Origin of the sequence: Magnetospirillum fulvum, from assembly GCF_900108475.1 — a bacterium.
Lineage (GTDB): Bacteria > Pseudomonadota > Alphaproteobacteria > Rhodospirillales > Magnetospirillaceae > Phaeospirillum > Phaeospirillum fulvum_A.
The window spans coordinates 287,396-336,934 of record NZ_FNWO01000003.1 but is presented as its reverse complement, the minus strand read 5'-3'; the positions used below and the strand labels follow the sequence as shown (position 1 = coordinate 336,934).

Sequence of the window (49,539 nt, the reverse complement as noted above, 5' to 3'; positions counted from 1 at the left end):
CGAATGGTCGATCATCCAGCCCCTGTTACCGAACAAGCCGCGGGGTGTGCCGCGTGTGGATGACCGGAAGGTTCTGAACGGTATCCTGTGGCGGTTCCGAACCGGATCGCCATGGGCGGAAATCCCCGAACGGTACGGACCAGCGACGACCTGCTACAACCGCTTCGTCCGCTGGCGGAAGGCGGGGGTGTGGGACCGGCTTTTGGAAGACGTTTCAAAAGCCTATGACGGCGACATCGTTATGATCGACTCGACTTGTGTCCGCGTTCACCAGCATGGAGCCACGGGAAAAAGGGGGATCTCGACGATGGTGGCATGGGACGTTCCCGTGGGGGCCTCACCAGCAAGATCCACGCGCTCGTCGATGCAGACGGCCGTCTGATCGATGTCCGGCTGACCGGCGGTCAGGTCCACGACAGCGTCGAAGCCGAAAGCCTGCTGGAGAGGCTGAGCGACGGCGCGATTCTCCTCGCCGATAAGGGCTACGACAGCAACGCCATTCGCGCCTTGGCCACCGACAGGACCGCCTGGGCCAACATCCCGCCCCGGTCCAACCGCAAGGGCTCCTTCGTCTTCTCGTCCTGGGTCTACCGACAACGCAACCTCGTCGAACGCTTCTTCAACAGTATCAAGCAGTTCAGGGGGACCGCCACTCGGTACGACAAGGACCAGCGCAACTTCATCGCCGCCGTCAAAATCATTGCCTGCCGACTCTGGTGTCGCCCTTAATGAGTCCACGCCCTAGTGCCGTGGGAGCAACTGCCCTGACTTAAATTTTTCCGGTTATGGTGCGGCTCCTTTCGGTGGCTTGGGGTCGTCGTCCGGTTCGGTCCTGGGGTCAAGGACATCGGCAACCTCGTCCTTCTTGCGCTGCGGCAGCACGCTCATGAGAAGGATGAAGGCCGACATCAGCAGGCAGAGCGCGTTGGGCACGATCAGCGGCAAATCGCCCCGCAGCACACCATAAGCGAGCCAGAGCCCGAAGCTCGAAACCGTCAGCACATACATCGCCGAGGAAATATCGCCCGTGTGACGTTCCTTGATGATTTTCCAGGCCTGCGGGGCAAAGCTGGCGCTCGAGGCCATGGCGGCGAGCGTCCCGATGACGGGGGTGATGTCCACGAACCATTTCTCCCGGCCCGTCAATCGGGGCGCGACGCCGCATGTCATCGACGGACACCCGGACTCACTGCCTGTCGATGTCCTTGTACTCACCCACGGCCGCCGCGATGACCTCGCGGGCGATCGATGTTTCTCGCTCCGTCCGCGATACCGCCACCAGCACAGTCTGACCGCTCGAGACCGCATCGTTGATCAAGTCCGCAATCAGCCCTTCCTTTTGGCCGTCAGTGGCCGCAACGCCGGTGGTTGCGCCGATCAAGCCGCCAAGGCTCGCGCCCCAGCCCAGCAACATCAGGGGAGCGATCAGCGGGCTCGCGACGAACAGGCTCACGTTCGCGGCCACCAGCGCCAACTCCGTCAGCGCGCCCAGTCCTGTGCCGACCGCGGTTCCGATGGCACCATTGACAAGGACATCCTTGAGCACGCTATCGCTATGGGCTTGCGGTGCGGGGGCTGGAGGCGCCGCGTCGGCGTGAAACAGGTAAATTCGTTCACGCGGCAGACCCTGCGCCACAAGGGCGATAATTGCGGCCTCGGCGTCCTCACGTCGGGCAAAAAAACCCGAAACATGATGGAGGTATTCGTCCACAACCCGGCTCCTTTGCTAGAGCGGTTACGCCCGAGCCGATCACGGGCCTCGCGATAACCGACACGCAGTCCTTCGACACTTAGGAATCATAGTCACGATCGACGGTGTGGATGAGCCCCGGAATCTACCCTGAATGATTATTGCGGGGTAAATTTCCAAAGGAGCGGACGGGCCTGCCGGTGGACGCGAGGATGCGCGCCAGCGCGGTCTTGTGATCATCGGGCGTCTTGATTGGTCGAATGTTCATGGCTTACACCGTTGTTGCGTCGATTTCATCGTATTCGGCATGTGTTCCAGCAAACCTGATGCGGGCAATCTGGGCGACATAGTTGAACTGAACGATCAACCGATACCGATTGCCGCAGATGTCAAAGACGCTCCTGTTGTTGCCCACCACATCGGCCGTTCCATAGACTGCCTTGATCTCGGCCGGCTTCGTCCACCACACCTGTTTCACTTCCTGCTTCCACGCGGCGATCCTGCGATCCAGGGCGCGTGATTGCTGAGGGCGTTCACGCTTCTCGCGGTCGATCAGAGTTGTACAGAGCGGCGTAGCGGATTCCTGACGACCGAGAACGTTCTGAATGCCGGCTTGGCCTTGAATGAGGTGACTTTCTGGGACTGCCCGACAACCCTGCATCACGCGGAAGCACACTTTCACTTCGAAAGTGGCAAACTAGGGCTGATGGTAAATTTTTTATTGATCTATTTCAATGCGTTAAGATCAACACTGCGGCAAATTTCCCCGCCCTTCATAGATAGGTTCGCCTCGCCGGTGCCGCCTCGGCGGAGAAGAAATGGAAGGCGGGCCGCTACCGGGATAAGCGGCCCGCCTCGCTCCCTCTTTCATCGCCCGAGGCCACTTGGATCGCATCGGCGGAGTACCATTGGAGCGAAGGGCCTTGCCCCGGCGCTCATGCCCTACCTGCTCGACCTCAAAAAGAACTTCACCACCGTCGCGCTCAAATACGCCATCGGCATGAAAAGCACCTATGCCATCCGCATTTATGAGCTGTTGAAGCAATATGCCGGGATCGGCTCGCGACTCGTCAGCTTGGCCGAGCTGCGGTGATTCTGCGGCATCGGGGCGGATGATTACCCATTTTACAAGGATTTACGGGTTCGGGTGGTTGATCGGGCACGGCGCGAGATCAACGCGAAAACCGATCTTGCCTTTGACTATGAGGAGATCAAGACCGGGCGCAAGGTCACCGCGCTTCGCTTCCTCATCACCAAGAACGCCCGCACCGATACCCGGCTTGCTCGTCTGGTCGCCCGCCTCAAATCCCACGGCATGGCCGAGGATGCCGCCCGCGCCCTCGTCCAGGATCACGAGCCGGAGCTGGTGGAGTGGGCAACCGCCGATCTTGCCCGCCGCCTCAAGGGCAAGGAGAAGATCGACAACCCCGCCGGATGGCTCAGGAAGGCCATCGCGGAGGATTGGCGACCACAGCCCACCCTCTTCGCCCAAGAGCAAGCCCACGCCCGCGAAACCGAGCGGGACGCCGACCGCGAGCGCGAAGAGCTTGAGGCCAAGACGGCGAACAGACGCAAGGCAGACAGTGTCCGCGAGAAAGCCGTCCTCATGGCATTTATCGAGGGGCACCCCGACGACGAGCGCCAAGCCCTCGAACAGAGCTTCCGGGATCACCTCGCCGGAGCTGTCCCCGCCATTGTCGCCGCGCGGTTCAAAGGCGGGAAGTCATGGTGCGCCGATCCGATGATACGGAGGGAAGCGCTCGCATACCTGAACGGTCAAGGTAAATTTAAAACGATGGGAGGACAACAAGCCCCCCATCATCCAAAATGGCTCTAACTACCGATAGAGCGGTAAAAATGCCACAATAAATTTATTATTGCAACGCTTCAATTAGAGCCTTTTTCTGATCGTCAGACAAGCCCTCAACAACATTTTTATAGTCACCGTTATTTATTTTTTCGAGCTTATCCATTATGCAGCGAAACCAAAGAGCCGTCCCAACTTCGAACTGATCACACATTTTTCATCTCTCCATTCTGTAATTCAGCTTATTGGAAAAATTAGGGATGGCCGGTTGTGCACACCGGCCATCCCCGCCCCGTCAAAAGGAAGCCGGATCGTCAACGGACGCACCACGGAAAGCGATGCGCTCGCCCACCCACGCATCCACCTCCGACAGCAACCACGCGACCCGATTCGGCCCGAGCTGTACCCGCTTGGGGAATTTGCCCGCCGCTTCGAGACGCCCGATGTGTTGGGGTGTGTACGGGATGCCGCACAGTGTTTTCAGCTCCTTTTTCGACACGAGCCGCGTGTCGACTTAAGTCATCGGATATCTCCCTTTCGGGAGGCATCGCGATGCCTCGGTGGAAAAGCCGCACCGGTAGGCACGAAAAGGTTACAACCGCCTTTCGAGGGAGTCGAGGGCTTGCGTGCCATAGGAACATCACAAGGGGTGGGCGATGCCGGTCAGCCAGCACGGGGCAAGAGGTTACGATTTCCGCGAATGTTACCTATTTCGTTACCTCAACAGCCCCGGAAACGACCAAGGGCCTAGCGGTTTCCCGCTAAGCCCTTGAAAAATAGATGGTGCCGGCGAAAGGATTCGAACCCTCGGCCCGCGCATTACGAATGCGCAAAATTGGCAGAATATACGAGCGCATCGCGGAGCGCCGGTCTTCTGTAAACATCAGTATTTATTGACTTTTAGAGCCTCCACCCTAACATGGTCGAACATAGGGAAACGGGGCAAAGCCCGAACTTTTGTGCCCCCGTTTGTGCCCCCATATCGACCCGCGCACGAGACGGAGGAGTTAGGCCATGCCCCGCGAAGCCGCCCGCAAGGTGATTACCGATGCCATGGTGCAGAAGGTGAAGCCTGCCCCCGAGGGCAAGCGCACCGAGTATTGGGATGCCATCGTGCCGGGGTTCGGTCTTCGCGTTACCGATGCCAGGGGCAAATCGTTTTTCCTCCGCACTCGTTCCGGCTCGGGACAACTGCGCATGTCGTGGCCGTATCCCGCCACCTCTCTCGAAGCTGCCCGCGCTGCCGCGAAAGCCGCACTTGCCGATATCGAGCGCGGCATTGATCCGAAGGCCAAGAAGGCAACCGAAACGGAAGCCAAGGCCGAGAAAGCTGCCAACACCTTCAAGACGGTCGGCGAGCGGTTCATGCGCCAGCACGTCGAGCCGCGCCTTGCCCTTTCCACTCACCGGGAGTATCGCCGCGCCTTGTTCGGATCGGATACGGCCGCATGGGCGGACAAGCCGGTTGACTCGATCACCCGCGCCGACGTTCGCGCCGTGCTGGACACCATGGTTGAGCGCGGAAGCGCGGGCGGAGCGAACAACCTCCTTGCGCACTTGAGCAAGTTTTTTAATTGGTGCGCGGAACAGGACTTACTCGAAATCCCACCGACCGACCGATTGAAGCCGCCGGGGCAAAAGAACGTGGGAGAACGCACGTTGACCGAGGCCGAGATTGCCGAGGTGTGGCAGGCGTTCGGAACGGAAGGCGGGGCGTTCTGCGACCTCTTCAAGCTCCTTCTCTTGACCGGCCAGCGAAGGGGGGAAGTCGGCGGAATGCGATGGAGCGAGCTTGTCGGCTTGGATGGCGACCGGCCAGCGTGGGAAATCCCGAGCGACCGGACGAAAAACGGACGCCCGCACACCGTCCCGCTTGCCCCGCTCGCCGCCGCCATCGCGAAAGGTCGCCCGGAGATCGGCGACACCGGGTTTCTGTTCACCAACACAGGAAAGACCCCGGTTTCGGGGTTCAGCAAGACCAAGGAGCGCGTTGACGGTCGGATCGCCAGAAGGCGGGAAAAGGCCGGGCTTCCCCCGATGCCCGAATGGACGCTGCACGATCTGCGCCGCACCATGGTTACGATGATGAATGAACGCCTTGCCATCGCCCCGCATGTCGTCGAGGCGTGTGTAAACCACGTTTCCGGCAGCGCAAAAGCAGGCGTGGCCGGAGTCTACAATAAAGCGATGTATCTTGAAGATCGACGCCGCGCGTTCGAAGCGTGGGCGGGATATGTCGAAAAGATCGTAAAGGAAGGAGTGCCGGAGGGGGAAACAGGCTCAAGTGCAGCTCCGGCGACCGCTACAAATCCGCAAGCTGGACGACGCATAAATCCGCGCTCGACCTGATTCCCTTGTCGTTCGTAACGAACACGTCGCACGCGATTTCAAGGGCGGACGTGACGTGAATCGCATCGATCAGCTTCAAGCCGTTCGCCGCGCCGACTTTCGCGGCGCGTTCGCAGATTCCGAACTCGACCGGAACAAGTTCAAATGCCTCGATTTCGCTGAAAATTTCTCTGTAACGCTCGACAAGCTCCGAGCGCTCTGCCTTGTACGCCCCGTACAAGCACTCTGAGACGGTGATTTCGCTCGTAATAAGTCGCATGCCTTTCTCTTCGGCATGAGAAAAGAGGCGGGCAATATTTTCTTGCGCACCCGCCCAGCCTTCGACGAAATAGATTATGATATTTGCATCAACGTATATACGTTGAGCGTCCGCAACGTGTTTATTCATCGCCCCGGAACTCACGGATTCCAGCGTCAATATCCTCTTGCGTCCGTTCGCCATAAAGCCGCGCACCGACGCCTTTCAGCTCAAGCAATCGCGCCATGCGGCTCTTGACGCCCTCGCCCGGCTCGATCACAGCTCCGTCCGTCGCCAGCCCCTTCGAGGCCACGGGGACTCGTGCTTTCCCCGCGACATCGGACAGACGCGACCGAGGCCGTGTGACGCTATCGACAATGACAACGGAAAAGCTCTCGCCGGGCTTGATCCCCGCCCGGTTGGCAATGGCCTGGTTGACCGTTTCCAAGGTCACGTCGCGAATGACCGTTTCCATGTCAGCGCCTCAGTCTTCAACCACTTGTTTCATATGGGAAAATTAGAAGGTAGGGAGACATTATACGCCATGCTATCAATTTTCCAAATTTATCGGTGATAAGAGTGAATCGGCCCATATACCGCCCACCCCAAAAAGCCTCCCGAGCCTACTCCACAAAAATCAACGGTAAGCGGCAGGCGCTGTATACATCGCTGCGCAAGCATAAAATGCTCACACGCATAAACTAGATATACAATACGTCACAACTAACTAGCCGAAAAAATAATTATTTGCGACACCACCACCTACTCACCACCTTTAAAATAGCCAGCCACAGCGCTAAATAATGTCTTCACCACTTTAGACACAAAACCTTTATGATTATCGGTATCAGTAAGTTCAGGCTTTTTTGTGGCATTAATGTTGTTCTGAGTGGCATCACCTTGCACCGATATTTGCCCAGAGTTGTGAGCAACTAGAATTACATTATGGTTCTTCTCTGTTCCTTCCATGTTCTCGGCTCCTCTCATTTCATCAATCATCCCAAATATATTAATGTTATCTGGTGCAATTTCAAAATCAAACTTAGGGGTGCATACCCCGCTAGACTTCACCGCAAAATACATAAAATATTTTCTTGCCGATGGTTTTATTTTATCAATAATAATAGCCCCGTCTTCAAGGGCATGAAGGAATGCCTCATATTCCTTATGGCGCTTAATGCACGCCTTGCACAGCTCCTTATCAAAGGTGTGTATGCCAATAGTGCTGAAACGCCCCGCGAAATAATCCTTACAGCGCCGATGATGATTTATTATGCTATGAGGAGGAACTCCTTGCTTTTCGGCCAGGATTATGTGATCAGATAGAGAGTCTATTACCGTAACGCCATTATATCCGATAATATTCCGCAGCCCTCTATCGGCGTCAAAGAGCGCGTCAAGATCGAGTGGGCTATTTAGTAATTTTATATTTTTATGTATGCCAACAGCATCTTGGAGGGAATTCTCAGAATAGCCATGGTGAAGATAGTTGCAATCTATTATCCCAAAATTATTAGAATCAATAAACGGCCTGACGTCCTGCCCTCTCGCGCTGAAGTCAGAAATTATTTGATGAAAAGGCTTCGTGAACGAAATATATATGCCACTCTCACCCCGCACTAGAGCTGAGAATTGAATGTGCCGAGCTATCGCTTCTTTACCTGAATAAATGTCACCGCTAATCATATACCCCCTGCCTCGCGACATTCCTCCGCGAAGCGCTAAATCTAGATCAGCAATTCCAGTCGGCGCGAGATCGGTCGGTACAATTTGCCCCTCGTTCATGCCGCCCCTCCCCACAGAATTAAGCCCCCTTCGTGGCAATAAGAATGCCACTCGGCCCCGCAAAGTCCTCCCGACGAACATCAAGGAAGCCAACACTTCTCAACCAGGAAGCCACCTCTTTCCGTGAGTAACTTGTTCCGCGCTCGCTTTCCAGAAGCATGTTCACAGCGAAAAGCGCAGGGAAAGGCGGGCCACTTCCGTCATCATCCATAAAGAATTCATGGACAATAATTGTACCTCCTTGGGGAAGAATGTCATATATACGCGAAATCAACCCCTCGCACTCTAGCGAGCTATAACTGTGCAAAACCTGAGATAGTAATGCAACATCACATGAATCAGGCAGGACATCAACAAATATATCGGCAGGATAAGTCCTCACTCTTTCTCCAAGAGAAGACGCAGCAATATATTCATCTGCAATCAAACAAACATTGGGCAAGTCAACAACATATGCGGAAATATTTGGAAATGCTTTTGCCAGAGATAAGGAATAAGCACCAGATCCTCCACCTATATCCATGAGGACACGTGAAAACTGCAGATCCACCTTCGCCGCTAATTGTCTAGCCGGGCCTAAAGCATTATTGTGCATTGCTGCTGTAAAAATCTTTGCAGTAACTGGATCATTGCGGATAGTTCCAAATATATCAGCAGAAGGATGCCCCAGCCGCATAACAGATTCCAGTTCCCCCCAAGCGTCATACAGCCTAGTGCCTTGCATGACTATCATGTCGCCGAAATAGCTTGACTTCCCTCGCACCAAAAAGGTCTCTGCCAGATCGGAATTAGAATAAATATCTCCATCTTTTTTAAGAATATCGATTGCTGAACAAGCATTGAGTATTGATCTGAGCGATCTAACATCAATACCAGTCTCAGAAGATAATCTATGACACGTATTTACTCCACCACTTATGGAGGAAAATACGTCAAAATACGTCGCAAGAGCTAGAACCTTGCTAGCCTGAAAAGCCGTCGCAATCTTCATTAGTGGCTCTGGAGTTAATTTTTGATCACTCATTATTGACCTCAGATAATTGGTAAATTATTTGATCCACTACCCCTCATGTTCTGTATGGTTTTAATACCATAAACATGGGCATTCTAATAATATGCCATGCGTGCCATTTGTCCATACCTAAGAGAGAATGATTCCATGGGATGTGCGCGAAAAAGCAAAAACCATCCCAGACTTCACATAGTTTATCAAGAATGGTTGATATTCAAAATCAGTTTTCAGATTTCCCATCCTCCCGCTCTTTGCCGAATCCCCACCGCCTGTTACCATTCCTCCCGCAATGGTTTGGGCTTGTCCCGGAATCAGGGAGGCGCGATGTACCCGGAAACACGACACAAGGCGATCATCGCGCTTTCATTCTTGATCACCGTGGCATAGGCCAACATCCAGCCCCACGCAAAGCCGGTTGAGGCTGGCGTTGCCGCGTTCCTCGGCGCATTCCCGCTGCTCTACGCCCTCTATATTCGGCTTCCATGTCCTCAGCTGGGTGTTCCTTCAGCGGCGAACGTGGCAACGGTCTGCGGATCATCCCCCCGGATATGGGCGGGCATCCCCCGGGCCGCCCGTTCGATCATTCGTGCGCCATCGGCGACGTGATTCCATGGCTGCTACGGGGTGTGGTTGGTCTTCGTCAGCAAGGCGGGGAGCAATGCTCATGAGCGCCACCAGTGGGAAAAGACCCGTTCCAATTGAGGCGTCTTCATTTGCTATCCCGTCCGCCCGTTCCATACGATCAGATTCCGCACCGTGCTTGCGCCCCACGCCTTGCCGGTGCGGGTTTTTATGCCCCGCTCGTTCAGCTCCCGCGCCATCGCTCGAAGGGACATGCCCGCAAGGGCCATCTCCTCGATTGCCGGTCAGACCTTGAGCGCGAAGGCATCCGCCGCCCGGACGTTAGCCCGTGCCGCCTCCGCGCTGTCGAGTCGGGGATTGCCGAGCCTGACGCCTCGGAGCTTTGCTTGCGCCATCGCCGCGCGGGTGCGTTCGGAGATCATCGCCCGCTCGTGTTCGGCCACGGCGGCGAGGATGTGAATCGTGAGCCGGGACGCTTCCGGCATATCGACCGCCCGGAAGTCCACCCGGCTTTCCATCAGGTTCGAGATGAACGCCACCGAGCGGGAAAGCCGGTCGAGCTTGGCGATCAGCAGCGTTGCCTTTTTGCGGCGGCAGAGATCGAGCGCCCGGCCAAGCTCGGGACGATCCGCCCGCTTGCCGCTTTCGACCTCGGTGAAGTCGCCCGCGAGCGCCCCGCCGATCCGGGCAAGATACCGGAAAATTGCTTCGCGCTGGGCGTCGAGTCAGAGCCCGGAGCGCCCCTGTCGGTCGGTCGAAACGCGGTAATAGGCGACGAAAAGTAAAGCTGGAGATGGGCTCATGGGCGAAGTGTACAAGGTCTAAACGTCCCTTTGGACTTTGGACAGTGTATGGATGGATTCGAAAAAATCAAAAAATACTGGAGTAATTATTGCCAGCATGGAATCAAAATTTAGCCAGCGGACGGCATTCGATTTTCCACCTCTGATAGATAAAGAATATACAATGTTTACGCCCTCGATTGCGCGGCGTGGATCATCCGCAAGAATAACCATGAGAGACGCCCAACGCATTGCGCCGGATGCCACCCCATCATATCCTTGCTACCAATCGGAAAGGGTGGGCGTTTTTCCCTGTCCTTATTGGCGACGGATTTGTTGCGGGCGGTGAAAATGGACGATAAAAAGGTTTTTCGCGTCATTCTTTTAATTGCAATCGTTGCCGCTGCAAGCGCGGCAATGCTAATTGATAGCTTTGAGGGAAAACGAGTCGAGTATTTTGTTTTCATAACCATGTTTTTTGTTCTTATCGGATATGCCTGTCACTTCCTTCTTCTCTCCTTGAATTGGATCGCCTTCGGCGGAAGCGACGGGGATGGATTGAGGCTTGTCCCGTTCATCTTGAAAATACTCTTTTTCCCCTTCATCCCGTTCATTGCCCTTTTCCGCTATATCTTCCGCAAGAGACGGGACGCGGCGGCGCGACGGCGCGAGGAGAAGGAGCGCCCGGAACGCGAGCGGCAAGCCTTGGAACGGGCGAACGCGGAAAGAGAGGCGGCTTATTGGGCTTCGCCCGCCGCGCAGGAAGTCCGGGCGGCGCAAGCCCTTGCCGATATCGAACTGAAAAAGAGCCTCGCCTTGGCAAACCTTTCCATCCGGGAACAGGAAGCGGCCATGGAAACCGCCCGGCTTCTTCGGCAGGAAGAAGAGGAGCGCGAGCGGCGGCGCATCGAACTCATCAAGAGCATGTAGGGGGACGATATGGCGCGTTTTCCGATCACCCTTGCCGACCTCACCGACCCCGCAGGCGCTCGGGATCGGCAACTCAAGGCCGATAAACTCACCCTCTATGCGGAGATCGCCGGGGCGACCCTGCACCAGCAGGAACGCCATCATTCCGATAAAATGGGTCTCGAAGGGGCAAGGCTGGATCAGAACGAGCGCCACCATTCCGACGACATGACGCTTGCCTATTCCAAACTCGATTACGAGCGGGAAAAAGACGAGCGCGACCGGGACGCCGCGAAACAGAAAGCCATGATCGAGCAGCGCGGCAGCATGAGCCTTGAACGCCTCCGGCATTCGAACGCGGTCGGGTTGGTCAACGCCCAAGTGTCGGCGGATATCTCGAAGCGTGCCCGCAGTCTCCCCTATGACTATTCGCAATCCGTCCTCAAGCGGGGCGAGGACAGCGACCACGCCCTTTCCCAAGCACTCGGCAATATCCTGACGGCGAAGGTGCAAGGCAAAATCTCGGAACACCTTGCCGACCAGACCGAGCGCCACCGGGCGAACGAGCGATCCCATGAAATCGTCATGGCGTGCCTGCAAAGCCGACTCCGCAAGGACGAACTCACCCACGAGGAAGCCACCCGCTTCGCGGTGCGGATGATCGAGCGGGCGAACAGCGCCCCGACGCCCCCGACACCGGAAGAGGTGGACTCTTGGATTGAGGCGTTGAAAGGGCGCGGGGCGTTTTGAGCTGGCGCAACCGGCGATCCTGTCGGGGGGCAGTGTCCGGGTTTGGTTTCCCGACGCATTCGGCGTGGTTGAGCGCGGGCGGACGGCAATTCGGGGCGTGAGTGACGAACGAGCCAAAATACAGACCGCCGGGCCGATCCAACAGAAAGCAGAGAATGAGGAGGGACGCGAATTCGACGGAGATGGCTAATCCCTTTGAATTTATGAACCTTTTTGACTTTTCATATTTGGTGCATAAAATGGCTTATACGTTGGGCTTAACGGTGGGGGTGTCCCTTGGTCGAAATCGCGCCTGACGCCCTGACCGCCGCCCTTGCCCGTCACCTCGCCGAGACGGGCGACGACACCGGGGCGGGCTTGGAGCTTGGCGAGTTCCGCCTTGCCGACTCGCCCGCCTTTGGGCGGGAGGTGGCCGATACGGTCGCGCTCGCACATGGCCTGCCCGGATGGGACGAGTTTCGCCGCCGGTTCACGCTCCGCGACATCCCGAAGCCCGCCAAGCCTTCCCCCGAACTGATCGAAGCCGAAGCCCGCGCCATCGAGCGCGATCCGTCAAAGCGCCCCTATGTCGTCGCATTGCTGACGCACAAATTAGGCGAAGTTTATTACGCTAAACTTTCCGACTATGAAGCGAAGCGCAAAGAACGCGACCACCTCGAACAGAATCACGAAAACTCTGACGTGGGCTATATACGTTTCCTGTGTGCAGCACTTCCGCAGGCTCGGAGCTTTTTTTTTGATCGCTTTTGGACGCTTCCCATTTCCGAGGAAAGCCGCAAGCGGCATACCTACATAACCGGCGGGGCGGGGTCGGGGAAGTCGGAAGCCCTCAAGGCGATCATGTTCCATTACATCGCCCGCAACAGCGCCCCGGCCTTGGTGCTGATCGATCCGCATGGCGACGTTGCCGAACAGGTGGCGCGGTGGCCGGAGCTGGCGGACGGCAAGCGCCTCGTTTACATCGATCCCGCTTTGTCGCCGGGCAAGACTCCAGTCTTCAATCCGCTCGACATCCCCGACGCGGAGCGCAACCCCGATGACATCGCCATCGTGGTCAAGCAGCTGATCGAGGTGTTCCCGGAGCTGATCGACGGCCTCGAATTCACCGCGCAAATGCGCACGATGATCGGGGCTTGCCTCACGGTGCTTCTGCATGTGCCCGGCTCGACCTTGGCCGACCTCATGGAGTTCATGGACGACACCAAAAACGCCCGCTGGCTCGGGATCGCGGGCGAGGTGCTGGCCGGTTCGCTGTACCACGATTTTTTCCGCCGCGAATTCACCGACAAGACCATGGACATCAGCAAGCGGGGGGTTCGGATGCGCCTCTATGAAGCGCTCCAGGGCAACCCCGCGTTTTTCCGCATGATCGCGGGGAAAAGCTCGTTTTCCCTCGAAGAGCTGTTGAACCGCCGGGCGGTGGTGATTTTCCGGCTTGGCCGGGGCGACATCGGCGAAACCACGAGCAACCTGATCGGCAAATTCATCATGGCGCGGCTCAAGGCGTTCGCCTTCAAACAGGGACGCCTCCCCGAAGCCGACCGCATCCCCGTCCATGTTTTCGTGGACGAGTGCCAAAACTACCTGTCCGAGAGCGTCGAGATCATTTTGAAGGAAGCGCGGAAATACGGGGTGCATCTCACCCTTGCGCAACAGATTTTGGGCGACGGCATGAGCCCGGATTTGCTCAAGGCGATTCTCGGCAATACCGCCGTCAAGATCACCGGCAAAAACGCGCTCCACACCCTCAAGAAGATCGCGGACGAAACCGGCGCTGATCTTGACGAGTTGCAAGCCCTCTCGACCGGCTTTTTCCACATCAAGGCGGGAAGCCGAAAGGGAATCGTCGTCCGCATGCCGTCGCACCGGATCAAGGACAAGGGCGCGATCAAGCCCGAGGCGTGGGAGCGGCTTCGCGACAGCCAGGTTGTCCGATACTACCGCGCCCCCACCTCGCACCGTACCGCCGCCGCCGGGGCGTCCTATCAGCCCCTCCCTGTCGATTAACCGAATCCCATGAGCCAAAGCCCCCCAACCCATGCCGAGAAGCACCGCCAGCGCCGCAGTTTGGAGCGTCCGCTTGACGTGCTGACCGCCCCGCAGCAGCGGGCGCTTTTAGCCTTGGCGCGCTATCGATATCTCACCGTGCCGCAGATGATCGCCGCCGGGGTGGCCAAGAACGATAGCCATATCCGCGCCGACGTGCTGCCCCGCCTCTGCCGCCGGGCGGGGGACAACCTCGTTGACGTCCACGACTTCCCCCGATTCAGCGCCAAGGGACGCTTGCCGCGCGTCTACACCCTGACCAAGACCGGGGCGGAGGTGGTGGCCGATATGGAGCGGTGCGACCTGTCGGAGATCGTCTATCCGGTCGGGGGCGTGCAATACGCCAACGATTTCGACCACCGGGCGGCCTATGTGGATTGCTGCATTGCCTTCGATGCTTGGATTGCCGCCGACGAGCGGCGCGAATGCCTCGCCACCCGGCATTATTTCGACAAGACCGGAGCGAACCGCAGCGGCACGACGCGGATGCGCTCGGTGTGCCGGGTAGACCTCCCCGGCGGGCGCTTCATCATTCCGGACGGGCTGGCCTTTTTCGACACCGGAGCCAAGCGCCGCGCCGTGGCGCTCGAACTCCACAACTTCCCCGACGTGGGGCGGATCGCCAAACAGCTCGCCGAATACATCGAAGACATCGTGACGGATGCCGCGTCCCGCACCTTCGGCCATGACGCGGCGGGACGGGTGCTGTCGATATCGAGCAATCCGGGGCTTGCCGTCCGGGTGATGGATCGGATGCTTGCCGTGCCGGGCTTCCGGGGCAGCCGAGCCTTCAACCTGATCGCGTTCAACACAATCGACAGCGTCAAAGCCGATTTCGGCGGCGGGTGGGTGCTGGCGGATCGCTCCCCAGCGGGTTTTTTTGAATAGGCACAGGCGGCACAGTGCCAAACCCTGCCAATGTCACACCCTGTCGCACTTGATTTTCCTCATAAATCAATACAATGGCATCGGTGGCACAGTGCCACGCCGACTTTTATTTCTTCATTTGGCACAGCATGACACAGCAAATTGCACATTCCCTTTCCGCCCATGACGTGACACAGGTTTTCGGCATCAGTAAGCGGACGCTTGAGCGCAAGATTTCCTCCGGCGCTCTTGCCGAGTCTCAAATTTACCTCGAAGGCGGCAAGCGGTTTTTCTACATGTCCGAATTGATCCGGGTGTTCTGACCGCCAAAGCACCAGCCAACGGAGACACCCGCCACGCGGATCGACGCGACCCCCGCCGAAGCTGCGGCGGAGCCGATTCGGGCTGAACTGATCGAAGAGCTCCGGGAGCGGGCACGAAAGGCGGAGGAACGCGAACGTGCCGAGCGTGACCGCGCCGAACGCTATGAGCGCGAGCTTGCCGAGCTGCGCCGCGCCAATGCCGACCTCGTGACCCGGCTTTTGCCGCCCGCGCCGGACTCGCATCGCGGATTCTTCCGGCGGATGTTCGGGAAATAGGGCGTTTTTTGCCCCATAGCGAGGCGATTAAATCATAGGCAGTGACACGAAAACCTATCGGGACACAGGACAACATAACCTAAGAATTATATTGCCATTAATTACTAAAATTACTTGAAGGTATTTGCGTCAAATGGCAACCCCGTGTAGCCGGTATCGTTTGAGCCGACCGTCGCGCGACACCACATTAGAGACAATGACATTGAGAGGGTCGTATACCCCACGCGCCACTTTCGCCAAGTTATCAGCCAGAGCCACTTTTTGTCTTTCCGACAATTCTTCGTAAGGCCAAAATGGTATTGATATTGAATCAATCGCCTCAATAAAACGTCCAGTTCCAGTCCGAGCATTAAATCTGTTTACAGCAAGAGAAATAACGTATGTTTCATCCTCAATCACCTCTGTCTCAATAAATTCGAGCGTTTCATGGTTAAATGACATCAAGACTGTCCGACCAGACATGATGTGAACATTTAGCCCTTGGTGCTTTACGGGAGCATGAGCGCGCAAAACAGCATCATCAAGCTTTTCCAAAAGGTCTTCGTTCTTTTTACGCAACTCTTTGATAATATTTTTAGCTTTTCGATTCTTCAAGATGAAAGGAATACCAACAGCACCGCCCATAGCCCATTTAGTTAGGTCGTAAAGAGCTTGTTTTCCATACTCCTCTGCAAGAGATATTAGATGAGGATCAGTAATGACCATATGGAGTAATTGTTCCCAGCTTCCCTTCCTCGCAGGGCCAGCAACCAGCCAGAAACCTTTTGCCGCAGTTGCTTTTGTTACAATTTCTTTGTTAAGAAAAGCATTAAAACAGATAAGCATAATCTGAGTAATAGCAAATAATGACTGAGCGCCATAATAAGCATCTAAGCCATTAAACCGGCGCACCCCATCATCGTATTTGATATTAAACGAAATATCCATGCAACACCTCCCATGCCGATTATCATAATGACGCAGGCGCAACCTATGGTCAATCATTGCCGATGAGATGGGCGATCCCGCGTTCACGGGCTTCATGCCCGAACCTTGTCAACTCAATCTGGCACTCTCCAATGTTTGGAATTATTTTTCATTCAGCTAATGTGCTGTTTTTTGCCCCATAGTGAGGCGTTTGATCTTCGGGGGCCGCGATATAGCCGGGGCGGGCGACAAACGCCGCTACCGCCCGATTTTAGGCCATTGCGAGCGCGTCCTTTCCCCGGACAAAGGATCGAGACGGAGCGCCCCCCGTCAGGGGGCGGGAGAACCCAATTTTTCAAAAACAACAGCAAAGAGCGCGGCACGCCCGCGCGATGTTGTTCTTGTTTTACATTGTTTTAAATGTTTTCCGCCCCCGGATTTCCGCTTGTACAAGCCATCCCGTCACGCCAAATAGGACGAATTCCCCGTGAAGTAGGACATAAACCCCGTCGAACTGGGACGTTTTCCCCGTGAAGTGGGACAAATTCCCCGCCAAATAGGACAAATCCGCCGTCACGATGGAAAGCGCGGCGCAAAGCCAAAAAGCCGGATAATGGGACAAGAATTTGACTCACGTCCCATTATCCATATCATGGCCGTATTATTCTCTAAATACACCCCATGTCGGACATCATCGTGACCAAGCCAACCGAAAAGGCGCTTGTGACCCGGCACAATAATTTGATCGAGGCGCGGTATCGTCTCACCCTGCAAGAGCAACGGATTTTGTTGTGGTTGTTTTCCGAGATCGGCCCGGAGGACAAGGACTTTAAGCGCTACCGGGTGCGGATTGCCGACCTCGCAAAATTCATCGGCATCTCGGACGGCGGCGGGCGGCTCTATCGCGAGATTGCCGAGGTGACCGGGCGCTTGCGCAAACGCGAGATCGATCTTGAAGACATCGGGCGCAACGTCACCACACAGGCCACTTGGATCGCGTCGGCGGAATACCATTGGAACGAAGGGCTTGTGGAAATCTGCCTTGCCCCGGCGCTCATGCCCTACCTGCTCGACCTCAAAAAGAACTTCACCACCGTCGCGCTCAAATACGCCATCGGCATGAAAAGCACCTATGCCATTCGTATTTATGAGCTGTTGAAGCAATATGCCGGGATCGGCTCGCGCCTCGTTAGCTTGGCCGAACTGCGGTGATTCTGCGGCATCGGGGCGGACGATTACCCGTTTTACAAGGATTTACGGGTTCGGGTGGTTGATCGGGCGCGGCGCGAGATCAACGCGAAAACCGATCTTGCCTTTGACTATGAGGAGATCAAGACCGGGCGCAAGGTCACGGCGCTTCGCTTCCTCATCACCAAGAACGCCCGCACCGACACCCCGGACGCCCTGCGCGACGACCCCCGGCTTGCCCGTCTGGTCGCCCGCCTCAAATCCCACGGCATGGCCGAGGATGCCGCCCGCGCCCTCGTCCAGGATCACGAGCCGGAGTTGGTGGAGTGGGCAACCGCCGATCTTGCTCGCCGCCTCAAGGGCAAGGAGAAGATCGACAACCCCGCCGGATGGCTCCGGAAGGCCATTGAGGAGGATTGGCGACCACAGCCCACCCTCTTCGCCCAAGAGCAAGCCCACGCCCACGAAACCGAGCGGGACGCCGACCGTGAGCGCGAAGAACTTGAGGCCAAGACGGCGAACAGACGCAAGGCAGACAGTGCCCGCGAGAAAGCCGCCATCATGGCATTTATCGACGGACTGCCGGACGACGAGCGCCAAGCCCTCGAACAGGGCTTCCGGGATCACCTCGCCGGAACTGTCCCCGCCATGGTCGCCGCACGGTTCAAGGGCGGGAAGACGTGGTGCGCCGATCCGATCATACGGGCGGTAGCGCTGGCATACCTAAAGGTAACAAAGGTGGGCTTTTCACCTAAAGAACCAACTCATGCTTAGAGGCCTCTACGAGTTGAAATCGTTTTCAATATTCTTGCCACTCCAGTTGCCACCAAATGTTATCCGCGTTATAACTTTTCGGACATATAACTATGAGGTGCGTTGTGGACGGGCAAAAGGCGCAAGAGTCGCAAACTCGATACAGCCGCTACGCGGAAGAGATTGGCGACGATATCGCTGATACGGTTCAGCAATTTGGGTGTCAGCCAATTCTATTCGTTGGATCTGGACTGGCGAAGCGATATATGGGAACCCCTAACTGGGATGAACTTCTGTCTCATCTAGCAACCCACTGCACCGCGATTGACAAAGGGCTTGGTTTTTACAAGCAGTCTCTTATAACCCCAATGCGAATTGGCGAAGAATTCGCAAAAATTTATCAGGAATGGGCATGGACAGCAGGTCATAACGAATTTCCAGAAGAAATGTTTGGCGAATCAGTTGGGGCTCAATCATACATAAAATATAAAATTGCGTCGTATATTAATTCGTTGACACCAATTGACGCCTCTAAAATCGGAAAAGATGAGCACAAAAAAGAAATATCATCACTAACAAAAATAAAGCCTCACGCGATCATCACAACAAATTATGATCGCATGCTTGAAATGTTGTTTCCGGACCACGAGCCAATTATTGGTCAAAACATTCTAAAGGGTCAGCAAGTATATATTGGTGAAATATACAAAATACATGGCAGCGTAACCGATCCTGATAGCATCGTTTTTACAGAGTCAGACTACCGCGAATTTCAAAGAAAAAAGAAATTTCTCAGCGCAAAGCTTCTTACATTTTTCAATGAACATCCACTAATATTTATAGGATATAGCGCAACAGACCCAAACATTAGGTCTATTTTATCTGATATCGACGAGGCTCTTCCTGAGAAAGGCGGGGTCATCCCAAACGTGTATATCTTACAATGGAATCCACAAATAAACGAAGACAGCGTACCGCCAAGGGAAAAGGTGATTCCGACGGAAGATGACCGGACAATAAGGGTTAAGTTGATTGAAGCTGCCGATTTTGGGTGGGTATTTGATGCTTTTTCTACAAACCCGGCCTTGAACGACGTAAACCCTCGAATTTTAAGGGCTCTAATCGCCCGCTCATACGATTTAGTTCGCCACGACATTCCAAAATTGCCAGTTCATGTAGACTTTAAGATGCTGACTGAATCTGTTGAGAATTCAAATTCATTTGCTAAATTATTTGGAATTGCCAACATTGATGATTACAGCTTTGCGGCTGTACAGCATCCGTTGAGCGCAACTCAGCTTGGAAAGTTGCTTGGTGGTAATGGGTGGCATACAGCAAATGCGCTTCTTGACAAGCTAAAGCAAATAACTGGAACTGACATCAAGTCATCTGATAACAAATACCATAGATCGGAATTAGTAAATACGACAAAATTTCATAAATACTCTAACGATTGCTTGAATTTACTCGAAAGCGTCCGCGATGGCCTTCCATTTGAGCTAAATCTTGGCCTTCCATCTAAAAATGCGCAGCCCGCTCATAATTGAAGGGATGGCCGGTTGTGCACACCGGCCATCCCCGCCCCGTCAAAAGGAAGCCGGATCGTCAACGGACGCACCACGGAAAGCGATGCGCTCGCCCACCCACGCATCCACCTCCGACAACAGCCACGCGACCCGATTCGGCCCGAGTTGTACCCGCTTGGGGAATTTGCCCGCCGCTTCGAGACGCCCGATGTGTTGGGGTGTGTACGGGATGCCGCACAGTGTTTTCAGCTCCTTTTTCGACACGAGCCGCTTATCGTACTGAGTCATCGGATATCTCCCTTTCGGGAGGCATCGCGATGCCTCGGTGGAAAAGCCGCACCGGGTGGCACGAAAAGGTTACAACCGCCCTTCGAGGGAGTCGAGGGGCTTCCGGTTTGTGCCCCCGCCTTCGATCTTGTGCCCCCGTGGCAGTGTCGCGCCCGGACTTGCCGCGCCGGATTTCTCCGGCGAACGATCCCGGCGGTGTCGGCTGGCGGAGGGCAGGGATGGGGCGGGAAATCTCGAAGGCAGGGACGGCGACGGGCGGAAACACAGAGATTTCGCCATGTTCCGCACTGTGCCCCGGAGTCCGTTTGTGCCCCCGTTTGTGCCCCGGAGAGGCAGGGAAAAGCAAAAGGGCTTAGCGGTTTCCCGCTAAGCCCTTGAAAAGAATGGTGCCGGCGAAAGGATTCGAACCCTCGGCCCGCGCATTACGAATGCGCTGCTCTACCAACTGAGCTACGCCGGCACTGAATGTCGGCGGAACTTACAGGCGTCCCTGGAAAAATGCAAGGGCATCGCAGCGGCTTTTCCGCCGCGCGGAGCCGGAAAAGAACGGTAACGGCTCTTGACCCGTAGGCGGATGGCACCATATCAAGCTCAATAGGATTCGTCCAGGAGGCCACCGAATGAGACAGCGCAACACCCGGGTTCTGGTCGCGGTCAAGGACAGCGGCAGAGAGATCGCCCTAACGGCGACCATGTTGGTTTCTTTGGTGCTTCTGGCGGCCACCCTCGCGGGCTGAGATCCTTAACGACTGGACCGGCGACCGTCTGCGGGCGGCGTCGGGGTTCGAACGGTTCCGGTGCGGCTGTTGTGGCCCACCGGACTTTTTTTTGCGCGCGGGCCAAAGCGCCGTCGCCATTTCCTCTTGGCCGCTCCCGTTCTATTTTGGGCCGGTTCGGCTCAAAAGGAGAGAACGAGTTTGACCTCAGCACGATCGGACGGCGCCACCCCGCGCCGGTCCAGCGCGCCCCCCCGCGCATGGCAGCGGATGTTGTCGGGCCGCCGTCTCGACATTCTCGATCCATCCCCGCTCGACATCGAGATCGAAGACATCGCCTTGGGCCTGTCTCGGGTGGCGCGCTGGAACGGCCAGACCGTCGGCGAACACGGCTTTTCCGTCGCCCAGCATTGTCTGGTGGTGGTCGAATTGATGGTCGCGGCCGACCCTAAGCTGCCCCGAGCGGCGCGGCTGGCCGGGCTGCTGCACGATGCGGCGGAATACGTCACCTCGGACCTGATTACCCCGTTCAAGCGGGCGGTCGGCCGCCCCTATGACGAGATCGAGGCCAAGGTGGCAGAGGCGGTTCATCTCGCCTTTGGCCTGCCGCCTCGCGTCCCCGAAGCATGGGAGAGCGCGATCCGCGCCGCCGACCGCGCCGCCGCGTTTGCCGAAGCGGTTCAATTGGCCGGGTTCGCGTTGGCCGAGGCCCGCAAGGTGCTGGGCTATCGGGGGCGGATGCCGTCGCTTCGCCTGGAGCCCTGGCCCGCCGAGGAGGCCCGCCGCGCCTTTCTCGCCGCCTTTCGCGATCTGATGACAGACCGGGCGGCGACAGGGTACGATCCGACCGGGCCGGGGTAAGAGCGAACCACGGCAGACGGCGTTCACGTCGTCGGCCAGACCGGCCCGAAACCGCTTCTGTTCAGGCTTGCCGCTGTTGACCACCCTGCCCGCCCCGGATTTGCTGTCGCCTGCGCCGGACACGCCTCCGATCGAAGATCCCGACCAGTGGTACAGCACCTCGATGGTGGGGATTCCGCCGCGAATCCTGGCCTCGTCGGCCTTCAACCGCTCGCTGCGCCGCCTGACCATCCACGGCACGCGCGAGACCCACCCCGGCCTGTTCCATCTGCTGGACCGCAGCACCTCCCAGACCGAGGCGGCGGCGGCGTTCGCCCATTACATGGCCCAGCATTTCGGCCTGGGGCCGCCCGCGCCCGACGACGGCCCGGCCGAATCCCGCCGCACTGTTACCAGTTATCTCGAAGTGCTGCGCGGGTGGGGTGCCGATTCCAACAGCGCCAAGGCGGCGGTGCTGAAAGGCTGGGTCGAAAGTCGCTTCGGCATCGTTCCGGTGTTCCACAAGGAACCGCTCGGGCTGTTTCCCTCGCCCGCCTGGGGAGAGTATCTGCACGAGAAGACCGATATCCGCTTTCACAACAATTGCATCCATCAGCAGATCGACCTGCTGTACGAATATGGGCAATGGAGCATCCGCCACTTCAAGAAACCGGGACCGCGCTTTGTCCGGCTGTGGCGCGGCACCAACGATTTCGAGGGGCAGCGGGTCGGCGAGCGGATCGCCGGTCGTCTCGCCGAGGTGCGGCTCAACAATCTGGTGTCGTTCAGCGGCTCGCAGGAGCGGGCGGAGGAATTCGGCGACTGGGTGCTGGAGACCGAGATTCCCACGGTCAAGCTGCTGTTCTTCCCCGGTCTGCTCGACGCGAGCGTGCTGAACAGCGAAGGCGAATTCCTCGTGATCGGCGGCTGCTACAAGGTGCGGGCCTATCACGGATATATCTGAATACCGGCCAATCCTCGATTTGGCCGGTATCAGGCCGCCATTGCGGCGGCGGCCAAGCGAGCGGAGGCGAGCGCCCGGCGAGGGACAATACAACCGGCCAATCCTCGATTTGGCCGGTTGGTACGACGTCGGGTCCGGGGGGAGAGAGGGAAAGAGCCCCCCGGACCCCGTCGGTCAGGTCTTGGGAAAGCCGTGGCTTTTGCCCTTGATCTGATCGATGTCGATCCGGATCACCGTGGTGTGCGCCAGCTTCGGTGCCGGATAGGTGAAGTGGGTCTTGGTGAACAGGGCGACGATCTGGTCGAGCGCCCGAATCTTCTCCGCCTCGTCCTCGACAAACACCGCCCGCCCGGTACCGATCACGGTACGGTGACGCGCCTCGAAATCGCAGGCGCGCTCGTCCTCGATCACCCCGTGATCGACCGACACTTCGAAACAGACGCGGTCGTTTCGCTTCAAAATGTCGATTTTCGAACCAGCCGGAGCCGAGTGGAAATAAAGAACGGTGCCGTCATAGGCATAGAACACCGGGACCAGGAACGGGACGTTGTCGTCGCTCAGGGCAAGGTGCATTACCTTCTCGGAGGCCAGGATCGCGTCGATTTCCGCCCGCTCGGTGATCTCGCGCTCTTTGCGGCGCATCGGGCCGTGCGGATGTCCCGCACTCTGCTTGGTCATGTCGTCATCTCCGTCGTCAAGGGTCGCCCGGCCGGTCAGGCCGAAACGAGGGGATCAGCAAGCACAGCTCATGCCAGAGAGCAAGGCTGCTGCGGTGCGGTCCTCGCGCGGGACGGGGAAGTCGGCCGGACGCGAGGGGATTGCTGCCAATGCCGCGATATAAGCGGGCGAAAGGTCGCGCGCCGTCGCTCCCGCGACAAGGTGGCGCAGAAAATCATGGCTGGGCGGAGCGGGCGCGCCGTCCACCGCCTTGCGGTAGATCAGCGCGTCGATCAGCCGCCCCTGCTCGTCGATCACATCGACCGGCGAGTGAAAGTACGAGCCGCCACCGTCGATGCGGACGCCCTGCCAGATGTCGAGCCGGTCGAAATCCGACGCCGACAGGCGATACAGCACGCCGTGAATGACGCCTTTAGGGTCGGGCGTCACGGTCTCCTGGCCGCCGTCCCACACCCGCGAGCGGCCATGGAATGCCAGCCGATAGGACTGAAGGCGGGCGCGACAAACCAGTTCGGCCGCCTCGCAGCGCTCGCCGATCTGGTCGGGATGCATGTCGCCACCATAAGCGAAATAGAGCAGGCGGCGGCGGGTGGGCCGAATGGACATAGCGGTAATCCTATCGCGAAAGGAAGAGGGGGCTGAGGCTCATTCGAGACACTCCCTAACGATCATCGCGGCGGGTGATGGTGACCCGGACCCCGGCATCAAGGGAGTCGATGGTGGCGATCATCCCCAGCCCGGCCAGGGTCTCGGCCAGCCAGCGCGGCGGATGGTCGCACAGGATTTCGAGCGAGCGGAACGGCGGCCCGATCAGGATCGGGATCAGAATCTCACGGGAATTGAGCCCAGAGCCTGAAGCCAGACAGGCGGCGAGATCGAGGCGGAACCGGCTCTCGGCGGGATCGCCGACGATTTCGAGTGCGCTGTTGGCCTGGGCCAGGATGTCGGCCGCAGGCGCCGGGCCGCCCCGGCGCCGGGGGGAGCCCCCGCCGCAGCCCCCGCCCAACGACAGCGGCGCAATCGGCAGCGGGATCAGGGGCGACAGAGCCGCCTTGGCCGCTTTCTCCGCCGCTTCGGCTTCGCGGGCGGCGACGCTGTCGAGCTGGTCGGCCAGATCGCCTTCCGACCGCCACAGGCGAAAGCCCAGTTCCTCTTGCAAGATGGCGGGCAGGATGCCAGTGACCTGCCCCAGCAACAGCACCCGGCAGGTCCCCAGCCGGGCGGCAACATCGCGCAGTACCGCCTTGCGCGGGGCCAGGGTGGGCTGATCGACGAAATCAATCCCGATCCGGTCCTGTTCGACCCAGCCCGAGTCCTCGCGACCAAACAGGCAGACCGATCCCGCCCGGTCGAAAGACGAAACCGACCCGGTCTCATCAAGATAAGCGGCTATTTTCATCGGACCCCTCCCGACGGGTTACGGAAACAAGCGGGGCGGCAACCGTCTCTGGCCGCCGCCCCGAAGGCAGCGGGCCTTACCAGACGTTCAGGATCCACTCCTTGTTTTTCTTGTATTCCATGTCGGTGAACAGGGCGTTGGCCATCTGCTCGGCCAGCCAGGTGGCGCCCTTGTAGCCGACCACCGGATAGCGATAGAGACCGGCGCGGTCATAGGTGGGGAAGCCGACCCGGACCATCGGGATCATGTTGTCGATCGCGACGAAGCGTCCCTTGGAATGACCGAGGATCAGATCGAGTTCGAGACCCTTGTTCTTGATGCGGTCTTCCAGTTCCCACAGATCGGCGTTGGCGATGATTTCCATGTCGAAATCGACGCCCTCCTGCAACGCCTTGATCCGGGGATCGTTCTCGTACTCGGCATTCTCGTCGCCGAGCAGGAGCAGAACCGGCTTCATCTCGAGGTCGAGGCAGAATTCCGCCAGCCCGATCACCAGATCGGGATTGCCGAAGATCGCCACCTTCTTGTCGGCAAGGAACATGTGAGTCAGATCGGTGATCGCGTCGATGGCGATACCACGCTCACGCACCAGCGAGTCGGGGATCGGCTTACCGGTCATCGTCTTCAGGTTCTGGAGGAAAGTGTCGGTGTTGCGGATGCCGATCGGGGTCGGCCCGATGATCGCCGGAACGTCCCACCGCTTTTCCAGGAACTTGGCCGCCTTGCCGCCCTCATAGCGGTTCAGTGCGATCGTGCCCTGGGCGTCGGCGGTCGAGATCAGATCCTCGATCGTGGTCGAGCCGTGCGACACCGCGCTCTTGTCGGGCATCAGCGGCGAGTCGAAGCTTTCGATCTCGAACAGCACATTGGCTTCGATCTCCATCGCAGCCAGCAGGCTCTTCAGCTCGGTGACGTCGCCCGGATTGACCCAGCCGGTGATCAGATTGATCTTGAAGCTGGGCTTGTCCTTCTTGGCGAAGTACTTGACGAAATCGCGGACGGCGACGTCATAGCCGCTGACCATGCTGCCGACGAAGCTGGGGGTGTGGATCGGGATCAGGTGGACCTCGCGGTCGGGATACTTCACCTGAAGCAGCTCTTCCTCCAGCTTGGTGACGACGCCATCGACGTCGTCGCCGATCACCTCGGTCGAGCAGGTGGTGATGATCGGGATCACCTTGACGTGGGGATAGCGCATCAACAGCACGTCGACCGCTTCCTCGACGCGGTTCAGCGCGCCGAACACCGCCCCGTCCTCGTGGACCGAGGACGAGGCAATCTCGAAGCTTTCCTTCAGATGCTGCGAGATCAGCAGGCGGACGAACATCACGCAGCCCTGGCCGCCATGAACGATGCCGATGCAATCCTTGATGCCGATGCTGGCATATTGGGCCCCAGCCGGCTGGCAGGTGAAGATCGGGTTGATGGTGCCGATCCGCTCTTTCAGTTTCAGTTCGCAGGACATGGAGCAATCCTTCCTAATAATGCTGATCGGTCAGTTCTTCGTTGAGCGAGGCGGTGATGGTCTGGTAATCGAGCTGTTCGTGCAGCTTGGCCATCAACTCGCGGATCTGATCGACCCCCAACGTCGCCAGCCAGGGATGGCGGGCGCGATAGGCTTCGGCGAGGCAAACCGCATCGACCCAATAGCATTTGTCTTCGGGCGTCTCGGGCTTGACCGGTTCGCCGCACAACAGCCGGGTGGTCATGCCGATAATGTTCTCGTTCTGGCGCTTGCGGTCCCAGTTGCGGGAATGGAACTGCCACAGGCAATTCTTCATGATGTAGTCGATCAGTTGCTCGACCCGGGTCTTGGTCACGTCTTCCATGATCGTCCTCGTGCTATTCGGCCGCGGCGGAGCGGGAGTCGAACGTGGGATAGGTTTTGTCCCGCAGGGGGGAGATGGTGTCGTAGGCCCCGCTGTATTGACGCAGCGTGGTCGAGGTGCGGATGTCCTCGGGCAGGGACGCGTCGGACAACATCCGCTGGGTGGCGAAGCCCTTATCGGTCGGGATCGGGTCGCGGCTGATATCCAGCTCGGCCAATTGGTGGATCGGCGAGTAGATCGCGTTGTAGATGTCGCGGGCGAAACGGACCCAGCCCTCATAGCCCTTGTAGGGACCGTTATGGTAAGCGTGGGCGTTGAGGTAGGGGACGCCGACCTTCTTGGCGACTTCGCCCGGACGCTTGCCGGTGAAGATGATGTCGGGCTTCAGCATTTCGAGGGCTTCCAGACCCTCCAATTCATTGGGATCGTCGATGGCCAGGGTGTCCTCGCTGCACCGGGCGACGCCCTTCTCCATGTCGCCCTGGTGGCCGAACTTGGTGTAGACCGAGACGACCTTGACGCCCATTTCCGCTTCGATGACGTGGGCCCAGTGCCACAGCTTCGAACCGCCCGGCCACAGGCACACCTTCTTTCCCTTCAGGCGCTCCTTGTACCAATCGAGTTCGGGCTTCCAGCGAGCGGTCTCCTCGGCGATGATCGCCTCGGCGCGCTCTTCGATACCGAAGAACATCGCGACCTTGCGCAACGATTGCGACAGCGGCTCGAAGCCAAACCCGTCGATGTCGAGGCGGGGAATGCCGTAGCGGACTCGCAGTTCGTTGCAGATATATTCGGCCGAGCGGGCGCATTCGAGCACGTTCAGGTGCGCCTTGTGCATCCCCCGCAGATCGTCATAGCGGCCGTTGCCGGTAAAGGTCGAGAGGACCTGGATGCCCATCCGCTTGAAGAAGTCCTGCATGACTTCCTGGTCGCCCTGGATGTTGTATTCGCCGACGTAATTGATCACGTAATCGCTGGTGATCTCGGGCTCGACGGTGCCGACCTTCTGGTTGATCCAGGCGATGTTGATCTTGTGGTGGCCGCCCGACTGGCTGGGACCGGCAAAGCCCGGCGAGTTGCAGATGAAGATATCGACGTCGGGAAGCTCTTCCATCACCTCTTCGGCGATGGCGTTGATGTCGTCTCCGATCAGCGCGGTAGCGCAGGTCTGGTAGATCGTCATCCGCTTGATCTCGGGGAATTGCGCGAACGCTTCGAGGATGTTCTGCTTCAGCAGCTTTTCCGCCCCGAACACGATGTGCTTTTCACGGACGTCGGAGGCGAAGGTGTATTTCAGCTGGAAGTTACCGTTGTCGCTGATATAGCGCTTGGTCTGCCAGGTGTCGTAGGTGCAGCCGATCGGTCCGTGGCTGAGGTGGATGACGTCCTTCATCGGGGTGCCGATGACGTGCTTGGCCCCGCAATAGGCGCAGCCGCGTTCCGAGATCGAGCCCGGAATGGTGTTGAGATAGCCCTTGGGCAGGCACGAGGTCAGATCCTCGCCCGGGGCTTTGACGACGGCGTGCTGCTTGCGTTCGGGAATGCACTTGCTGCATTCAAACTCATGGTAAGGCATTGTTTTCGCTCCGTAGCTGGATGGCGACCAAGGTGTGCACCCGCGCGGGGAGCGCGTCCGTCCGGCTTCGTCAGATCAAGGGCCGGACGGTGAGACTGGAGACGGGTTTCGGAAGGCAGCACCGTTTCCCGGCCCCCGCGCGGATGCACGGCTCGATTAAGCTGGGGTCAGTCGCACATGCCGTATTTGACGACCATCGCTTCCAGCTCATCCATCGTCAGTGGTTTCGGAATGACAAAATTGTCGTTCTCGATGATCGACAGGCCAAGCTGGCGGTATTCCAGAGCCTGATCCGCGGCGGGATCGAACTCGGTCACCGTCTTCTTGTTGAACTCAGCCTTCTGCACGATGTTGTCGCGCGGGACGAAGTGGATCATCTTGGTGCCGATCGCGGCGCAGAACTCTTCGAGGAACTCACGCTCGCCATCGACCTTGCGGCTGTTGCAGATGATGCCACCCAGGCGCACGCCGCTCTGCTTGGCGTACTTGACCAAGCCCTTGCAGATGTTGTTGGCGGCGTAGATCGCCATCATTTCGCCCGAGGCGACGACATAGACTTCCTGCGCCTTGCCGTCGCGGATCGGCATCGCAAAGCCGCCACAGACGACGTCGCCCAGCACGTCAAAGAAGATGAAGTCGAGATCGGGGGTATAGGCCTCGTTGGCCTCCATCAGGTCGATCGCGGTGATGACGCCACGACCGGCGCAGCCGACCCCCGGCTCCGGCCCGCCCGATTCGACGCACCGGATATCGTGGAACCCGGTCTTGACCACCTTGTCGAGCGTCACCTTCTCGGCGCCCTGGGTCCGCAGGGTGTCCATCACCGTTTCCTGCGGCAGGCCGCCCAGGATCAGGCGGGTCGAATCCGCCTTGGGGTCGCAGCCGTGAATGAACACCCGCTTGTTGTGGAAGTGGGCCAGCGCCGCCGCCGTGTTCTGGGTGGTGGTCGATTTGCCGATCCCGCCCTTGCCGTAGATCGCAACCTTGCGCGTCATTGTGGGAAACTCCGTTTGGTGAACCCGTGGGGACGGAAGCGAAACCGTCCATGCCAAGGTCTATGGCAAGCCACGTGCCAACCAACCGATTGATTCCCAAGGATTTTTTAATTTACAGATCGGGAAATTCCCCTCCGACCCCGCGCCCGGCGGCCGCGAGGGGCTATCGTTGAAAATCAAGCCTTTGCGGATCGGCACGATGTGGCGCGAGCGACCGGATTATTCTGAAACTGAAAAACCGCTCAAAAAATTTACCGAAAGGGAAATTTCGCTCGGCGGCCATTGCGGGGGGATGTCGTCGGTTCGAATAGACCGAACCTGCAAATTCGAAGAGGCGAATTTACCGAAACGGTGAATTGATCCAGATCGTCTCTCGATCCGCGTTTAGGAGGCTGACGCCCCCCTTGCCCCTCCCCTTTCGGCACCGAATCCGGTTCGCCGACCCCACCCGATCAGCCCATCAGCAGATTGGCCGTTTCTGTCAAATCCACCGCCGGAATTTACCGATTATGTAAATCTTTTCGGCGTATTGAGTTTTATCAACTCAATTATTGACCGTAGGTGATTGAATTTAAATGCCGCCACCATTCATTCCGGTGGGCCTGCGATCGGTCCGACATGGCCCACCTATTGCGTATTCGTTCCCTGGGAATGGACAGGCTAATGGAGTGAATGCGGATCAATGACCATGGATGACACGGTTACTCTCAACCGCGCCCTCGACGGCTCCGTCGAGGAATTTACCCACTGCTTCACCGGCGAGTGCCGGGTCAGCGTCTTGCCGATCCTGTTCGAGATCAACAAGGTGCTGGCCGAAAACGCCGATCTTGCCACGCTGATGTCGATCACCCTGGACGGAATGCGCCAGCGTCTGCGGATGCATCGCGGCATCATGATGCTGTACGACCGTCATTCCGAGGCGATCTTCATCCATGACAGCTTCGGTCTGACCGAGGAGGAAAAGGGACGCGGTATCTATGCTCCTGGCGAGGGAATCACCGGCAAGGTGGTCCAGACCGGCAAGGCGGTGATCGTCCCGCGCCTGGACCAGAGCCCCGATTTCCTTGACCGCACCCGCGCCCATGGCGACCGCAAGCGGCGGGGCAAGACCGCCTTCGTCTGCGTGCCGATCGTGCTGGCGCGGAAAGTGCTGGGGACCATTTGTGCCGAGCGGATCTATCTCAATCACCGCCTGCTGAAACAAGATGTCGAATTGCTGGCGATGATCGGGACGTTGATCGCCCCGGCGGTCGAACTGTACCTGATGGAGAATATCGAGAAGGTTCGGCTGGAGACCGAGAACCGGCTGCTCAAAAGCGCGCTGAAGCAACGCTTCAAGCCCGACAATATCATCGGCAATTCCAAGCCGATGCAGGAGGTCTATGCCCTGATTCACAAGGTCGCGACGACGCGGGCCACCGTGCTGATCCTGGGCGAAAGCGGGGTGGGCAAGGAACTCGTCGCCAACGCGATCCACTATAACAGCCCCAATGCCGAAGGCCCCTTCGTCAAGGCCAATTGCGCGGCATTACCCGAAGGGCTGGCGGAAAGCGAATTGTTCGGCCACGAAAAAGGGTCGTTCACCGGCGCGATGATGATGCACAAGGGCTATTTCGAGCAGGCCGACGGCGGCACCATCTTCCTTGACGAGGTGGGCGAACTCAGCCTGACGATGCAGGCCAAGTTGCTTCGCGTGCTCCAGGCCCGCACCTTCGAACGGGTCGGCGGCTGCAAACCGGTGCGGGTCGATGTCCGGATCATCGCCGCGACCAACCGCGACCTTGCCGTAATGGTCGAGCAAGGTACCTTCCGCGAGGATTTGTACTATCGCCTCAACGTCTTTCCGATCACCATCCCTCCCCTGCGCGAGCGCGGCAGTGACGTGATCACGCTCGCCGATTATTTCGTCTCGACCTTTGCGGCCGAGAACGGCAAGGATATCAAGCGCATCTCGACCCCGGCGCTCAACATGCTGATGAGCTACCACTGGCCGGGCAATGTCCGCGAACTGGAAAACGTGATCGAGCGCTCGCTGATCCTGGCCGAAGATGGGGTGATCCACAGTTACGATCTGCCGCCGTCGCTGCAAACCCCGACCGAAACCGACACCGGGTTCCGGATGCCGCTCGAAGCCAAGATCCATGCCGTCGAATATGAAATGATCGTCGAGGCGCTGAAGACCAGCAACGGCAATATCGGCGCGGCGGCGGACGAACTCGGCCTGACCCGCCGGATGCTGGGCGTGCGCATGGAGCGCCATGGTATCAGCTATAAAGCGTTCCGCCCCAGCGATCCCCGCCGCCGGTAACCCTCCGGACGTTCCCCTTGCCCCGCCCCCGCTTGGACGCACAGACCTCCAAGCGGGCACGGGGCAACGGGGATTACTCGACCGTGACGCTTTTGGCGAGATTGCGCGGCTGATCGACGTCGGTGCCCTTGGCGATGGCGACGTGATAGGCCAGCAACTGCACCGGAATCGCATAAAGCAGCGGCGCGACAAAGGTCGCCACCGCAGGCAGTTCGATCGTGGCCGCGACCTTGGCCGACAGACGGTCGATGCCGGACCGGTCGGACAGGAAGATCACCCGGCCGCCGCGCGCCACCACTTCCTGCACGTTCGAGGCGGTCTTGTCGTACAGATCGTCGGACGGACAGATCACGATCACCGGCACCGAATCGTCGATCAGGGCGATCGGGCCGTGCTTCAACTCGCCCGCCGCATAGCCTTCGGCGTGGATGTAGCTGACTTCCTTCAGCTTCAACGCGCCTTCCAGCGCGATCGGATAGCCGGTGCCGCGGCCGAGATACAGCACGTCGCGGGCTTCGGCGACAGAGGGAGCGATGGCGCGGATCGCGCTGTCGTCACGCAGCACATCGGCGACGCGGGCGGGCACTTCGGCCAGGGCGCGGCAAACCTCGGCCTCGGCGGCACGATCCAGCGCCCCCTTGGCCCGACCCAGCGCCACCGCCAGACCGGCCAACACCGTCAATTGGGTGGTGAACGCCTTGGTCGAGGCGACGCCGATCTCCGGCCCGGCCAGGGTCTCCAACACACCGTCGGCCTCGCGGGCGATGGTGCTTTCCGGGACGTTGACCAGGGCCAGGCAATGCTGGCCGTTGGCGCGGCAATGGCGCAACGCGGCCAGGGTATCGGCGGTTTCGCCCGATTGGGAAATGAAGATCGCCAGACCGCCCGCTTCGAGCGGCGGCGAGCGATAGCGGAATTCCGAGGCGATATCAACCTCGACCGGAACCCGCGCCAATTGCTCGACCCAGTATTTGGCGACCATTCCAGCGTAATAGGAGGTGCCGCAGGCGATGATCCGCACCCGCGCGATCCCGGCCAGATCGAACGGCAGATGCGGCAAGGTGATCGTCCGCTCCGCCGGGTTCAGCATCGTCTTCAAGGTGCCGCCGATCACTTCCGGCTGCTCGTAGATTTCCTTCAACATGAAGTGACGGTGCTGTCCCTTGCCGATCAGCGCCCCGGACAGATTGGTCTGGCGCACCTCGCGCTCGACCGGGCGTCCCTCACGGTCGCAGATCGAGACGGTGGTGGCGGTGATCACGGCGCGGTCACCGTCATCGAGATAGCTGATCCGCCGGGTCAAGGGCGCCAGCGCCAGCGCGTCCGAGCCCAGATACATCTCGCCCTCGCCATAACCGATCGCCAGCGGCGATCCCTGACGGGCGGCGATCATCATCTCGGGACGACCGGCAAAGATGATCCCCAGCGCGAAGGCACCGTGGAGCCGGGCCAGGGCGCGGTCGGTCGCCTCGACCGGCTCGAACCCCTGGGCCAGCAAATGGTCGATCAGCTGCGCCACCGCCTCGGTGTCGGTATCGCTCTCGAACACCTGACCGGCTTTGGTCAGTTCCAACTTCAGTTCCTGGAAGTTCTCGATGATCCCGTTATGAACCACCGCAACGCGGGAGGTGGCGTGAGGATGGGCGTTGCGCTCGGTCGGAACGCCATGGGTGGCCCAGCGGGTATGGCCGATCCCGGTGCTGCCGCCCAAAGGCTGGGTCTTCAGCAGATTTTCGAGATTGACCAGCTTGCCCTCGGCGCGGCGGCGGTCGATCCGCCCCTCGACCAAGGTGGCGATCCCGGCAGAATCGTAGCCGCGATATTCCAGCCGCCGAAGCCCTTCGACCAGCAAGGGCGCGGCATCTTGCCGACCGACGATTCCGACGATACCGCACATGCCCGCTTACCCCTTCTTGCCGCGCTGCTGATCCCGGAACGTGTCGGCCCAGCCGGGAATATCGGCCTGAACTCCACGCGCCACCGCCAGCGCCCCGGGATCGACGTCCCGCGTAATGACCGAACCGGCTCCGACGATCGCGCCGTCGCCGATCTTGACCGGGGCGACCAAGGCGCTGTTCGAGCCGATGAAGGCCCCTGCGCCGATATCGGTGAAGGATTTCGCAAAGCCGTCGTAATTGCAGGTGATCGTCCCCGCCCCGACATTGGCCCCCGCGCCGATGCGGGCATCGCCGATATAGGTCAGGTGGTTGACCTTGGCCCCGGTCTCGACGGTGGCGGCCTTGATCTCGACGAAATTGCCGATATGAGCCGAGGCTCCGATGTTGGCGCCGGGACGCAGCCGGGCATACGGACCCAGCGTCGCGCCATCGGCGACGGAGCAGCCCTCGAAGTGACAGAAGCCGCGAATTTCGACCCGGTTGCCGATCGTGACGCCGGGGCCGAACACGACATGCGGCCAGATCACGACATCCTGGCCGATCTTGGTATCCCAACTGAACCACACCGAGGCCGGGTCGATCAGGGTCGCGCCGCCCTCCATCGCCGCATCGCGCAATTTGGCCTGGATCACCGCTTCGGCGATCGCCTGCTCGGCCCGCGAATTGACGCCAAGCAGTTCGATCTGCTCGCCCTCGACAAAGCTGCAACAGCAGCCGTCGGCGCGCGCCAGCGCCACCGCGTCGGTCAGGTAATATTCGCCCTTGCTGTTGGTGGTGGGGTCGATCCGGTCGATCAGGCTCCACATCCGCCGCCCGTCCAGCGCCATCACCCCGGAATTGCACAGCGGGTTCTCGCGCTGCTCGCGGGTGGCGTCGCGGTACTCGACGATTGCCTTCAGCCCTTCGGCCCCGACCACCAACCGTCCGTATTCGCTGGCTTTGTCGGGCTTGAAGCCCAGCACCACCACCGCCGGATCGCGCGGACCGCGCCGTTCGGCCAACAGCCGGAGCAGCGTCTCGGCGGTAATCAACGGGGTGTCGCCGTAAAGGACGATCACGTCGCCGTCGAATTCGCCCAACGCGGCGCGGGCCTGGGCCACGGCATGGCCGGTGCCCAGACGCTGGACCTGGACCACGGTGGGAACCGGGGCGACAGCGGCGCCGACCGAGTCCATGTCAGGTCCAACGACGACGACGACGCGGTCGGGGGAAAGAGAATGCACCGTGTCCATCAGATGGCGGATCATCGGCCGACCGGCCAGAGGATGCATCACTTTGGGCAAAGTGGATTTCATACGGGTGCCCATGCCAGCGGCAAGGACGATGACGGCAAGCGCGCGGGAAGCCATAATAGCGGCGTGAACCCAATCTGTTGCGGCAGTCGCGGCAACGTGCCACAACGGTCGCCCCCGGCCAAGTCAATCTTTGTTACGGTAGGTTTCGATGTCGCTTCTCACCTCGCCGCCTCGGGCCGTCCTGTTCGATCTCGACGGCACCTTGATCGATTCGCTGCCGGATCTGGTGGCGGCGGTCAACCGGATGCTGGCCGCATGGGACCGGGCGCCGCTATCGGCCAATGCGGTCAAGGCGCTGGTCGGCGGCGGGGCCGCGATCCTGGTCGAGCAGGCTTTCCTGACCACCGGCGGACCGGTCGATCTGCCGGTCGAGGACTTGCTGCACCGCTTCATGGCCGATTACGAGCCGCGCTCGGCCGAATCGACCCGCCCCTGGCCCGCCGTGATCGAGACCCTGACCCGACTGAAAGAAGCCGGTTTGGCGCTGGCCGTCTGCACCAACAAGCCGAGCGGTGCAACCAAGGTGGTTCTGGCCAAGCTGGGGCTGGCCGATTTCTTCGATGTCGTCGTCGGGGCCAACGACACCCCGGCCTTAAAGCCCGACCCGATCCACATCCAGGTGATCCTCGATAGTTTGGGGGTCACGGCGGAGCAGGCGGTGATGGTGGGCGATTCCTATAACGACATCGCGGCGGCGCGGGCAGCGGGAGTCGCTACCGTTGCGGTCTCGTTCGGTTATGCCCACGGCCCGGTTGCCGAACTGGGCGCAAACCGGATCATCGACGATTACCGCGAGCTGCCCGCGCTGCTGGGACTCGACCGGCCGCCGCCCGGTCTGGCCGATCTGCAACCCGCCTTCGCGCGGGAAATGGCGCGCGATAGCGACATTCTGCGCGACTTACTGGCGGGCGACGACCGCGCCGCCCTTTCCGATCACGTCCACGCGATGCGCGGCAAGTGCGCGATGTTCGGTCAACCCGATCTGGCCGACCGTCTGGGCGGTCTGGAAGAGGAAACCCTGCGGGCCAGTCCGGCGGAACTGGAGCGGCTGGCCCAGCCGATCTTCACGCGACTCGAGCGGCTGGCGTCGGAAACCCCATAACGCTACAATTGATTTCGTCCAGATTATTTCTAATCCCTCCCGACCGGTCGGATGGAGGGATGCCGGGCGTCCTTGGGCGATGGCAACGCGGGTTCCAACCGACCCTGCCTTATATTATAGTCCAAATGGATATTTTCGCGCAGGACGGGGAGAGAGCATTTGAGTCAACGGAACGCACCCGAAACCTTTGACATTCTTCTGGTCGAGGACAATCCCGGCGACGCCCGTCTGGCTCAGGAGGCTCTGAAGGAAGGGCGGATGACCAGCCGTTTGAAGGTCGTGGTCGATGGCGTCGAGGCGATGGCCTATCTGCGGCACGAAGGCGTTTACGCCGATTCCCCCCGTCCCGATCTTGTCCTGCTCGACCTCAATTTGCCCCGCAAGGATGGGCGGCAGGTTCTGGCCGAGATGAAGGAAGACCCCGAACTCCGCCGCATTCCGGTGGTGGTCCTGACCACCTCGCAGGCCGGTCAGGACATTTTGCGCAGCTACGATCTCCATGCCAATTGCTACATCACCAAGCCGGTTGACCTCGATCGTTTTATCTCGGTGGTACGCTCGATCGAAGAATATTGGTGCTCGGTGGTGACGCTGCCGCCGCGCTGACCGGCTCCGCGCCATGGCCCCACCCGCCCTTCCGTCGCTGCTGTCAGTCCTGGTCATCGAGGACAATCCCGGCGATGCGCGTCTGGTCCAGGCCTATCTGGAAGAGGATCGGGTCCGCCCCTTCGCGGTCACCTGCGTCAGCTATCTGTCCGAAGCGCTCGATTTCCTGAAGACACATACGGTCGATGTCGTGCTGCTCGATCTGTCGCTGCCGGATTCGATCGGGCTGGGCGGTCTGGCGCAATTGCGGCTGGCCGCGCCGCTGTTGCCGGTGGTGGTGCTGACCGGCACCATCGACGAGGGACTGGCGCTCGAAGCGCTGCGGCAGGGAGCGCAGGATTATCTGGTCAAGGGCCAGGGCGAGGGCGAATTGGTGCGCCGCGCGATCCGCTATGCGATCGGCCGCTCGCGCGCCGACGCCGCCCTGCGCGAAAGCGAGGCGCGGTTCCGCGCCCTGTTCGAGAATGCCGGAGCGGGCGTGATCCTGACCGATGCCGGGGGGCATTACCTGCATTGCAATCCTGCCTTCTGCGCGATGGTCGGCTATAGCGAATCCGAGTTGCACCGGATGACCTTTCGCGACATCTCGCACCCCGACGACCGCGACGCCGTCACCCAACTCTACCGCCAAGTGATCGGCGGCGAGATCGACAGTTGCGACATCACCAAGCGCTATCTCAACCGCGACGGTTCGGTGCGCTGGGGTCGCCTGACCGTGACCCCGATCCGCGAAGCCGAAGCCGGTCGGCTGCATCGCGCTGTCGCGGTGGTCGAGGATGTGACCGAAACCAAGCGTCTTGAAGATCACATGCGCCTCGCCGCGACGGTGTTCGAGAATACCGGCGAGGGATTGTTCGTCACCGACAACCGGCGGCGGATCATCCACGTCAACCCCGCTTTTACCGTGCTGACCGGCTATACTCCCGAGGACGTGCTGGGCAAGACTCCGCGCATCTTGTCCTCGGGCCGTCACCCGCCCGATTTCTACGAGCGGATGAACGAGAGTCTGACCCGGACCGGGCGCTGGCAGGGCGAGATGTGGAACCGGCGCAAGACCGGCGAAATGTTCGCCGAGTGGCTGAATATCGCCGAAGTCCGCGACGAGCGCGAGCAGCTCACCCATTACGTCGCGGTGTTCTCCGACATCACCTCGCGCAAGGAAGACGAGGAGCGGCTCAGCTATCAGGCCAACCACGACCCGCTGACCCGGCTGCCCAACCGCACCTTGTTCCAGGAGCGGCTGTCGCGGGCGCTGACCCGCGCTCACCGCAACCACTCGATCGTGACCCTGCTGTTCATCGACCTAGACCATTTCAAGCAGGTCAACGACACGCTGGGCCACCTTGCCGGGGACTGCCTGTTGCAGCAGGTGGCCGACCGCCTGTCGTCGTGCGTCCGCCAGGGCGACACCATCGCCCGGCTGGCCGGGGACGAATTCACCGTGATCCTCGAAGACATCACCGAGGCCAGGGACAGCGCCGTCGTCGCCCAGAAAATCCTGTCGCTGATGGCCGAACCGTTCGATCTTCAGGGGCACGAGGCGCGGATCAGTTCGTCGATCGGCGTCGCCCTCTATCCCACCGATGCCGAAGATCCTCAGACCCTGATCAAACTGGCCGACGCCGCGATGTATCAGGCGAAGAATCAGGGCCGCAACGCCTGCCGCTTCCATTCCGAATCGGTCTATGCCCAGGCGTTCGAGCGGCTGGGACTGGAAAACTCGCTCCGCCTTGCCGTCGAGCGCAACGAGTTCGAGCTTTATTACCAGCCGGTCTTCGCCGCCGCCACCGGCCGGGTCGTCGCCCTCGAAGCCCTGCTGCGCTGGCATCACCCCGAAATCGGCCTGATGGCGCCCGACCATTTCCTGCCGCTGGCCGAGGAAACCGGGCTGATCCTGCCGATTGGCCGTCTGGCGCTGGACTCCGCCTGCCGACAGGCCCGGGTCTGGCTGGACCGGGGCATCGCCCCGCCCCGGGTCAGCCTCAATCTGTCGCCACGCCAGTTCCACGCCCCCGACCTAGCCAGCGATATCCAGGCGGCACTGGCCGCGAGCGACCTGCCCGCAGCGATGTTCGAAATCGATCTGCCCGAATCCTGCCTGACCGAGCGGGAAGCCGATACCGACGCCCAGTTCGCCCGTCTGAAGACCTTGGGCATCAGCATCGCGATCGACGATTTCGGCTCGGGCCATTCCTCGTTCAGCCTGTTGCGGCAGGTGCAGACCGACACCCTGAAGATCAGCCAGGATCTGGTCCGCAATCCCGCCGACAGTTCGGGCAACGCCGAAGTGATCCAGGCCATCGTCGCGGTCGCCCACGGCCTGCACATCCGGGTGGTCGCGCCGGGGATCGAGACGGTCGAGCAACTGACGACGATGACCGGCTTCGAGTGTGACATGCTCCAGGGCTTTTTGTTCGCCCACCCGGCGACGGCGACCGAAATCACCGCCTTTCTGCTGAGCGGGGAGCCGCCGCCGGTGCTGGCGAAACGAAAGTGATCGCCCTCCTCCGATTTAGCCGTTGCATCGCCTCACGGAATTGGGTAGAAGGTCGGCCTCCGCACCGGAGCCGCTGGGGCAGCCCCCCAGACAGACACCGGAGCGGCCCGCAGGAAATGGTTTTTAAGGGCGCGTAGCTCAGCGGGAGAGCATTCGCTTCACACGCGAAGGGTCACAGGTTCAATCCCTGTCGCGCCCACCATTCCTCCCCTTCCGATCCGGAAGGACCGCATTCCCCGATCCGGTAAAGCGATTTTTGTCGCCCCCCTTCGCGGCGACGAATCGGCTATAAGGGACGACAGGCTTCCCCCCTGCCCCGGACGTCCCCGTCATGATCATCAGAGACCGCCCCGCCGCCTGGCGTCTGTTCTTCGCCGTGCGCGGCTCGATCCTTCATCGCATCAAATGGGAAGTGACGACCACCGTCTGCATCGCAATCGGCGTCACGATCCTGCATGGACGGGTGTTCGACACCAAGATCACCCTGACCCCGATTCCGTTCAGCCTGATCGGTCTCGCCCTGGCGATCTTCCTCGGCTTTCGCAACAGCGCGACCTATGACCGCTGGTGGGAAGGCCGCAAGCAATGGGGCGATCTGGTCATCCACGCCCGCACGCTGGCCCGACTGTGCTTGACCCATATCCGCCCGCGCGACGGCGACGACCTCGCCGCAATCCAGGTGCGGCGGATCGTCGCCTTCACCCATTCCCTGCGCCACGCCCTGCGCGGCAGCGAGGATCGCGACAGCGCCGCCTTTCTACCGGAACAGGAACGCGCGGCCGTGCTGGGCTCGGTCAATCCGTCCAACCGCATCCTGGCCGCCGTCAGCGCCGATCTGGCCAAGGCCGCCGCGGCGGGGCGGGTCGATCCGATGATCGCCGCCACCATCGAACAGAACGTCACCGCGTTGGCCGGAGTCCAGGCCGGGTGCGAGCGGATCAGCGGCACCCCGCTGCCGTTCTCCTATACCCTGCTGTTGCATCGGACGGCGCATATGTACTGCCTGATGCTGCCGTTCGGTCTGGTCGATACGATCGGCTTTGCCACCCCGGTGGTGGTCGGGCTGATCTCCTACACCTTCTTCGGCCTGGACACGATCGCCGACGAAATCGAAGACCCGTTCGGGATGCTGCCCAACAATCTGCCGCTGGACGCGATCTCGCGCCGGATCGAGATCGACCTGCGCGACGCCCTGGGCGATACCGACCTGCCGGAGATGCTCCAGCCGGTCGAATCCTGCCTGATGTAGGGGAAGGCCTGATACCAAATCCCAATTGAGTGGACCTCATGGGGATTTGGGTCTAGGCCCAAGGGGCCGCGCGGCTTATGGCCTGGGAAGGCAAGGGTTTCTTCGATCCCCGCCCGCCGTTTGAGGGCCTCGGTGATCGGTTCCGATCACCGAGACAAGGTATTACAGCCGCTCCATCCCCAAACCGGCGGGGTCGATGTCGGGACGGCGTCCGGCGATCAAATCGGCCAGCAGACGGCCCGAGCCGCAGGCCATCGTCCAGCCCAGCGTGCCGTGACCGGTGTTGAGCCACAGATTACGGAACGGAGTCGCCCCGATCAACGGCACCCCGTCGGGAGTGGTCGGACGCAAGCCGGTCCACGGTTCGGCGCGGCTGTAATCGCCGCCCTCGGGGAACATCTCGCGCGCCCGCGCCGTGATCGCCGCCACACGGGACGGCGTCAAGGTCAGGTCGAAACCGGTCATTTCCGCAGTTCCGGCAACGCGCAGCCGCTCGCCCAGGCGGGAATAGACGATCTTGTGCTCGTCATCGGTGATCGAGACAGAGGGCGCGCCCAGATGGGTATCGACCGGAACCGTGATCGAATAGCCCTTGGCCGGAACGATTGGCAGACGCAGCCCGAGCGGCCGGACCAGGGCCGGGCTGACACAGCCGGTCGCCAGCACATAGGCATCGGCCTCGATCGTCCCGCTATCGGTGACAAGTCCGCCGATGCGGTCGCCGTCGCGCCGCAAGCCCCGCACCGCGACGTTCCAGCGAAAGCGCGCTCCCCGCGCCGCCGCCAGGGCAGCCAGCGCCTGGGTGAAGCGGTGGGCATCGCCGCTTTCGTCGCCGGGGGTAAAGATACCACCAGCCAATTCGGGGACGACATTGGCCAAAGCCGGTTCGATCCGGGCGCATTCGGCGGGAGTCTTCACCAGCCGCTCCAGCCCGTGGTCGAGCATCATCCCGGCGGTGGCGCTGGCATGGGCGAATTCACGGGCATCGCGATAGATATGCAGGATGCCTTCGGTCCGCTGATCATAGGCGATCTTGGTCTGGTCGCGCAGATCGCGCAAGGATTGGCGCGAATAAAGCGCCAGCCGCAAGGCGCGCTCGGTATTGAGCTTGGCCCGACCGGGGGTGCAATTGGCCAGGAAGCTCAAGCCCCACGCCCATAATTCGGGATCCCAGCGCCGCCAGCGCATCAGCAGCGGGGCGTCCTCGCGCCCCAGCCAGTGCAGGATCTTCGGCAGCACGGTCGGATTAGCCCACGGTTCGGCATGACAGGGCGAGATCTGCCCGCCATTGGCAAAGCTGGTTTCCAGCCCGGCCGCTTCGCGCCGTTCCAGAACCTCGACCTCGTGCCCCTCCCCGGTCAGATACCAGGCGGCAGCGGTCCCAACCACGCCGGCTCCGATGACGATGATCTTCACCAGCAATCCTCCCTACCGAAAACACGCTCACACTACAGCATGTAGTTCAGCAACCCGCCCTTGGCAAATGCGGCATGGCCGCGATAGGCTTCCCGCATGGCTCACGAAGTGCTCACCGTCGCCGAAATGGCCCGTGCCGACGCCCTCTCCATCGCTGCCGGGATCGCGGGCGAGCGGCTGATGGAGGCCGCCGGTTGGGCGGTGGCACGCCAGGCCGCCCGCCGCTTGCCGCGCGGACGGATCGCCATTCTGTGCGGCCCCGGCAACAATGGCGGCGACGGTTTTGTCGCCGCCCGCCTGCTCGCCCGCCGGGGCTGGGCGGTGCGGGTGGCACTGCTGGGCGAGTCCTCTGCGCTCAAGGGCGATGCCGCCCGGATGGCGGCACGCTGGACCGGCCCGGTCGAAGCGCTGTCGCCGCACAGCCTCGACGGATGCGCGGGCGTGATCGACGCCCTGTTCGGAGCCGGGCTGTCCCGCCCGCTCGAGGGCGTCGCCCGTGCCGTGATCGAAGAGATCATCCGCCGCCGCCTGCCGACAATCGCAGTCGATGTTCCCTCGGGCATCGATGGCGACAGCGGCGAGATCAGGGGCGCGGCGGTGGACTGTCTCGCCACCGTCACCTTTTTTCGCAAGAAGCCGGGCCATTGTCTGCTGCCCGGCCGTCTCAAATGCGGCGAGATCGTCGTGGCCGACATCGGTATTCCGGAAGCGGTGCTGGACGAGATCGCGCCGCCCGCCGCCGAGGCCATCGCCCACCCTCCCCCCGCGCCCAAGGTTGACGGCCACAAATACCGGCGCGGCCATGTCCTGGTCATCGCCGGAAGCACGATGACCGGCGCGGCCCGTCTGGCGGCGCTGGCGGCACGACGGATCGGAGCCGGGCTGGCGACGATCGCCGCCCCCGCCGAAGCCCTGGCCTCGCTGCGGGCGACGGAACCGGGCACCTTGATCGCCGCGCTGGAACCGTTCGAGGCGCTGCTGGCCGATCCCCGCCGCAACGCGATCGTGATCGGCCCCGGGGCCGGACGCGGCGCGGCGACGGCGGCACGCACCCTGGCCGTTCTCGCCACCGCTCGCCCAGCGGTGCTCGACGCCGATGCCCTGACCAGCTTTACCGACGCCCCCGACCGTCTGTTCAAGGCGTTGTCGCCCTTGGCGGTGCTGACCCCCCATGACGGCGAGTACGAATGCCTGTTCGGCCGCGGCGAGGGAAGCCGGTTGGCCCGCGCCCGCCGGGCGGCGACACAAGCGGGCGCGGTGGTGCTGCTGAAAGGCCCCGACACGGTGATCGCCCACCCGGATGGACGGGCCAGACTCCTCACCAACGCCCCACCCGATCTGGCCACCGCCGGGTCGGGAGACGTGCTGGCCGGGATCATCGGCGGGCTGCTGGCCCAGGGATTGCCACCATTCGATGCCGCCGCGACCGGTGCTGCACTGCACGCTCGGGCCGGGCGGCTGGCCGGACGGGGGATGATTGCGGAAGATATGATGGAATCATTACGAATACCCTCATTTTTCGCCTGATACGCTCCGTTCCTCCGCGTATAGTGCCCGCCGTTGTCTGACATCAGGTTGAGACCATGAGTGACCCTTCCTTGAAGCTTGCGTCCGAATTTCCCGTTCCCGATCGCGCGCAGTGGCTGGCGCTCGTCGATAAGGCGCTGAAGGGCGCCCCCTTTGATAAGAAGTTACTGACACGGCTCTATGAAGGGATCGTGGTTCAACCGCTCTATACCCGCGCCGATGTCGATGGCGCGACCGACCCGTCCGGTTTCCCGGGGGCCAGCCCGTTCGCGCGCGGCGGCCGTGCCTCGGGCGCGGGAACCGAGGGGTGGGAAATTCGCAGCGAGCACAGCGCTGCGCTGCCCGCCGACGCCAATTCCGCGATCCTCGACGATCTGATGCGCGGCGCGACCGCGATCCATCTCCGCCTCGACAGCGCCGCCCGCAGCGGCCGCGCCACCGAGGCCGCTTTGTGGGGCGAAGGCGGCATCGCGATCCATAGTGCCGACGATCTCGACCGCACCTTGAAGGGCGTCCTGCTCGAATTCGTCCCGCTGTCGCTCGAGGCCGGGGCCAGCGCCGACCGCGCCGCCGAATTGCTGACCGCTCTGTGGCGCAGCCGGGGCACCCGCCCCGATCAGGCCCGAGGCTCGTTCGGGATCGACCCGCTCGGCACGCTGGCCGCCGAAGGCCGCCTGACCGCGACGATCGAAGACAGCCTGTCCCGGATGGCCCAGATTGCCGCCAGCACCGCGCGGGACTGGCCGAACGCCACCGCGATCGGCATCGATACCGGCGCCTATCACGATGCGGGCGCGACCACGACCCAGGAACTGGCCGCCGCAATGGCGACCGGCACCGCCTATCTGAAGGCGATGACCGCCGCCGGTCTCGACATCTCGACCGCTCTTGGCCAGATCGGCTTTACCCTGTCGGTCGATTGCGATCAGTTCCTCTCGATCGCCAAGCTGCGCGCGGCGCGGATGATGTGGGCCAGAATCGCCGAAGCTTGCGGTGCGCCTGAACCCGCGCGGCGGATGCGTCTGCTGGCTCGGACCAGCCGCCGGATGATGTCGAAGCGCGATCCGTGGGTGAATCTGCTGCGGACCACCGTCGCCGGGTTCGCCGCCGGTGTCGGCGGGGCCGACAGCGTCGCGGTGTTGCCGTTCGATGCCGAATTGGGGCCGTCGGACCCCTTCTCCCGCCGCATCGCCCGCAACATCCAGATTCTGCTGAAGGAAGAATCCTCGCTGTCGCAGGTGATCGATCCGGCGGGCGGCTCGTGGTATGTCGAGACTCTGACCCGTCAGGTCGCCGAGGCCGCCTGGGCCGAGTTCCAGATGATCGAAAGCGCGGGCGGGATGGCCGCCGCGCTGATCAACGGCTCGCTGGCCGAGCGGATCGCCTTGTCCTGGGCCGAGCGCGAAAAGAACATCGCCCGGCGCAAGGACTCGCTGACCGGGATCAGCGAGTTCCCCAACCTGCACGAGCGTCCCGTCGAGCGTCCGCTGCCCGACTTGAAGCCGCTGCGGGCCGAAGCCGCCGGAGCTCTGGCCGGAGCGGGCGGCGCGGCGGAACCGGGGGTCAGCATCGCCCCCCTGCCCCGTCACCGTCTGGGCGAAGCGTTCGAGGCGTTGCGCGACGACGCCGAATCCTTCCGCAACCGCACCGGCAACTGGCCGCGTCTGTTCCTGGCCAATCTCGGCCCGGTCGCCAGCCACACCGCCCGCGCCACCTACGCCAAGAATTATTTCGAAGCGGGCGGGATCGAGACGTTGAGCAATGACGGCTTCACCGATGCCGCCGCCTGCGTCGCCGCGTTCAAGGCCAGCGGGGCCCGCATCGTCGCCCTGTGCGGCAGCGACGGCCTCTATGACAGCCACGCCGTCGCCTTTGCCCAGGCGTTGAAGCAGGCCGGAGCCGAGTGTCTGTACCTCGCCGGTAATCCCGGCGAGCGCAAGGCGGATTATGCCGCCGCCGGTGTCGATGAATTCATCTTTATGGGCTGTGACGTGCTGGCCACCCTGCGCGCCGCCCACGCCCGTCTCGGAGTCTGTGCGTGATGTCGAGCTTTCCCGATTTCTCCACCCTGCCCCTGAGCGGTAACGATGCCCAGGGCGATCTTGCCTCGTGGCAGGCGCGCTTTGCCGCCGAGACCGGGCATGGCGCGGACTCCGCGCTGTGGCGGACTCCGGAACTGATCGACGTCAAGCCGCTGTTCTCCGGGGCCGACCTCGCCGGGCTCGACCATCTCGACACCCTGCCCGGCCTGCCGCCGTTCCTGCGCGGGCCGTATCCGACGATGTACGTCAACCAGCCCTGGACGGTGCGGCAATATGCCGGGTTCTCCACCGCCCAGGAATCCAACGCCTTCTATCGCCGCAATCTGGCGGCGGGTCAGAAGGGCCTGTCGGTCGCGTTCGATCTCGCCACCCATCGCGGCTATGATTCCGACCATCCCCGCGTGCCGGGCGATGTCGGCATGGCCGGGGTGGCGATCGATTCGATCCTCGACATGAAGACCTTGTTCGACGGCATCCCGCTCGACCAGATGAGCGTGTCGATGACGATGAACGGCGCGGTGCTGCCAGTGCTGGCCGGGTATATCGTCGCCGCCGAGGAACAGGGCGTCAGCGCGGATAAGCTGTCCGGAACCATTCAGAACGACATTCTGAAAGAGTTCATGGTCCGCAACACCTACATCTATCCGCCCAAGCCCTCGATGCGGATCATTTCGGACATCTTCGCCTATACCGCGCAGAACATGCCGAAGTTCAATTCGATCAGCATCTCGGGCTATCACCTCCAGGAAGCCGGGGCGACCGCCGATCTCGAACTGGCCTATACCCTGGCCGATGGCGTCGAATATGCCCGCGCCGGTATCGCCACCGGGATGACGATCGACCAGTTCGCGCCGCGCCTGTCGTTCTTCTGGGCGATCGGGATGAACTTCTTCATGGAAGTGGCCAAGATGCGCGCCGGGCGCATGCTGTGGGCCAAGCTGATCAAGCAGTTCGACCCGAAAAGCGACAAGTCGCTCAGCCTGCGCACCCACTCGCAGACTTCGGGCTGGAGCCTCACCGCGCAGGACGTCTTCAACAACGTGCCGCGCACCTGCATCGAGGCGATGGCCGCGACCCAGGGCCACACCCAGTCGCTCCACACCAACGCGCTCGACGAGGCGCTGGCCCTGCCGACCGACTTCTCGGCCCGGATCGCCCGCAATACCCAGTTGTTCCTCCAGCAGGAAAGCGGCACCTGCCGCGTCATCGACCCCTGGGGCGGCAGCTATTACGTCGAGCGGCTGACCCGCGAACTGGCCGAAAGCGCCTGGGCCCACATCCAGGAAGTCGAAGCCACCGGCGGCATGGCCAAGGCGATCGAAACCGGCATCCCCAAGATGCGGATCGAGGAAGCCTCCGCCCGCACCCAGGCTCGGATCGATTCCGGCCGCCAGACCGTTCTCGGCGTCAACAAATATCAGGTCGAGGACGACCAGCCGATCGACGTGTTGAAGGTCGATAACACCGCCGTCCGCGCCAGCCAGATCGCCCAGCTTCAGAAGCTGCGCGCCGAGCGTGATTCGGTCCGCTGCCAGCAGACCCTCGACGCCCTGACCAAGGCGGCCGAAACCGGCGAAGGCAATCTGCTCGCCCTTTCGGTCGATGCGATCCGGGCGCGCGCCACCGTCGGCGAAATCTCCTCGGCGCTGGAAACGGTCTATGGCCGCCACAAAGCCGAAATCCGCACCATCTCCGGCGTCTATGCCGGGGAGATCAACAGCCGGGGAGCCGAACGCGTGTCGAAGGTCCAGGAACTGGTGCGCCGCTTCCAGGAATTGGACGGCCGCCGCCCCCGCATCATGGTCGCCAAGATGGGCCAGGACGGCCACGATCGCGGCCAGAAGGTGATCGCCACCGCCTTCGCCGATCTCGGCTTCGACGTCGATGTCGGGCCGCTGTTCCAGACCCCGGAAGAAGCGGCGCGTCAGGCGGTCGAAAACGATTGCCACATCATCGGCGCTTCGTCGCTCGCCGCCGGTCACCTCACCCTGGTGCCCAAGCTGCGCGAAGAACTCGCCAAGCTGGGCGCCGAGGACATGATGATCGTCGTCGGCGGCGTCATCCCGCCCCAGGATTGGGACGAGCTGTATCAGGCCGGTGCCGCCGCGATCTTCCCGCCCGGAACGATCATCAGCGACGCCGCCGAGGATCTGCTGAAGAAACTCGCCGCCCGCCTGGGCTATCCGTCGCTGGCGGCCTAAAACCGCCCAATGTCAAAACCCCCACCGCCTGGATTCGGACGGTGGGGGTTTTTCTTTGGGTGGGAAGGGATTGGGAGGGAAGGAAGCTTTGGGGGCTATGCGCCCCCAATCCCCGCATCGGAAGGCTCCGCCTCCCGAACCCTCCGGTTTGTTTATCGAAGGAGGGAGCGGTCGCACCGTCCCGCGTGACGGCCTTGGATTATAGAACCGAGTTCTCCATACTGATGCAGTGCGGTAGGCAAGGCCGGAAATTTCCTGGAGGTTCAAGACAATGGGAAGACCTCGGGGATACAAGAGCAACGTGAAGGCCGCCCTCCACGAGACGGCGCTGGACCTGCATGAGGCCGGGTTGATCGACAAGGAGACGATGCGCCGGTTTGACGAATCCTGCCTGACGCCGGTCCGGAAATTCACCGCCGAAGAAATCCGTGCTCTTCGCGAGCGCGAACAGGTCGGCTAATGGGAGCGGGGGTGACAAACGCCCCGCCGGTCCGGCGTGCAAACTTCTGTCCCTCGTCGCCGAGAAGGGCCTATCGGCCATAGCCTGAGCTATCCAGGCCTCGGCTCCCGGTTAACAATGAGGCAGCAATGCGCCTCATGGCGGTCATTCCAAAAATCTGTGCCCATTCTCGATAACGGGCATTCCCTGGGTTCTCCGGCCTATCCTGGATAGGCCACAAAGAGGCGTTGGCATCCTAGGTCTTCCCCCATGTATTATATTTTTTTCTTGCGACACGGAATTTTTTGCTTACTGCTTGATCAATGCGCATTGCAATTACATACATGTTATTGGCAAACTCAGACAGTTCATCTAAATTTGTGCAGTACACATGGCCATGCTTAAAATTGTATTTGTGCTGAATGCCTTTGGTTCTTTTTAGAAATATGTCGTTAACAACCCCTCTGTTGTGCGTATATATATTCCTCAGCTCTATTGATATAATTACTAATGATCGCTCAGCGTCAGAAGTTGTTAGAGAAAGCCCACTCCTATCCATTAGAAATGTTTCTATTTCTTTGAATCCGCCATATATTAGCTCGTTTATTTTCTTATCTACTAAAAATGACACAAGTTCTCGATAATTTGTTAATCTAAGAACATCTTCTAGTCTTATCATTTCAGACGATTTTAGTAACTCAGGTCTTTTGCGCATGCATGCTTGAACGGTGCCAGATAGAAAGCAAATAAAATTATCAACAAGGTTGATGCACATATTCTCCGTCTGAAGCTGCGCATATTTTCGATATTTATTTATTTGCTTTTGTTTATCTTTTTCAACATCCCTTAGCATCTGAACATATTTTTCTTCCCCTGTAGCTGCCAGAGCACGCGCAGCAACAAGCCTAGTTTCATCCACTTTCGCAGCAAGCTGCGTACTAAAAAATAAAAATCCAAAAATATCCGCATGCCGCTTTATAAAGCGAAAGCATTGTTCAGAGCAAAGTTGCCCATTGGACGGTTGAATTGGAAATATTTTTTTGTCTTCTATCTCTGTTATTTCATTCATGCATGTCGTCCGCAACAGAGGAAAATCAGAAAAATGCGACGCACCAAAATCGCGATAAGAGTAGAATAACACCGCGCTCGTCCACCGAATAGTTTAAACGATGGCCGCCCGAACCCACGAATATATCAATAAAATGGGAGGTTTGGAGGCTTTCGCCTCCAAATGGGTCTGGGCGATAGCCCGGCCGCGTTAGCGGAATCCTGCCCGCACGGCGGCCGCCCGCCTCCACCGACCCTAGACGTCGAGGTTGGTAGCGAAGCGGGCGTGTTCCTGGATGAAGCGGAAGCGGAGTTCGGGTTTGCGGCCCATCAGGCTTTCGACCAACCGGGCGACTTCCTTGGCCTCTTCCTTTTCCTCTTCGGTGCGGGAGGCGGGGATGGTGACCTGGAGCAGGATGCGCCGGGCCGGGTCCATCGTGGTTTCCTTGAGCTGGGCGGGCGGCATTTCGCCCAAGCCCTTGAACCGGCTGATCTCGATGTTTTTCTTGCCCGCGAAGAGGGTGCGCAGCAGCTCTTCCTTATGGGCGTCGTCGCGGGCATAGATTACGGTCTGGCCGTGGGCGAGGCGGAACAGCGGCGGCATCGCGAGGTAAAGGTGTCCCTCGCGGATCAGGTTGGGCAGTTCCTGATAGAAGAAGGTCATCAGCAGCGACGCGATGTGGGCGCCATCGACGTCGGCGTCGGTCATGATGATGATTTTTTCGTAGCGCAGCTTGTCGCCGTCGTAATGCTCGCGGCTGCCGCAGCCGAGGGCTTCCATCAGGTCTTTCAGTTCCTGATTCTGGCGCATCTTGTCGGACGAGGCCGAGGCGACGTT

The 49,539-nt window shown here is 60.4% G+C and carries 48 protein-coding genes and 2 tRNA genes (1 of these 50 running past the window's edge); 24 read left to right on the top strand and 26 right to left on the bottom strand.

The features are described 5' to 3' along the window. Positions 1 to 729 (top strand): IS5 family transposase gene (locus BLW40_RS16990; RefSeq protein WP_139305502.1). Its coding sequence is split into 2 segments (ribosomal slippage), with 730 coding nucleotides annotated over them: positions 1 to 284 and positions 284 to 729; the frame shifts between segments, so codons are not numbered across the junction. This gene is flagged as partial in the annotation. A 54-nt stretch (positions 730 to 783) separates the two neighbouring features. On the opposite strand, the gene BLW40_RS05525 is transcribed toward BLW40_RS16990, so the two are convergent. The 3 genes from BLW40_RS05525 to BLW40_RS05515 form a co-directional block, all read right to left on the bottom strand. After that, positions 784 to 1,122, bottom strand: coding sequence for a SemiSWEET family sugar transporter (locus tag BLW40_RS05525; RefSeq protein ID WP_074766327.1), 339 nt, complete (start codon positions 1,120 to 1,122; stop codon positions 784 to 786). Positions 1,123 to 1,186: 64 nt separating this feature from the next. Further along, a complete protein-coding gene (locus BLW40_RS05520; protein ID WP_074766325.1) occupies positions 1,187 to 1,711 on the bottom strand; it encodes a hypothetical protein in 525 nt (174 codons plus the stop codon). A 250-nt stretch (positions 1,712 to 1,961) separates the two neighbouring features. Further along, the gene (locus BLW40_RS05515) at positions 1,962 to 2,351 is read right to left on the bottom strand and encodes a type II toxin-antitoxin system HigB family toxin (protein ID WP_083386635.1); all 390 of its coding nucleotides are present in this window, start codon (positions 2,349 to 2,351) and stop codon (positions 1,962 to 1,964) included. Positions 2,352 to 2,627: 276 nt separating this feature from the next. Here BLW40_RS05515 and BLW40_RS18140 point away from each other — a divergent pair, with 276 nt between their 5' ends. Both BLW40_RS18140 and BLW40_RS05505 read left to right on the top strand, forming a co-directional pair. Beyond that, positions 2,628 to 2,783: a RepB family plasmid replication initiator protein gene (locus BLW40_RS18140; protein WP_170834531.1), complete on the top strand. Its 156-nt coding sequence runs from the start codon at positions 2,628 to 2,630 to the stop codon at positions 2,781 to 2,783. Positions 2,784 to 2,792: 9 nt separating this feature from the next. Then, positions 2,793 to 3,527, top strand: coding sequence for a RepB family plasmid replication initiator protein (locus tag BLW40_RS05505; RefSeq protein WP_139305500.1), 735 nt, complete (start codon positions 2,793 to 2,795; stop codon positions 3,525 to 3,527). Between the two features lie 265 nt (positions 3,528 to 3,792). On the opposite strand, the gene BLW40_RS05500 is transcribed toward BLW40_RS05505, so the two are convergent. After that, entirely contained in the window at positions 3,793 to 3,996 is a 204-nt protein-coding gene (locus tag BLW40_RS05500; protein ID WP_074766321.1) for a helix-turn-helix transcriptional regulator, read from the bottom strand. 515 nt (positions 3,997 to 4,511) lie between these two features. Here BLW40_RS05500 and BLW40_RS05495 point away from each other — a divergent pair. Further along, on the top strand, positions 4,512 to 5,846 hold the full coding sequence (locus BLW40_RS05495) for a tyrosine-type recombinase/integrase (protein WP_074766319.1): 1,335 nt from the start codon (positions 4,512 to 4,514) through the stop codon (positions 5,844 to 5,846). Here the strand turns inward: BLW40_RS05495 and BLW40_RS05490 are convergent. The 6 genes from BLW40_RS05490 to BLW40_RS18130 form a co-directional block, all read right to left on the bottom strand. Beyond that, on the bottom strand, positions 5,800 to 6,264 hold the full coding sequence (locus BLW40_RS05490; protein ID WP_170834530.1) for a type II toxin-antitoxin system VapC family toxin: 465 nt from the start codon (positions 6,262 to 6,264) through the stop codon (positions 5,800 to 5,802). The two genes, BLW40_RS05495 and BLW40_RS05490, sit on opposite strands and share 47 nt — an antisense overlap. Then, on the bottom strand, positions 6,227 to 6,559 hold the full coding sequence (locus BLW40_RS17345; RefSeq protein WP_074766317.1) for a hypothetical protein: 333 nt from the start codon (positions 6,557 to 6,559) through the stop codon (positions 6,227 to 6,229). Before BLW40_RS17345 ends, BLW40_RS05490 begins: the two co-directional genes overlap by 38 nt. A 287-nt stretch (positions 6,560 to 6,846) precedes the next feature. After that, a complete protein-coding gene (locus tag BLW40_RS05480) occupies positions 6,847 to 7,869 on the bottom strand; it encodes an RAD55 family ATPase (protein ID WP_074766315.1) in 1,023 nt (340 codons plus the stop codon). A gap of 19 nt (positions 7,870 to 7,888) precedes the next feature. Continuing rightward, complete coding sequence (locus BLW40_RS05475; RefSeq protein WP_083386631.1) at positions 7,889 to 8,893, bottom strand: methyltransferase; 1,005 nt, start codon at positions 8,891 to 8,893, stop codon at positions 7,889 to 7,891. A 704-nt stretch (positions 8,894 to 9,597) separates the two neighbouring features. Next, positions 9,598 to 9,732, bottom strand: coding sequence for a recombinase family protein (locus tag BLW40_RS18135; RefSeq protein ID WP_331270951.1), 135 nt, complete (start codon positions 9,730 to 9,732; stop codon positions 9,598 to 9,600). A gap of 15 nt (positions 9,733 to 9,747) precedes the next feature. Further along, complete coding sequence (locus BLW40_RS18130; RefSeq protein WP_342027653.1) at positions 9,748 to 10,146, bottom strand: recombinase family protein; 399 nt, start codon at positions 10,144 to 10,146, stop codon at positions 9,748 to 9,750. 444 nt (positions 10,147 to 10,590) lie between these two features. Here BLW40_RS18130 and BLW40_RS05465 point away from each other — a divergent pair, with 444 nt between their 5' ends. From BLW40_RS05465 to BLW40_RS05450, 4 genes are all read left to right on the top strand, one after another. Then, on the top strand, positions 10,591 to 11,175 hold the full coding sequence (locus BLW40_RS05465) for a hypothetical protein (RefSeq protein WP_139305498.1): 585 nt from the start codon (positions 10,591 to 10,593) through the stop codon (positions 11,173 to 11,175). 9 nt (positions 11,176 to 11,184) lie between these two features. After that, positions 11,185 to 11,904 carry a hypothetical protein gene (locus BLW40_RS05460; RefSeq protein WP_074766309.1) on the top strand — a complete coding sequence of 240 codons (720 nt, stop codon included), beginning with the start codon at positions 11,185 to 11,187 and terminating at the stop codon, positions 11,902 to 11,904. Between the two features lie 276 nt (positions 11,905 to 12,180). Then, complete coding sequence (locus BLW40_RS05455) at positions 12,181 to 13,911, top strand: type IV secretory system conjugative DNA transfer family protein (RefSeq protein WP_074766307.1); 1,731 nt, start codon at positions 12,181 to 12,183, stop codon at positions 13,909 to 13,911. A 9-nt stretch (positions 13,912 to 13,920) separates the two neighbouring features. Further along, the gene (locus BLW40_RS05450) at positions 13,921 to 14,838 is read left to right on the top strand and encodes a hypothetical protein (RefSeq protein ID WP_074766305.1); all 918 of its coding nucleotides are present in this window, start codon (positions 13,921 to 13,923) and stop codon (positions 14,836 to 14,838) included. Between the two features lie 59 nt (positions 14,839 to 14,897). On the opposite strand, the gene BLW40_RS17340 is transcribed toward BLW40_RS05450, so the two are convergent. Both BLW40_RS17340 and BLW40_RS17335 read right to left on the bottom strand, forming a co-directional pair. Next, the gene (locus BLW40_RS17340) at positions 14,898 to 15,383 is read right to left on the bottom strand and encodes a hypothetical protein (RefSeq protein ID WP_139305497.1); all 486 of its coding nucleotides are present in this window, start codon (positions 15,381 to 15,383) and stop codon (positions 14,898 to 14,900) included. Between the two features lie 162 nt (positions 15,384 to 15,545). Continuing rightward, complete coding sequence (locus tag BLW40_RS17335; protein ID WP_139305496.1) at positions 15,546 to 16,343, bottom strand: DUF7946 domain-containing protein; 798 nt, start codon at positions 16,341 to 16,343, stop codon at positions 15,546 to 15,548. 660 nt (positions 16,344 to 17,003) lie between these two features. Here BLW40_RS17335 and BLW40_RS18125 point away from each other — a divergent pair. The 3 genes from BLW40_RS18125 (at position 17,004) to BLW40_RS05430 (ending at position 19,810) form a co-directional block, all read left to right on the top strand. After that, positions 17,004 to 17,534, top strand: coding sequence for a replication initiation protein (locus tag BLW40_RS18125; protein WP_021132707.1), 531 nt, complete (start codon positions 17,004 to 17,006; stop codon positions 17,532 to 17,534). A gap of 9 nt (positions 17,535 to 17,543) precedes the next feature. Next, positions 17,544 to 18,284 carry a replication initiation protein gene (locus tag BLW40_RS18120; protein ID WP_083386630.1) on the top strand — a complete coding sequence of 247 codons (741 nt, stop codon included), beginning with the start codon at positions 17,544 to 17,546 and terminating at the stop codon, positions 18,282 to 18,284. A gap of 104 nt (positions 18,285 to 18,388) precedes the next feature. Beyond that, positions 18,389 to 19,810, top strand: coding sequence for an SIR2 family protein (locus tag BLW40_RS05430; protein WP_211656722.1), 1,422 nt, complete (start codon positions 18,389 to 18,391; stop codon positions 19,808 to 19,810). Between the two features lie 39 nt (positions 19,811 to 19,849). Here BLW40_RS05430 and BLW40_RS05425 read toward each other — a convergent pair whose 3' ends face one another. Together BLW40_RS05425 and BLW40_RS05420 are read right to left on the bottom strand one after the other, a co-directional pair. Then, positions 19,850 to 20,077 carry a helix-turn-helix transcriptional regulator gene (locus tag BLW40_RS05425; protein ID WP_074766297.1) on the bottom strand — a complete coding sequence of 76 codons (228 nt, stop codon included), beginning with the start codon at positions 20,075 to 20,077 and terminating at the stop codon, positions 19,850 to 19,852. 384 nt (positions 20,078 to 20,461) lie between these two features. Beyond that, a tRNA-Thr gene (locus BLW40_RS05420) sits at positions 20,462 to 20,537 on the bottom strand. A 457-nt stretch (positions 20,538 to 20,994) separates the two neighbouring features. Here BLW40_RS05420 and BLW40_RS05415 point away from each other — a divergent pair. Continuing rightward, on the top strand, positions 20,995 to 21,654 hold the full coding sequence (locus BLW40_RS05415; RefSeq protein ID WP_083386629.1) for a YfbR-like 5'-deoxynucleotidase: 660 nt from the start codon (positions 20,995 to 20,997) through the stop codon (positions 21,652 to 21,654). A 76-nt stretch (positions 21,655 to 21,730) separates the two neighbouring features. Then, positions 21,731 to 22,597, top strand: coding sequence for an NAD(+)--dinitrogen-reductase ADP-D-ribosyltransferase (locus tag BLW40_RS05410; RefSeq protein ID WP_244511062.1), 867 nt, complete (start codon positions 21,731 to 21,733; stop codon positions 22,595 to 22,597). Positions 22,598 to 22,771: 174 nt separating this feature from the next. Here the strand turns inward: BLW40_RS05410 and BLW40_RS05405 are convergent, their stop codons facing one another. From BLW40_RS05405 to nifH, 7 genes are all read right to left on the bottom strand, one after another. Further along, positions 22,772 to 23,275 (bottom strand): pyridoxamine 5'-phosphate oxidase family protein, encoded by a 504-nt coding sequence (locus BLW40_RS05405; protein WP_074766294.1) that lies wholly within the window; start codon positions 23,273 to 23,275, stop codon positions 22,772 to 22,774. Positions 23,276 to 23,329: 54 nt separating this feature from the next. Next, positions 23,330 to 23,881, bottom strand: a complete 552-nt coding sequence (locus BLW40_RS05400) for a gamma-glutamylcyclotransferase family protein (protein WP_074766292.1) — start codon at positions 23,879 to 23,881, stop codon at positions 23,330 to 23,332. Positions 23,882 to 23,936: 55 nt separating this feature from the next. Further along, positions 23,937 to 24,674, bottom strand: coding sequence for a Fe-only nitrogenase accessory protein AnfO (gene anfO, locus BLW40_RS05395; protein ID WP_074766290.1), 738 nt, complete (start codon positions 24,672 to 24,674; stop codon positions 23,937 to 23,939). 76 nt (positions 24,675 to 24,750) lie between these two features. Continuing rightward, positions 24,751 to 26,139 (bottom strand): Fe-only nitrogenase subunit beta, encoded by a 1,389-nt coding sequence (anfK, locus tag BLW40_RS05390; RefSeq protein ID WP_074766288.1) that lies wholly within the window; start codon positions 26,137 to 26,139, stop codon positions 24,751 to 24,753. Between the two features lie 13 nt (positions 26,140 to 26,152). Beyond that, positions 26,153 to 26,503 (bottom strand): Fe-only nitrogenase subunit delta, encoded by a 351-nt coding sequence (gene anfG / locus BLW40_RS05385; protein ID WP_074766286.1) that lies wholly within the window; start codon positions 26,501 to 26,503, stop codon positions 26,153 to 26,155. 13 nt (positions 26,504 to 26,516) lie between these two features. Next, positions 26,517 to 28,079 (bottom strand): nitrogenase iron-iron protein, alpha chain, encoded by a 1,563-nt coding sequence (gene anfD, locus BLW40_RS05380; protein WP_074766284.1) that lies wholly within the window; start codon positions 28,077 to 28,079, stop codon positions 26,517 to 26,519. A gap of 167 nt (positions 28,080 to 28,246) precedes the next feature. Beyond that, entirely contained in the window at positions 28,247 to 29,074 is an 828-nt protein-coding gene (nifH, locus tag BLW40_RS05375; RefSeq protein ID WP_074766283.1) for a nitrogenase iron protein, read from the bottom strand. Between the two features lie 169 nt (positions 29,075 to 29,243). On the opposite strand from nifH, the gene BLW40_RS17595 reads away from it, so the two are divergent. Together BLW40_RS17595 and BLW40_RS05370 are read left to right on the top strand one after the other, a co-directional pair. Next, a complete protein-coding gene (locus BLW40_RS17595) occupies positions 29,244 to 29,429 on the top strand; it encodes a hypothetical protein (protein ID WP_170834528.1) in 186 nt (61 codons plus the stop codon). 333 nt (positions 29,430 to 29,762) lie between these two features. After that, entirely contained in the window at positions 29,763 to 31,382 is a 1,620-nt protein-coding gene (locus BLW40_RS05370; protein WP_074766281.1) for a sigma 54-interacting transcriptional regulator, read from the top strand. A gap of 73 nt (positions 31,383 to 31,455) precedes the next feature. On the opposite strand, the gene glmS is transcribed toward BLW40_RS05370, so the two are convergent. After that, on the bottom strand, positions 31,456 to 33,279 hold the full coding sequence (gene glmS / locus BLW40_RS05365; RefSeq protein WP_074766279.1) for a glutamine--fructose-6-phosphate transaminase (isomerizing): 1,824 nt from the start codon (positions 33,277 to 33,279) through the stop codon (positions 31,456 to 31,458). Between the two features lie 6 nt (positions 33,280 to 33,285). Continuing rightward, positions 33,286 to 34,629 carry a bifunctional UDP-N-acetylglucosamine diphosphorylase/glucosamine-1-phosphate N-acetyltransferase GlmU gene (gene glmU / locus BLW40_RS05360; protein WP_074766277.1) on the bottom strand — a complete coding sequence of 448 codons (1,344 nt, stop codon included), beginning with the start codon at positions 34,627 to 34,629 and terminating at the stop codon, positions 33,286 to 33,288. Positions 34,630 to 34,723: 94 nt separating this feature from the next. On the opposite strand from glmU, the gene gph reads away from it, so the two are divergent. The 5 genes from gph (at position 34,724) to BLW40_RS05335 (ending at position 40,029) form a co-directional block, all read left to right on the top strand. Continuing rightward, entirely contained in the window at positions 34,724 to 35,677 is a 954-nt protein-coding gene (gene gph / locus BLW40_RS05355) for a phosphoglycolate phosphatase (RefSeq protein WP_074766274.1), read from the top strand. A gap of 159 nt (positions 35,678 to 35,836) precedes the next feature. Then, positions 35,837 to 36,283 carry a response regulator gene (locus tag BLW40_RS05350; RefSeq protein WP_074766272.1) on the top strand — a complete coding sequence of 149 codons (447 nt, stop codon included), beginning with the start codon at positions 35,837 to 35,839 and terminating at the stop codon, positions 36,281 to 36,283. Positions 36,284 to 36,296: 13 nt separating this feature from the next. Continuing rightward, a complete protein-coding gene (locus tag BLW40_RS05345) occupies positions 36,297 to 38,780 on the top strand; it encodes an EAL domain-containing protein (RefSeq protein ID WP_074766270.1) in 2,484 nt (827 codons plus the stop codon). 127 nt (positions 38,781 to 38,907) lie between these two features. After that, positions 38,908 to 38,982, top strand: a tRNA-Val gene (locus BLW40_RS05340). Positions 38,983 to 39,111: 129 nt separating this feature from the next. Further along, the gene (locus tag BLW40_RS05335; RefSeq protein ID WP_074766268.1) at positions 39,112 to 40,029 is read left to right on the top strand and encodes a bestrophin family protein; all 918 of its coding nucleotides are present in this window, start codon (positions 39,112 to 39,114) and stop codon (positions 40,027 to 40,029) included. Between the two features lie 162 nt (positions 40,030 to 40,191). Here the strand turns inward: BLW40_RS05335 and BLW40_RS05330 are convergent, their stop codons facing one another. Next, complete coding sequence (locus BLW40_RS05330; RefSeq protein WP_074766389.1) at positions 40,192 to 41,445, bottom strand: D-amino acid dehydrogenase; 1,254 nt, start codon at positions 41,443 to 41,445, stop codon at positions 40,192 to 40,194. Positions 41,446 to 41,541: 96 nt separating this feature from the next. Between BLW40_RS05330 and BLW40_RS05325 the strand changes: the two genes are divergently transcribed. From BLW40_RS05325 to BLW40_RS17890, 4 genes are all read left to right on the top strand, one after another. Then, positions 41,542 to 42,972: a bifunctional ADP-dependent NAD(P)H-hydrate dehydratase/NAD(P)H-hydrate epimerase gene (locus BLW40_RS05325; protein WP_074766266.1), complete on the top strand. Its 1,431-nt coding sequence runs from the start codon at positions 41,542 to 41,544 to the stop codon at positions 42,970 to 42,972. 56 nt (positions 42,973 to 43,028) lie between these two features. Next, the gene (locus BLW40_RS05320; protein ID WP_074766263.1) at positions 43,029 to 45,014 is read left to right on the top strand and encodes a methylmalonyl-CoA mutase family protein; all 1,986 of its coding nucleotides are present in this window, start codon (positions 43,029 to 43,031) and stop codon (positions 45,012 to 45,014) included. Next, positions 45,014 to 47,215: a methylmalonyl-CoA mutase gene (scpA, locus tag BLW40_RS05315; RefSeq protein WP_074766261.1), complete on the top strand. Its 2,202-nt coding sequence runs from the start codon at positions 45,014 to 45,016 to the stop codon at positions 47,213 to 47,215. The genes BLW40_RS05320 and scpA overlap by 1 nt, the downstream gene beginning before the upstream one ends. 301 nt (positions 47,216 to 47,516) lie before the next feature. Beyond that, a complete protein-coding gene (locus BLW40_RS17890; protein WP_244511061.1) occupies positions 47,517 to 47,675 on the top strand; it encodes a hypothetical protein in 159 nt (52 codons plus the stop codon). Positions 47,676 to 47,910: 235 nt separating this feature from the next. Here BLW40_RS17890 and BLW40_RS17330 read toward each other — a convergent pair whose 3' ends face one another. Then, positions 47,911 to 48,723: a hypothetical protein gene (locus BLW40_RS17330; protein WP_139305495.1), complete on the bottom strand. Its 813-nt coding sequence runs from the start codon at positions 48,721 to 48,723 to the stop codon at positions 47,911 to 47,913. Positions 48,724 to 48,957: 234 nt separating this feature from the next. Then, positions 48,958 to 49,539, bottom strand: partial view of a DNA topoisomerase IV subunit B gene (gene parE, locus BLW40_RS05305; protein ID WP_170834527.1) — the 3' portion only. It continues 1,410 nt past the right edge of the window; 582 of the gene's 1,992 nt are visible here — the last part of the coding sequence; its start codon lies off the right edge, out of view — the gene reads right to left on this strand; its stop codon occupies positions 48,958 to 48,960.

Coding starts and splice junctions, on each gene's coding strand:
- BLW40_RS05495 (WP_074766319.1), top strand. CDS start 4,512: ATGCCCCGCGAAGCCGCCCGCAAGGTGATTACCGATGCCATGGTGCAG.
- BLW40_RS05475 (WP_083386631.1), bottom strand. CDS start 8,893: ATGAGTGATCAAAAATTAACTCCAGAGCCACTAATGAAGATTGCGACG.
- BLW40_RS05425 (WP_074766297.1), bottom strand. CDS start 20,077: ATGACTCAGTACGATAAGCGGCTCGTGTCGAAAAAGGAGCTGAAAACA.
- nifH (WP_074766283.1), bottom strand. CDS start 29,074: ATGACGCGCAAGGTTGCGATCTACGGCAAGGGCGGGATCGGCAAATCG.
- BLW40_RS18140 (WP_170834531.1), top strand. CDS start 2,628: ATGCCCTACCTGCTCGACCTCAAAAAGAACTTCACCACCGTCGCGCTC.
- BLW40_RS05460 (WP_074766309.1), top strand. CDS start 11,185: ATGGCGCGTTTTCCGATCACCCTTGCCGACCTCACCGACCCCGCAGGC.
- BLW40_RS17330 (WP_139305495.1), bottom strand. CDS start 48,723: ATGAATGAAATAACAGAGATAGAAGACAAAAAAATATTTCCAATTCAA.
- BLW40_RS17335 (WP_139305496.1), bottom strand. CDS start 16,343: ATGGATATTTCGTTTAATATCAAATACGATGATGGGGTGCGCCGGTTT.
- BLW40_RS05450 (WP_074766305.1), top strand. CDS start 13,921: ATGAGCCAAAGCCCCCCAACCCATGCCGAGAAGCACCGCCAGCGCCGC.
- BLW40_RS05370 (WP_074766281.1), top strand. CDS start 29,763: ATGGATGACACGGTTACTCTCAACCGCGCCCTCGACGGCTCCGTCGAG.
- BLW40_RS05480 (WP_074766315.1), bottom strand. CDS start 7,869: ATGAACGAGGGGCAAATTGTACCGACCGATCTCGCGCCGACTGGAATT.
- gph (WP_074766274.1), top strand. CDS start 34,724: ATGTCGCTTCTCACCTCGCCGCCTCGGGCCGTCCTGTTCGATCTCGAC.
- BLW40_RS18135 (WP_331270951.1), bottom strand. CDS start 9,732: ATGGCCCTTGCGGGCATGTCCCTTCGAGCGATGGCGCGGGAGCTGAAC.
- anfK (WP_074766288.1), bottom strand. CDS start 26,139: ATGTCCTGCGAACTGAAACTGAAAGAGCGGATCGGCACCATCAACCCG.
- BLW40_RS05335 (WP_074766268.1), top strand. CDS start 39,112: ATGATCATCAGAGACCGCCCCGCCGCCTGGCGTCTGTTCTTCGCCGTG.
- BLW40_RS05405 (WP_074766294.1), bottom strand. CDS start 23,275: ATGACCAAGCAGAGTGCGGGACATCCGCACGGCCCGATGCGCCGCAAA.
- glmU (WP_074766277.1), bottom strand. CDS start 34,629: ATGGCTTCCCGCGCGCTTGCCGTCATCGTCCTTGCCGCTGGCATGGGC.
- anfO (WP_074766290.1), bottom strand. CDS start 24,674: ATGAAAATAGCCGCTTATCTTGATGAGACCGGGTCGGTTTCGTCTTTC.
- scpA (WP_074766261.1), top strand. CDS start 45,014: ATGTCGAGCTTTCCCGATTTCTCCACCCTGCCCCTGAGCGGTAACGAT.
- BLW40_RS05325 (WP_074766266.1), top strand. CDS start 41,542: ATGGCTCACGAAGTGCTCACCGTCGCCGAAATGGCCCGTGCCGACGCC.
- anfG (WP_074766286.1), bottom strand. CDS start 26,503: ATGGAAGACGTGACCAAGACCCGGGTCGAGCAACTGATCGACTACATC.
- BLW40_RS05400 (WP_074766292.1), bottom strand. CDS start 23,881: ATGTCCATTCGGCCCACCCGCCGCCGCCTGCTCTATTTCGCTTATGGT.
- BLW40_RS05515 (WP_083386635.1), bottom strand. CDS start 2,351: ATGCAGGGTTGTCGGGCAGTCCCAGAAAGTCACCTCATTCAAGGCCAA.
- anfD (WP_074766284.1), bottom strand. CDS start 28,079: ATGCCTTACCATGAGTTTGAATGCAGCAAGTGCATTCCCGAACGCAAG.
- BLW40_RS18125 (WP_021132707.1), top strand. CDS start 17,004: ATGTCGGACATCATCGTGACCAAGCCAACCGAAAAGGCGCTTGTGACC.
- BLW40_RS05320 (WP_074766263.1), top strand. CDS start 43,029: ATGAGTGACCCTTCCTTGAAGCTTGCGTCCGAATTTCCCGTTCCCGAT.
- BLW40_RS17345 (WP_074766317.1), bottom strand. CDS start 6,559: ATGGAAACGGTCATTCGCGACGTGACCTTGGAAACGGTCAACCAGGCC.
- BLW40_RS17340 (WP_139305497.1), bottom strand. CDS start 15,383: ATGCGAGTCCGGCGCGGGCGGCAAAAGCCGGGTCACGAGGTCGGCATT.
- BLW40_RS05345 (WP_074766270.1), top strand. CDS start 36,297: ATGGCCCCACCCGCCCTTCCGTCGCTGCTGTCAGTCCTGGTCATCGAG.
- glmS (WP_074766279.1), bottom strand. CDS start 33,279: ATGTGCGGTATCGTCGGAATCGTCGGTCGGCAAGATGCCGCGCCCTTG.